The 55,217-nt window shown below is 71.1% G+C and carries 60 protein-coding genes (1 of these 60 only partly in view); 47 read left to right on the forward strand and 13 right to left on the reverse strand.

Annotated elements, in window-relative coordinates:
* Positions 1–148: 148 nt before the first annotated feature.
* From AC4BGB_RS17475 to trmD, 11 genes are all read left to right on the forward strand, one after another.
* Positions 149–1,480: an ammonium transporter gene (locus tag AC4BGB_RS17475; protein WP_490548198.1), complete on the forward strand. Its 1,332-nt coding sequence runs from the start codon at positions 149–151 to the stop codon at positions 1,478–1,480.
* Positions 1,477–1,815 (forward strand): P-II family nitrogen regulator, encoded by a 339-nt coding sequence (locus tag AC4BGB_RS17480; RefSeq protein ID WP_490548199.1) that lies wholly within the window; start codon positions 1,477–1,479, stop codon positions 1,813–1,815. Before AC4BGB_RS17475 ends, AC4BGB_RS17480 begins: the two co-directional genes overlap by 4 nt.
* Before the next feature lie 135 nt (positions 1,816–1,950).
* On the forward strand, positions 1,951–2,289 hold the full coding sequence (locus tag AC4BGB_RS17485; RefSeq protein ID WP_490548200.1) for a P-II family nitrogen regulator: 339 nt from the start codon (positions 1,951–1,953) through the stop codon (positions 2,287–2,289).
* Positions 2,290–2,334: 45 nt separating this feature from the next.
* Positions 2,335–4,560: a [protein-PII] uridylyltransferase gene (locus AC4BGB_RS17490; RefSeq protein WP_490548201.1), complete on the forward strand. Its 2,226-nt coding sequence runs from the start codon at positions 2,335–2,337 to the stop codon at positions 4,558–4,560.
* Between the two features lie 69 nt (positions 4,561–4,629).
* Positions 4,630–6,186, forward strand: coding sequence for a signal recognition particle protein (gene ffh, locus AC4BGB_RS17495; protein ID WP_490548202.1), 1,557 nt, complete (start codon positions 4,630–4,632; stop codon positions 6,184–6,186).
* An 82-nt stretch (positions 6,187–6,268) separates the two neighbouring features.
* Positions 6,269–7,342: an amidohydrolase family protein gene (locus AC4BGB_RS17500; protein WP_490548203.1), complete on the forward strand. Its 1,074-nt coding sequence runs from the start codon at positions 6,269–6,271 to the stop codon at positions 7,340–7,342.
* Positions 7,323–8,114: a putative protein N(5)-glutamine methyltransferase gene (locus AC4BGB_RS17505; RefSeq protein ID WP_490548204.1), complete on the forward strand. Its 792-nt coding sequence runs from the start codon at positions 7,323–7,325 to the stop codon at positions 8,112–8,114. Before AC4BGB_RS17500 ends, AC4BGB_RS17505 begins: the two co-directional genes overlap by 20 nt.
* Positions 8,115–8,264: 150 nt before the next feature.
* Positions 8,265–8,792: a 30S ribosomal protein S16 gene (rpsP, locus tag AC4BGB_RS17510; protein WP_490548205.1), complete on the forward strand. Its 528-nt coding sequence runs from the start codon at positions 8,265–8,267 to the stop codon at positions 8,790–8,792.
* A 5-nt stretch (positions 8,793–8,797) separates the two neighbouring features.
* A complete protein-coding gene (locus AC4BGB_RS17515) occupies positions 8,798–9,040 on the forward strand; it encodes an RNA-binding protein (RefSeq protein WP_490548206.1) in 243 nt (80 codons plus the stop codon).
* Between the two features lie 146 nt (positions 9,041–9,186).
* Complete coding sequence (gene rimM / locus AC4BGB_RS17520; RefSeq protein ID WP_490548207.1) at positions 9,187–9,696, forward strand: ribosome maturation factor RimM; 510 nt, start codon at positions 9,187–9,189, stop codon at positions 9,694–9,696.
* 1 nt (position 9,697) lies between these two features.
* Positions 9,698–10,867 carry a tRNA (guanosine(37)-N1)-methyltransferase TrmD gene (gene trmD / locus AC4BGB_RS17525; RefSeq protein ID WP_490548208.1) on the forward strand — a complete coding sequence of 390 codons (1,170 nt, stop codon included), beginning with the start codon at positions 9,698–9,700 and terminating at the stop codon, positions 10,865–10,867.
* A 3-nt stretch (positions 10,868–10,870) separates the two neighbouring features.
* Here the strand turns inward: trmD and AC4BGB_RS17530 are convergent, their stop codons facing one another.
* Complete coding sequence (locus AC4BGB_RS17530) at positions 10,871–11,956, reverse strand: DNA glycosylase AlkZ-like family protein (RefSeq protein ID WP_490548209.1); 1,086 nt, start codon at positions 11,954–11,956, stop codon at positions 10,871–10,873.
* Positions 11,957–12,188: 232 nt separating this feature from the next.
* Between AC4BGB_RS17530 and rplS the strand changes: the two genes are divergently transcribed.
* The 4 genes from rplS to AC4BGB_RS17550 are packed head-to-tail and all read left to right on the forward strand — an operon-like array spanning position 12,189 to position 14,378.
* Positions 12,189–12,539 (forward strand): 50S ribosomal protein L19, encoded by a 351-nt coding sequence (rplS, locus tag AC4BGB_RS17535; RefSeq protein ID WP_490548210.1) that lies wholly within the window; start codon positions 12,189–12,191, stop codon positions 12,537–12,539.
* Positions 12,540–12,575: 36 nt separating this feature from the next.
* On the forward strand, positions 12,576–13,304 hold the full coding sequence (gene lepB / locus AC4BGB_RS17540) for a signal peptidase I (protein WP_490548211.1): 729 nt from the start codon (positions 12,576–12,578) through the stop codon (positions 13,302–13,304).
* A gap of 7 nt (positions 13,305–13,311) precedes the next feature.
* A complete protein-coding gene (locus tag AC4BGB_RS17545; RefSeq protein ID WP_490548212.1) occupies positions 13,312–14,070 on the forward strand; it encodes a ribonuclease HII in 759 nt (252 codons plus the stop codon).
* Positions 14,067–14,378 (forward strand): DUF2469 domain-containing protein, encoded by a 312-nt coding sequence (locus AC4BGB_RS17550; protein ID WP_490548213.1) that lies wholly within the window; start codon positions 14,067–14,069, stop codon positions 14,376–14,378. Before AC4BGB_RS17545 ends, AC4BGB_RS17550 begins: the two co-directional genes overlap by 4 nt.
* A 7-nt stretch (positions 14,379–14,385) precedes the next feature.
* Here the strand turns inward: AC4BGB_RS17550 and AC4BGB_RS17555 are convergent, their stop codons facing one another.
* Both AC4BGB_RS17555 and AC4BGB_RS17560 read right to left on the reverse strand, forming a co-directional pair.
* Positions 14,386–16,146 (reverse strand): pilus assembly protein TadG-related protein, encoded by a 1,761-nt coding sequence (locus tag AC4BGB_RS17555; protein WP_490548214.1) that lies wholly within the window; start codon positions 16,144–16,146, stop codon positions 14,386–14,388.
* Positions 16,143–16,778 (reverse strand): TadE/TadG family type IV pilus assembly protein, encoded by a 636-nt coding sequence (locus AC4BGB_RS17560; protein WP_490548215.1) that lies wholly within the window; start codon positions 16,776–16,778, stop codon positions 16,143–16,145. Before AC4BGB_RS17560 ends, AC4BGB_RS17555 begins: the two co-directional genes overlap by 4 nt.
* A gap of 260 nt (positions 16,779–17,038) precedes the next feature.
* On the opposite strand from AC4BGB_RS17560, the gene AC4BGB_RS17565 reads away from it, so the two are divergent.
* The 5 genes from AC4BGB_RS17565 (at position 17,039) to AC4BGB_RS17585 (ending at position 22,770) form a co-directional block, all read left to right on the forward strand.
* On the forward strand, positions 17,039–17,404 hold the full coding sequence (locus AC4BGB_RS17565; protein WP_490548216.1) for a YraN family protein: 366 nt from the start codon (positions 17,039–17,041) through the stop codon (positions 17,402–17,404).
* Positions 17,404–19,020 carry a YifB family Mg chelatase-like AAA ATPase gene (locus AC4BGB_RS17570; protein WP_490548217.1) on the forward strand — a complete coding sequence of 539 codons (1,617 nt, stop codon included), beginning with the start codon at positions 17,404–17,406 and terminating at the stop codon, positions 19,018–19,020. The genes AC4BGB_RS17565 and AC4BGB_RS17570 overlap by 1 nt, the downstream gene beginning before the upstream one ends.
* Positions 19,017–20,162 carry a DNA-processing protein DprA gene (gene dprA / locus AC4BGB_RS17575; RefSeq protein WP_490548218.1) on the forward strand — a complete coding sequence of 382 codons (1,146 nt, stop codon included), beginning with the start codon at positions 19,017–19,019 and terminating at the stop codon, positions 20,160–20,162. Before AC4BGB_RS17570 ends, dprA begins: the two co-directional genes overlap by 4 nt.
* Positions 20,163–20,277: 115 nt before the next feature.
* Positions 20,278–21,177: a tyrosine recombinase XerC gene (locus AC4BGB_RS17580; protein WP_490548461.1), complete on the forward strand. Its 900-nt coding sequence runs from the start codon at positions 20,278–20,280 to the stop codon at positions 21,175–21,177.
* Between the two features lie 123 nt (positions 21,178–21,300).
* The gene (locus AC4BGB_RS17585) at positions 21,301–22,770 is read left to right on the forward strand and encodes an MFS transporter (protein ID WP_490548219.1); all 1,470 of its coding nucleotides are present in this window, start codon (positions 21,301–21,303) and stop codon (positions 22,768–22,770) included.
* Here the strand turns inward: AC4BGB_RS17585 and AC4BGB_RS17590 are convergent.
* Positions 22,767–23,288, reverse strand: a complete 522-nt coding sequence (locus AC4BGB_RS17590; RefSeq protein ID WP_490548220.1) for a M23 family metallopeptidase — start codon at positions 23,286–23,288, stop codon at positions 22,767–22,769. The genes AC4BGB_RS17585 and AC4BGB_RS17590 overlap by 4 nt on opposite strands.
* Positions 23,289–23,659: 371 nt before the next feature.
* Here AC4BGB_RS17590 and rpsB point away from each other — a divergent pair, with 371 nt between their 5' ends.
* From rpsB to AC4BGB_RS17615, 5 genes are all read left to right on the forward strand, one after another.
* Positions 23,660–24,703 carry a 30S ribosomal protein S2 gene (gene rpsB / locus AC4BGB_RS17595; RefSeq protein WP_490548221.1) on the forward strand — a complete coding sequence of 348 codons (1,044 nt, stop codon included), beginning with the start codon at positions 23,660–23,662 and terminating at the stop codon, positions 24,701–24,703.
* Positions 24,704–24,705: 2 nt separating this feature from the next.
* Complete coding sequence (tsf, locus tag AC4BGB_RS17600; protein ID WP_490548222.1) at positions 24,706–25,524, forward strand: translation elongation factor Ts; 819 nt, start codon at positions 24,706–24,708, stop codon at positions 25,522–25,524.
* A 107-nt stretch (positions 25,525–25,631) separates the two neighbouring features.
* On the forward strand, positions 25,632–26,375 hold the full coding sequence (gene pyrH, locus AC4BGB_RS17605) for a UMP kinase (protein ID WP_490548223.1): 744 nt from the start codon (positions 25,632–25,634) through the stop codon (positions 26,373–26,375).
* A gap of 38 nt (positions 26,376–26,413) precedes the next feature.
* On the forward strand, positions 26,414–26,968 hold the full coding sequence (gene frr / locus AC4BGB_RS17610; RefSeq protein WP_490548462.1) for a ribosome recycling factor: 555 nt from the start codon (positions 26,414–26,416) through the stop codon (positions 26,966–26,968).
* A gap of 8 nt (positions 26,969–26,976) precedes the next feature.
* Positions 26,977–27,834 (forward strand): phosphatidate cytidylyltransferase, encoded by an 858-nt coding sequence (locus tag AC4BGB_RS17615; RefSeq protein ID WP_490548224.1) that lies wholly within the window; start codon positions 26,977–26,979, stop codon positions 27,832–27,834.
* 13 nt (positions 27,835–27,847) lie between these two features.
* On the opposite strand, the gene AC4BGB_RS17620 is transcribed toward AC4BGB_RS17615, so the two are convergent.
* The gene (locus AC4BGB_RS17620) at positions 27,848–28,933 is read right to left on the reverse strand and encodes a DNA polymerase IV (protein WP_490548225.1); all 1,086 of its coding nucleotides are present in this window, start codon (positions 28,931–28,933) and stop codon (positions 27,848–27,850) included.
* Positions 28,934–29,025: 92 nt separating this feature from the next.
* Between AC4BGB_RS17620 and AC4BGB_RS17625 the strand changes: the two genes are divergently transcribed.
* The 11 genes from AC4BGB_RS17625 (at position 29,026) to ispG (ending at position 39,160) form a co-directional block, all read left to right on the forward strand.
* Complete coding sequence (locus AC4BGB_RS17625) at positions 29,026–29,802, forward strand: prolipoprotein diacylglyceryl transferase (protein WP_490548226.1); 777 nt, start codon at positions 29,026–29,028, stop codon at positions 29,800–29,802.
* The gene (locus tag AC4BGB_RS17630) at positions 29,799–31,427 is read left to right on the forward strand and encodes a radical SAM protein (RefSeq protein WP_490548227.1); all 1,629 of its coding nucleotides are present in this window, start codon (positions 29,799–29,801) and stop codon (positions 31,425–31,427) included. The genes AC4BGB_RS17625 and AC4BGB_RS17630 overlap by 4 nt, the downstream gene beginning before the upstream one ends.
* The gene (locus AC4BGB_RS17635; protein WP_490548228.1) at positions 31,424–31,747 is read left to right on the forward strand and encodes a hypothetical protein; all 324 of its coding nucleotides are present in this window, start codon (positions 31,424–31,426) and stop codon (positions 31,745–31,747) included. Before AC4BGB_RS17630 ends, AC4BGB_RS17635 begins: the two co-directional genes overlap by 4 nt.
* A 38-nt stretch (positions 31,748–31,785) precedes the next feature.
* Positions 31,786–32,268, forward strand: coding sequence for a hypothetical protein (locus AC4BGB_RS17640; RefSeq protein WP_490548229.1), 483 nt, complete (start codon positions 31,786–31,788; stop codon positions 32,266–32,268).
* Positions 32,269–32,317: 49 nt separating this feature from the next.
* Positions 32,318–33,442: a dual-specificity RNA methyltransferase RlmN gene (gene rlmN, locus AC4BGB_RS17645; RefSeq protein ID WP_490548230.1), complete on the forward strand. Its 1,125-nt coding sequence runs from the start codon at positions 32,318–32,320 to the stop codon at positions 33,440–33,442.
* Positions 33,443–33,528: 86 nt separating this feature from the next.
* Positions 33,529–33,939: a Crp/Fnr family transcriptional regulator gene (locus tag AC4BGB_RS17650; protein ID WP_490548231.1), complete on the forward strand. Its 411-nt coding sequence runs from the start codon at positions 33,529–33,531 to the stop codon at positions 33,937–33,939.
* Between the two features lie 4 nt (positions 33,940–33,943).
* Entirely contained in the window at positions 33,944–34,948 is a 1,005-nt protein-coding gene (locus AC4BGB_RS17655) for an adenylate/guanylate cyclase domain-containing protein (protein WP_490548232.1), read from the forward strand.
* 34 nt (positions 34,949–34,982) lie between these two features.
* On the forward strand, positions 34,983–35,501 hold the full coding sequence (locus AC4BGB_RS17660; protein WP_490548233.1) for an AMP-binding protein: 519 nt from the start codon (positions 34,983–34,985) through the stop codon (positions 35,499–35,501).
* 35 nt (positions 35,502–35,536) lie between these two features.
* Positions 35,537–36,655, forward strand: a complete 1,119-nt coding sequence (locus AC4BGB_RS17665) for a 1-deoxy-D-xylulose-5-phosphate reductoisomerase (RefSeq protein WP_490548234.1) — start codon at positions 35,537–35,539, stop codon at positions 36,653–36,655.
* A gap of 10 nt (positions 36,656–36,665) precedes the next feature.
* Positions 36,666–37,982, forward strand: a complete 1,317-nt coding sequence (locus AC4BGB_RS17670; protein WP_490548235.1) for a M50 family metallopeptidase — start codon at positions 36,666–36,668, stop codon at positions 37,980–37,982.
* Between the two features lie 47 nt (positions 37,983–38,029).
* Positions 38,030–39,160: a flavodoxin-dependent (E)-4-hydroxy-3-methylbut-2-enyl-diphosphate synthase gene (gene ispG / locus AC4BGB_RS17675; protein ID WP_490548463.1), complete on the forward strand. Its 1,131-nt coding sequence runs from the start codon at positions 38,030–38,032 to the stop codon at positions 39,158–39,160.
* A 22-nt stretch (positions 39,161–39,182) separates the two neighbouring features.
* Here ispG and AC4BGB_RS17680 read toward each other — a convergent pair whose 3' ends face one another.
* Positions 39,183–39,938 carry a hypothetical protein gene (locus AC4BGB_RS17680; protein WP_490548236.1) on the reverse strand — a complete coding sequence of 252 codons (756 nt, stop codon included), beginning with the start codon at positions 39,936–39,938 and terminating at the stop codon, positions 39,183–39,185.
* Positions 39,939–40,008: 70 nt separating this feature from the next.
* Here AC4BGB_RS17680 and AC4BGB_RS17685 point away from each other — a divergent pair, with 70 nt between their 5' ends.
* Together AC4BGB_RS17685 and AC4BGB_RS17690 are read left to right on the forward strand one after the other, a co-directional pair.
* Complete coding sequence (locus AC4BGB_RS17685) at positions 40,009–40,854, forward strand: GNAT family N-acetyltransferase (RefSeq protein ID WP_490548237.1); 846 nt, start codon at positions 40,009–40,011, stop codon at positions 40,852–40,854.
* Between the two features lie 19 nt (positions 40,855–40,873).
* On the forward strand, positions 40,874–41,242 hold the full coding sequence (locus AC4BGB_RS17690; RefSeq protein ID WP_490548238.1) for a DoxX family protein: 369 nt from the start codon (positions 40,874–40,876) through the stop codon (positions 41,240–41,242).
* A 97-nt stretch (positions 41,243–41,339) separates the two neighbouring features.
* Here the strand turns inward: AC4BGB_RS17690 and AC4BGB_RS17695 are convergent, their stop codons facing one another.
* Positions 41,340–41,975, reverse strand: coding sequence for a nucleoside/nucleotide kinase family protein (locus tag AC4BGB_RS17695; RefSeq protein WP_490548239.1), 636 nt, complete (start codon positions 41,973–41,975; stop codon positions 41,340–41,342).
* 89 nt (positions 41,976–42,064) lie between these two features.
* Here AC4BGB_RS17695 and AC4BGB_RS17700 point away from each other — a divergent pair, with 89 nt between their 5' ends.
* Positions 42,065–43,831 carry a proline--tRNA ligase gene (locus AC4BGB_RS17700; protein WP_490548240.1) on the forward strand — a complete coding sequence of 589 codons (1,767 nt, stop codon included), beginning with the start codon at positions 42,065–42,067 and terminating at the stop codon, positions 43,829–43,831.
* 15 nt (positions 43,832–43,846) lie between these two features.
* On the opposite strand, the gene AC4BGB_RS17705 is transcribed toward AC4BGB_RS17700, so the two are convergent.
* Both AC4BGB_RS17705 and AC4BGB_RS17710 read right to left on the reverse strand, forming a co-directional pair.
* On the reverse strand, positions 43,847–44,440 hold the full coding sequence (locus AC4BGB_RS17705) for a TetR/AcrR family transcriptional regulator (protein WP_490548242.1): 594 nt from the start codon (positions 44,438–44,440) through the stop codon (positions 43,847–43,849).
* The gene (locus tag AC4BGB_RS17710; protein ID WP_490548243.1) at positions 44,427–45,128 is read right to left on the reverse strand and encodes a hypothetical protein; all 702 of its coding nucleotides are present in this window, start codon (positions 45,126–45,128) and stop codon (positions 44,427–44,429) included. Before AC4BGB_RS17710 ends, AC4BGB_RS17705 begins: the two co-directional genes overlap by 14 nt.
* A gap of 74 nt (positions 45,129–45,202) precedes the next feature.
* Between AC4BGB_RS17710 and AC4BGB_RS17715 the strand changes: the two genes are divergently transcribed.
* On the forward strand, positions 45,203–45,433 hold the full coding sequence (locus tag AC4BGB_RS17715; protein ID WP_490548245.1) for a hypothetical protein: 231 nt from the start codon (positions 45,203–45,205) through the stop codon (positions 45,431–45,433).
* 29 nt (positions 45,434–45,462) lie between these two features.
* On the forward strand, positions 45,463–46,152 hold the full coding sequence (locus AC4BGB_RS17720) for an HAD family hydrolase (RefSeq protein ID WP_490548247.1): 690 nt from the start codon (positions 45,463–45,465) through the stop codon (positions 46,150–46,152).
* Positions 46,153–46,156: 4 nt separating this feature from the next.
* Here the strand turns inward: AC4BGB_RS17720 and AC4BGB_RS17725 are convergent, their stop codons facing one another.
* The 3 genes from AC4BGB_RS17725 to AC4BGB_RS17735 are packed head-to-tail and all read right to left on the reverse strand — an operon-like array spanning position 46,157 to position 47,522.
* Positions 46,157–46,513 (reverse strand): HNH endonuclease, encoded by a 357-nt coding sequence (locus AC4BGB_RS17725; RefSeq protein WP_490548249.1) that lies wholly within the window; start codon positions 46,511–46,513, stop codon positions 46,157–46,159.
* A gap of 56 nt (positions 46,514–46,569) precedes the next feature.
* Positions 46,570–46,989 carry a ferritin-like domain-containing protein gene (locus AC4BGB_RS17730; protein ID WP_490548464.1) on the reverse strand — a complete coding sequence of 140 codons (420 nt, stop codon included), beginning with the start codon at positions 46,987–46,989 and terminating at the stop codon, positions 46,570–46,572.
* A complete protein-coding gene (locus tag AC4BGB_RS17735) occupies positions 46,989–47,522 on the reverse strand; it encodes a hypothetical protein (RefSeq protein WP_490548250.1) in 534 nt (177 codons plus the stop codon). The genes AC4BGB_RS17730 and AC4BGB_RS17735 overlap by 1 nt, the downstream gene beginning before the upstream one ends.
* 109 nt (positions 47,523–47,631) lie before the next feature.
* On the opposite strand from AC4BGB_RS17735, the gene rimP reads away from it, so the two are divergent.
* Positions 47,632–48,099, forward strand: coding sequence for a ribosome maturation factor RimP (gene rimP, locus AC4BGB_RS17740; RefSeq protein WP_490548252.1), 468 nt, complete (start codon positions 47,632–47,634; stop codon positions 48,097–48,099).
* On the forward strand, positions 48,100–49,092 hold the full coding sequence (gene nusA, locus AC4BGB_RS17745) for a transcription termination factor NusA (protein WP_490548254.1): 993 nt from the start codon (positions 48,100–48,102) through the stop codon (positions 49,090–49,092).
* A gap of 13 nt (positions 49,093–49,105) precedes the next feature.
* Here the strand turns inward: nusA and AC4BGB_RS17750 are convergent, their stop codons facing one another.
* On the reverse strand, positions 49,106–50,197 hold the full coding sequence (locus tag AC4BGB_RS17750; protein WP_490548256.1) for a class I SAM-dependent methyltransferase: 1,092 nt from the start codon (positions 50,195–50,197) through the stop codon (positions 49,106–49,108).
* A gap of 142 nt (positions 50,198–50,339) precedes the next feature.
* On the opposite strand from AC4BGB_RS17750, the gene AC4BGB_RS17755 reads away from it, so the two are divergent.
* The 4 genes from AC4BGB_RS17755 to rbfA form a co-directional block, all read left to right on the forward strand.
* The gene (locus AC4BGB_RS17755) at positions 50,340–50,975 is read left to right on the forward strand and encodes a TetR/AcrR family transcriptional regulator (protein ID WP_490548258.1); all 636 of its coding nucleotides are present in this window, start codon (positions 50,340–50,342) and stop codon (positions 50,973–50,975) included.
* Between the two features lie 11 nt (positions 50,976–50,986).
* Positions 50,987–51,343, forward strand: a complete 357-nt coding sequence (locus AC4BGB_RS17760; protein ID WP_490548260.1) for a YlxR family protein — start codon at positions 50,987–50,989, stop codon at positions 51,341–51,343.
* A 122-nt stretch (positions 51,344–51,465) separates the two neighbouring features.
* A complete protein-coding gene (gene infB / locus AC4BGB_RS17765; RefSeq protein ID WP_490548262.1) occupies positions 51,466–54,411 on the forward strand; it encodes a translation initiation factor IF-2 in 2,946 nt (981 codons plus the stop codon).
* A 304-nt stretch (positions 54,412–54,715) separates the two neighbouring features.
* Positions 54,716–55,217, forward strand: the 5' portion of a protein-coding gene (gene rbfA, locus AC4BGB_RS17770) for a 30S ribosome-binding factor RbfA (protein ID WP_490548264.1). 5 nt of this gene lie beyond the right edge of the window; only the first 502 of its 507 coding nucleotides appear in the window; the start codon lies at positions 54,716–54,718; its stop codon lies beyond the right edge, outside the window.

Raw genomic sequence — 55,217 nt, forward strand, 5'->3', positions numbered from 1 at the left:
GCGCCAGGTGTGACCCAGGCGAAACATGCGTCGCAGACCACTGAAACCTACGCAGACGAGAGTTGCGCCCAACCCGGGGGAAGCGGCGTACGACAGCGCAGTCGTCGGCGCGCGCGGCCCTGTTTGCTCTCTCACCACTGGAGGTTCCATGGATGGCTACTACGCGTGGATGCTGATCGCAACCGCGCTCGTCTTGATGATGACGGTGCCAGGTCTGGCGTTGTTCTACGGCGGAATGACCCGTGCCAAGTCCGTTCTGAACATGATGATGATGTCGTACATCGCGATGGCGATCGTCGGCATCATCTACGTCCTGTGGGGCTGGTCGATGTCCTTCAGCGGCGACGGCCTGCTCTTCGCCAACCCCTTCGAGCTGTTCGGGCTCAAGGGCGTGGAGACCTCCGACTACATCTACGTGATGTTCCAGCTGACCTTCGCGGTGATCACCTGCGCGCTGATCAGCGGTGCCATCGCTGACCGCGTCAAGCTGTCCGCGTGGATCGTGTTCCTGCCGCTGTGGGTGACGCTGTCCTACTTCCCGCTGGCGCACATGGTGTTCAGCTGCTCCGACGCCGCCCTGATCTGCACCAAGATCGGCGCCCAGGACTACGCAGGCGGCACGGCCGTGCACATCAACGCCGGTGTCGCCGGCCTGGTGCTGGCCCTGATCGTCGGCAAGCGGATCGGCTTCAAGCGCGACCCCATGCGCCCGCACAACCTCCCGCTGACCATGCTCGGCGCGGGCATGCTGTGGGTCGGCTGGTACGGCTTCAACGTCGGCTCGATCGTCTTCGGTGACGACTGGGGCACCGAGGAGGGTGCTGCGGCCAACGTGGAGCAGTTCTTCAGCGAGACCGGTCGGACCTTCGCCAACACCACGCTGGCCACGATGGCAGCGATCCTCGGCTGGCTGCTCATCGAGCGCCTGCTGCACGGCAGGGCGACCACCCTGGGTGCGGCCTCGGGCATCGTCGCCGGTCTGGTGGCGATCACCCCCGCAGCCGGTGCAGTCGACGTGGTCGGCGCCATCGCCATCGGTTTCATCGCCGGCGGTGTGTGTGCCTGGGCGGTCGGCCTGAAGTACAAGCTCAACCTCGACGACTCGCTCGACGTGGTCGGCGTCCACCTGGTCGGCGGCATCGTCGGCACGGTGCTGATCGGTCTGTTCTCCACCGCAGAGGGCGCGGGCGGCATCGACGGGCTCTTCTACGGCGGCGGCTTCGGCTCCCTGGGCGACCAGACGCTCGGCGCCCTGGTGGCGATCGCCTGGGCGGGCGTCTTCACCGCGATCATCGGCTTCGCCATCAAGTACACGATCGGGTGGCGCGTCGACGAGGAGCAAGAGGTCAACGAGGGCATCGACCTCGGCCAGCACGGTGAGTCGGCCTACGACTTCGCCTCGCTCGGCGGAGGCAGTGGCCATGGCATATCGGGCGCGGCCGCTCAGGCCAACGCCGAGGCGAGAGGAGTCAACGCATGAAGCTCGTGACCGCGGTGATCAAGCCGCACAAGTGGGAAGAGGTCCGGGCAGCGCTCGAGGCCTTCGGGGTGACCGGGATGACCGTGAGCGAGGTCAGCGGTTACGGCCGGCAGAAGGGCCACACCGAGGTCTACCGGGGCGCGGAGTACGACATCGCCCTGGTGCCGAAGATCCGGATCGAGATCGTCGTCGACGACGGCGACGTCGAGGACGTCGCGGGGATCGTCGTGAAGTCGGCGCAGACCGGTCGGATCGGCGACGGCAAGGTGTGGGTCTCGCCCGTGGACAGCGTGGTGCGGGTCCGCACCGGCGACCGCGACGAAGCCGCGATCTGACCGAGCGGTGACCGGCCGCTCCACCCGGCCGGAGCTCGACCATCGAAGCCCGCGGGCGCGTTTCCCTTGCAGAAAGGGGGAAACGTGCCCGCGGGCCATTCAACGTGTGGGACCACTGGACTGAGAAGGTGAGCCATGAAGATCGTGACTGCAGTGATCAAGCCCCACAAGTGGGAAGAAGTCCGCGCGGCCCTCGAGGCAGTGGGCGTCACCGGGATGACCGTGAGCGAGGTCAGCGGCTACGGCCGGCAGAAGGGGCACACCGAGGTCTACCGGGGTGCCGAGTACGACGTCGCGCTGGTGCCTAAGATCCGTCTCGAGATCGTGCTCGACGACGCCAACGTCGAGTCGGTCACCGAGGCCATCGTCGGGGCCGCAGCCACGGGCCGGATCGGCGACGGCAAGGTGTGGGTCACGCCTTGCGAGGCCGTGGTCCGGGTGCGCACCGGTGACCGCGACGAGTCGGCCATCTGAGATGGGACAGCTGGGTCACGGGCCCCACTGCACGTCTGGTCGCGCGTGAGCGCAGCCGATCGCGCCGAACGGACGCGGGCTGCGGACCAGCTCTGCCTCTCGGCGTTCGAGACCGCGGGGTGCCCCGAGACGGGCGTCGCCCTGATGGCCGTGGGCGGCTACGGCCGCCAGGAGCTGGCCCCGTTCAGCGACCTCGACCTGGTCCTGGTCCACGACGACGGCCTGGAGACGGGCGACTGGGCTGCCCGGATCTGGTACCCGCTGTGGGACTCCGGCGCCAACATCGACCACTCGGTCCGCACCGTGGGCCAGGTGCTCGAGCAGGCCGCGGCGGACCTCCGGGTCGCCACCGGGCTGCTCGACGCCCGGCACCTCGCCGGCGACCCGAACCTGACCCTGCGCCTGCGCACCGCCGTGCTCACCCAGTGGCGCCGCGATGCGCGCACCCGGCTGGGGGAGCTGCAGGAGCTGGTCGCGGCGCGCGGCCGGACGAGCGGTGAGCTGGCGCACGCGTCGGTGCCCGACCTCAAGGAGTCGGTGGGCGGCCTGCGCGACGCCACGGTGCTCAAGGCGCTGGTGGCCAGCTGGCTGGTCGACGTACCGCACGGCGACCTGGAGCGCTCGCGCGTGGCGCTGCTCGACGTACGCGACGCCCTGCACACGGTGGCCGGCCGCGCGACCGACCGCGTGGCACCGGAGTACTGGGAGGAGATCGCCCCGCTGCTGGGCCTCCCCGACGCCCGCGCGGCCCAGGTGCACACCCGCGGGATCGCCCGGCGGCTGACCCACCTCTCCCGGCTGACGTGGCGCCGCGCCGAGGCGGTGCAACGGCGCCCGAGCGTGGGTGCGCGACGCCCGCGGCTGGAGCCGATCGCGCCGGGCCTGGCCGTCTCCTACGAGGAGGTGGTGCTCGACCGTGGCGCGAAACCGGCCGAGGACGTGCTGCTGCTGCTCCGCGCGGCCACGGAGGCCGCCGAGCGCGACCTGGTGCTGGCCCCCACGGCGACCGCACGCCTGGTGCGGGAGAGTCCGCCCCTTCCCGACCCGTGGCCCGACGAGGCCCGCGACCTGTTCGTGCGGCTGCTCGCCTCCGGACCGGGGCTGCTCGGCGTCTGGGAGACCCTCGACGAGACCGGTGCCCTCGAGCTGATCCTCCCCGAGTGGGAGCGGGTGCGCCTGCTGCCGCACGCGTCGGTGGTGCACCGGTTCACCGTGGACCGCCACCTGGTGGAGACCTGCATCGAGGCGTCGGCGCTGATCCGTCGCGTCGCTCGTCCCGACGTGCTGATGGTGGCCGCGCTCCTGCACGACATCGGCAAGGGCCAGCTCACCGAGCACTGCGTCGCCGGAGCGCCGATCGCCCGCGAGATCGCCGAGCGGATCGGCTTCGACAGCCGCGAGGTGGAGCTGATCGGGGCGCTGGTCCGCTGGCACCTGCTGCTCCCGGAGACGGCCACCACCCGCGACCCCGACGACCCGGCCACGATCGGGCTGGTCACGGCGAAGGTCGCGGACCGGGAGGAGCTCGAGCTGCTCGCGGCCCTGACCGAGGCCGACGCGCGGGCCACCTCGGAGAAGGCCTGGACCCGGTGGCGGGCCTCCCTGGTCAAGACGCTCGTACGCCGTGCCGGGGCGGTACTCGCCGACGAGCCGCTCCCCGACGACGACGCCACGGAGATCGAGATCCCCGAGAGGGTGCGTGCCGACCCCGACGCGGTCTCGGTGGTCGCGGTCGACTCGCCCGACGGTTGCCAGCTGACCGTCGTGGCGCGCGACCGGATCGGTCTGCTGGCAGACGCGGCCGCGACCCTGGCGCTGCAGAAGGTCTCGGTGCGTGCGGCCCGTGCCTGGACCCAGGACGGGTTCGGGGTCTCGGTGTGGGACGTGGCCGAGACCGGCCTCGACGACATCCTGCTCCGGCAGCGGATGGAGGCCATCGTGGACGGTCGCATCGACGCGGCTGAGCGGCTCCGCCGGGTGCGCCCGGTCAAGCTCGAGCCGTCGGTCGCCGTACGCCCCGACGCCTCGCCGCGGGCGACCGTGATCGAGGTGCGCTCCGCGGACCGCCCCGGGCTGATCCACACCGTGTGCTCCGCGCTCGCGCGGATGGAGATCTCGGTGAGGTCGGCCCACGTCTCGACGCTGGGGCCCCAGGCCGTGGACGCGTTCTACGTCCAGGAGGCCTACGCAGGGGCGCTCTCGGAGGAGCGGGCGGCCTCTGCGGCGCACGTGGTGCGACAGGCGCTGGTGGACACCTTCGCGCCGCGATGAGGGCCAGGAACGCGGTGCGGCTAACCTTGTCCTCTGGTCCTGACCACCGGCCCCTGAGGAACAACACACGTGTTCGCCACGCTTTCTGATCGTCTTTCCGACACCTTCAAGAACCTCCGCGGCAAGGGGAAGCTCTCCGAGGCCGACATCGACGCCACGGGGCGCGAGATCCGTCTTGCCCTGCTCGAGGCCGACGTCGCCCTCCCGGTGGTCAAGGAGTTCGTCGCTGCGGTCAAGGAGCGGGCCCGTGGCGCGGAGGTCAGCCAGGCGCTGAACCCGGCGCAGCAGGTCATCAAGATCGTCAACGAGGAGCTCATCTCGATCCTCGGCGGCGAGACCCGGCGACTGCGGTTCGCCAAGACCCCGCCGACCGTGATCATGCTCGCCGGTCTCCAGGGAGCCGGAAAGACGACCCTCGCCGCCAAGCTCGCGCTGTGGCTCAAGGGCCAGGGCAAGAGCCCGATGCTCGTCGCGGCCGACCTGCAGCGCCCCAACGCGGTCAAGCAGCTCCAGGTCAACGGCGAGCGCGCGGGGGTCACCGTCTACGCCCCCGAGCCGGGCAACGGGGTCGGTGACCCGGTGTCCGTGGCCCGCAACGGTGTCGAGGAGGCGCGGCGCACCCTGCACGACGTGGTCATCGTCGACACCGCCGGCCGGCTCGGCATCGATGAGGAGCTGATGCAGCAGGCCGCGGACATCCGCGACGCGGTCACTCCCGACGAGGTGCTCTTCGTCGTCGACGCGATGATCGGCCAGGACGCCGTCCGGACGGCCCAGGCCTTCCTCGACGGAGTCGGGTACGACGCCGTCGTACTCACCAAGCTCGACGGCGACGCCCGCGGTGGCGCCGCGCTCTCGATCGCGCAGATGACCGGCAAGCCGGTGATGTTCGCCTCGAACGGCGAGAAGCTCACCGACTTCGACCTCTTCCACCCCGACCGGATGGCCGGGCGCATCCTCGACATGGGTGACCTGCTCACCCTGATCGAGCAGGCCGAGAAGACCTTCGACGCCGAGTCGGCGGCCAAGGCCGCGGCGAAGCTCCAGGGCCAGGGCGGCGAGTTCACCCTCGACGACTTCCTCGACCAGATGCAGCAGGTCCGCAAGATGGGCTCGCTGACCAAGATGCTCGGGATGCTCCCCGGGATGGGCCAGTTCCGCGACCAGCTCGAGAACTTCGACGAGCGCGAGATCGACCGGATCCAGGCGATCATCCAGTCGATGACCCCGGCCGAGCGGGCCAACCCCAAGATGATCGACGGCTCCCGCCGCGCCCGGATCGCCAAGGGCTCCGGCCGCCAGGTCTCCGACGTCAACCAGCTCGTCGACCGGTTCTTCGAGGCCCGCAAGATGATGATGCAGATGGCCCGCGGCGGCGCCCCCGGCCTTCCCGGCGCGCCCGGCATGGGCCTTGGCAAGAAGGCCAAGGGCCGGCAGGCACCCCAGGCCAAGAAGGCCAAGGGCAAGCGCGTCTCCGGCAACCCGGCCAAGCGGGCCCAGCTCGAGTCCGGCGCCGCCGAGAAGCCCGCCGCAGCCGGCAGCGCCTTCGGCCTCGAGCCCGGCCAGGAGCTCCCCGCCGATTTCGACCCCTCCCAGCTGCCGGACCTCTCGAAGTACCTGAAGTAGGGGTTGGGTCTGGGAAACCGGCTCCGGCCCTGACGCGGGAGTGAAACCGGCTCCGGCCCGGGACGGTAGTAACGTCCCCGCCATGGCTGTTCAACGTTTTCGCGGGCCGGTGCTGCCCACCGGTGAAGCTCGTGACCTGTACGTCGTCGACGGGCTGGTCACCTACGAGTCGCAGGCCGGCGCCGAGACGGTGGCCGAGGGCTGGATCGTCCCGGGACTGGTCGACGCGCACTGCCACCTCGGGCTCGACGACAACGGGGCGATCAGCGACGAGGCGACCGAGCAGCAGGCCATCGAGGACCGCGACGGTGGTGCGCTGCTCATCCGCGACTGCGGCTCCGCGGCCGACACCGCCTGGATCCACGAGCGTGAGGACCTGCCGCGGCTGATCCGGGCGGGCCGGCACATCTCGCGCACCAAGCGCTACATCCGCAACTACGCCCACGAGGTCGAGCCCGACGAGCTCCCGGCGTACGTCGCCCAGGAGGCGCAGCGCGGCGACGGCTGGGTCAAGCTGGTGGGGGACTGGATCTCCCGTGACGAGGGCGACCTCGCCCCGTCGTTCCCGCCGGAGGCGTTCGCGGAGGCGATCCGGGTCGCGCACGAGCACGGCGCCAAGGTCACCGCGCACTGTTTCGGCCGGGCCGTGCTGCCCGGCCTGCTCGACGCCGGCATCGACTGCATCGAGCACGGCACCGGCCTCACCCCCGACCTGATCGACCAGATGGTCGCCGGCTCGACCGCCCTGGTGCCGACGGTGATGCAGCTGGAGAAGTTCCCCCAGTACGCCGAGGCCGGGGCCGAGAGGTTCCCGGCGTACTCCGAGACGATGACCGAGCTGCACCGGCGCCGGCGCGACACGATCATGGCCGCGCACGAGGCTGGCGTGGCGATCTACGCGGGCTCCGACGGCGGCGGCGTCTCCCGGCACGGCAACCTCTCCGGCGAGGTGCTCGCGCTCGCTGGGCTGGGGATGTCCACCGAGGAGGCGCTGGGTGCGGGGTCCTGGCGTGCGCGCGAGTGGCTCGGCCTGGACGGCTACCTGTCCGAGGGGACCACCGCGGACTTCGTGGTCTACGACCGTGACCCGCTGGAGGACGTCTCGGTGCTCGCCGAGCCGAAGCGGATCGTGCTGCGTGGCAACGTCGTCGGCTGACCCCGACCAGCTGCCCGACCCGGAGGTCGTCGCGGCTCTGCGTGCTGCCGGCTGTGTGTTCGCCGGGGAGGAGGCAGTCCTGCTCCAGGAGGCGGCCGGGTCGCCCGAGGACCTCGCCTCGACGCTCGCCCGGCGGGTCACCGGCGAGCCGCTGGAGCAGGTGCTCGGCTGGGCCGCGTTCTGCGGCCTGCGGATCAGGGTGGCGCCCGGCGTGTTCGTCCCGCGCCGGCGTACCGAGGCCCTCGTCGGCCCGGCGACCGAGGCGGCGTCCCGGACGGACCGGCCGGTCGTGGTGGACCTGTGCTGCGGCACCGGGGCCCTCGCCGTGGCGATCGCGGCCGGCCTGCCCGCCGTCGAGGTCCACGCGGGTGACCTCGACCCCGCCGCGGTGGCCTGCGCCCGGCTCAACGTGACGATGGGGCAGGTGCACGAGGGGGACCTGTACGACGCGCTGCCCTCCGACCTGCGCGGGCGGATCGACGTGCTCGTGGTCAACGCCCCCTACGTCCCCACCGACGAGATCGCCCTGATGCCGCCCGAGGCGCGGCTGCACGAGCACCACGTCGCCCTCGACGGGGGCCACGACGGGCTCGACGTGCACCGCCGAGTGGCCCGGGAGGCGCCCGGGTGGCTGGCTCCCGGGGGGTCGCTGCTGATCGAGACCAGTCGGCGCCAGGCGTCCGGAACCCTCGGCGCCTGCGAGCACGCTGGGCTCCGCGGGGACGTCCTGGAGCGTGAGGAGTCCACCGTCGTACGGGCGATTTCAGCCTGACGGGCGATGTCTGGCAGACTAAGGGGCTGAGCCGTACGCCGCCCGGGCCCTCTCACCCGGACAGCGCACGCCCACCGGGTTTCACCGCACCTGGCCCCACCGGGATGCGCGGACCCCATCACTACACACTCTCAAGGAGACACCACAAACGTGGCCGTCAAGATTCGTCTGAAGCGCATGGGCAAGATCCGCCAGCCGCACTACCGCGTGGTCGTCGTCGACTCCCGCAAGAAGCGGGACGGCAAGGTCATCGAGGAGATCGGCAAGTACCACCCCAAGGAGGAGCCCTCGTTCATCGAGGTGACCTCCGACCGGGCGCAGTACTGGCTCGGCGTCGGCGCGCAGCCCTCCGAGGCCGTTGCCGCGATCCTCAAGGTCACCGGTGACTGGCAGAAGTTCAAGGGCCTGCCGGGCGCCGAGGGCACCCTCCGCACCAAGGAGCCCAAGCGCGACAAGCAGGAGCTCTTCAACGAGGCCCTCAAGGACGCCGCCAACGAGCCCAAGGGCGACGCGGTGACCAAGAAGAAGACCAAGAAGATGACCGAGTCCACCACGGTCGACAAGTCCGCCGAGGCCAAGGCCGACGAGCCCGAGGCCGAGAAGACCGAGGCCCCTGCCGCCGAGGCCCCCGCCGCCGAGGCCCCCGCAGCTGACGCGGCCGACGCCGAGAAGGCCTGACCCAGATGCTCGCCGACGCCCTGGAGCACCTGGTCCGCGGGATCGTGGAGCACCCCGACGACGTCGTCGTCGAGGACAAGCAGCTGCGCCGGGGTTCCATCCTCGAAGTACGCGTGCACCCCTCGGACCTGGGCAAGGTCATCGGGCGCGGAGGCCGCACGGCCACCGCGTTCCGCACGGTGGTCAGCTCCCTGGCCGGCCGTGGCGGGGCACGTATCGACTTCGTGGACGTCGACCGCAAGCGCTAGTCGCACAGCGTTGAGCCTCGGCCGGTTTCCCAGGTCTAGAGGTCAAACTGCCTCTTCACACACCGCGTGCGGTGTGTGAAGAGGCAGTTTGGGTTCATCACCTGGGAAACCGGCCCACCCACCCACGTCACCGAGAAGGAGCAGCAGTGGCCGAGGACTATGTCGTGGTCGGGCGGATCGGGCCCGCGCACGGGCTGAGGGGCGAGGTGTTCGTGGAGCCGCGTACCGACGAGCCGGCTCGCCGGTTCGCCGTGGGGCAGGTGCTGCGGGCCTCGAGCGGTGACCTCACGGTGGCGGGCTCGCGGACGCACAGCGGCAAGCTGGTGGTCCGGTTCGAGGAGCTCGACGGGCGCAACGCCGCCGAGGCGGCCCGGGGGCTCGAGCTCACCTGCCCGATCGACCCGGAGGAGCTGCCCGAGGACCCCGAGGAGTTCTACGACCACCAGCTGGTCGGCCTGCGGGTGGAGACGGTCGACGGAGAGGTCGTCGGCGAGCTGGACCGGGTCCAGCACGGTGCTGCCCAGGACCTGCTCGTGATCCGTGCGCCGGACCGCGAGATCCTGTTCCCGTTCGTCTCGGTGTTCGTGCCCGAGGTCGACGTCCGCGGCGGCAGGATCGTCATCGACGACCGCTCCGGAATCCTCGACGAGCTCTGACGTGCGCCTCGACGTCGTCTCGATCTTCCCGGAGTACCTCGCGCCGCTGCGGCTCTCCCTGCTCGGCAAGGCCCAGCAGAAGGGCCTCGTCGACGTGCACGTGCACGACCTGCGCGACTGGACCCACGACCGCCACCGCACCGTCGACGACACCCCCTACGGCGGGGGCGCGGGCATGGTGATGAAGCCCGAGCCGTGGGGCGCCGCCCTGGACGACCTCACCGCCCGCGGCACCCAGCGCACGATCCTGGTGGTGCCGACCCCGTCGGGAGAGCGGTTCACCCAGGCGGTCGCCGCCGAGCTCGCGGGCGCGGAGCACCTCGTGTTCGCGTGCGGGCGCTACGAGGGCATCGATCAGCGGGTGATGGACGAGGCCGCGTCGCGGATGGAGGTCCGGGAGCTCTCCATCGGCGACTACGTGCTCAACGGGGGAGAGGTGGCCGTGCTCGCGATGGTCGAGGCCGTGGCCCGGCTGCTGCCCGGCTTCATGGGCAACGCCGAGTCACTGGCCGAGGAGTCGCACACCGACGGGCTGCTGGAGTACCCCGTGTTCACCAAGCCCGCGGTCTGGCGTGGCCACGAGGTCCCCGAGGTGCTGCTCTCCGGCGACCACGCGCGGATCGCCCGCTGGCGCCACACCGAGTCCGTACGCCGCACCGCCGAGCGCCGACCCGACCTCGCCCACGCCTCGCAGGCGGTGACCGTCGACGACCTCGCTGGACATGTCCGCCGGGCCGTGCCCGCCGACGCGGGCGAGCTGCTCACCCTGCAGCGCGCCTGCTGGGCGCAGGCGCAGCAGGCGGGCCCCGACCTCCACGAGGCGGTGCTTGCGGAGGACCTCGCCGACGTGCAGGCCTGGCTGGCGCAGTGGACCACCCTGGTGCTCCGGATCGAGGGCCGGCTCGTAGGCGCGGTCCGCGGGCGTCGTACGGGGAACACCTGGGAGATCGGCCGGCTCATGACCGCCCCCGACCTGCAGGGCCGCGGTCTCGGCCGGTTCCTGCTCTCCGCGATCGAGGATGCGGCTCCCGACGACGTGCAGGAGCTCTCGTTGGTCACCGCCGCCGGGAGCAAGCGCCACCTCCGCCTCTACCGGGCCGCCGGCTACCGCCTCCGCGGGCCGGACCCGGAGGCGCCCGGCGCCGTACGCCTGACCAGGAGACGCGGCTAGGGACTACCCGGTCCCGATGAACCCCGCGAAGCTCACGCCGCGGAACGCCGCCAGCCGCTCGGCCTGCTCGGTGAGGTCGGGGAGCTCCGACCACGGGTCCACGGCCAGCCGCAGCTTCTTGCCCGACATCCGCGGGCGCCAGGTGCCGGCCACCTCGTGGCCGACAAGCACCGCGCCCGGGCGGCCCAGGGTCCGCCACAGGTCCTTGCGCCGGGACGGGTCGGGCACGACCAGCTCGCGGTCACGTCCCTGCAGGAACAGGTCGAAGGGCCCGAGCAGCCGGACCACGCCGGAGACGTCCGGGGGGTGGGTGAGGGTGCTCGCGTCGGTGGTGAGGACGTCGCGCGACTCGCCCTCGACCGTCACCTCGGCCACGTCCTCGGGCCACCGCGCCTTCACGTCCGCAACAGGGGAGTCCAGGTAGCCGGCGACCTGCTGCGGGGTCGCGGGACCCAGGAGCCGCAGCACCGCCCGCACCGGGTCCAGGACCGGGTCGACCGTGGGCGCCGGCCCACGCCAGCCGGGGATGGGCTCCAGGACCGGCGGTGAGGTGTGCGGCCGCAGCTCGAGCCCGGCCGTCAGTGCCGCGAGCCGGAACGGCTGCTCGAAGAGGTGGATCGCATCGCACGGCCGGCAGTAGCGCAGGTAGGGCTCGGGCAGGCGCTGGTTCAGCGCGCCGGACAGGTCTCCCTTCACGGTGGGAGCGGTCACCACCGCGCGCATCTCCTCGGCGATGACCTCCAGCGCGTCGAGGACCGCGATCCCGGCCTCCTTGAGCGGCTTCGCGGCGGCGTAGATCCGCTTGGCGGCATCGGCCTCCGAGACCGGCGCCACGGCGGCGGCCACCGCCGCGGCCTGTGAGCGCCGGTAGGCGTGCGGGGCGCCCCGGATCGTCCAGGCGGTGAGCAGTGCGTCCGGATCCGGGGTGAACCCGCGCAGGGCGAGGGCCCACAGCGCGCCGTCGGGACCGGTCTCCTGCACCCCGAGGTCCAGCACACGAGCCGCGGTGGAGGTCTCGCCGGTGTCCTCGCGGTCGAGCTGCTGGGCATGGATCCGGAACCGGAGGACCTGTTCGCGCGTGATCTCCATGACAATGTTCTAGCAACCCGCGCGGACCCGGTCGAGGACGATTCGCCCCCGGACCCACGCCTGTGGCAAAATCGGTCCTTGGCTCAGCGAGCCAGAACACGCGACCGGTTTCTGCCGGTCGGTGCTCACGGTCCACCTGCCACAGGGGGCGGGCCGTACGGCGTACCGCTGACCACCCGAATCAATCAACCACATCCGTGGGTGACCTGTGGCAGTCACGAGGAGACACAACATGTCGAACGTAATCGACGAGCTCAACGGCGCCCTCAAGCGCGACGACGTCCCGCACTTCCGGGCCGGCGACACCATCAAGGTCCACGTCAAGGTCGTCGAGGGCAACCGCTCGCGGCTCCAGGTCTTCCAGGGTGTCGTGCTCCGGGTCCAGGGTTCGGGCATCGGCCGCACCTTCACGGTCCGCAAGGTCTCCTTCGGTGTCGGTGTCGAGCGCACCTTCCCGCTGCACTCCCCGATCTTCGACTCGATCGAGATCGTCACCCGTGGTGACGTTCGTCGCGCGAAGCTCTACTACCTGCGCAACCTGCGCGGCAAGGCTGCCAAGATCAAGGAGCGCCGCGACTCCTGAGCGACTCGGGCCCTCTGGGCCGGTTAGGCTCTCATCGTGACGAACGTCGGCGAGACCCTGGGCCCGAGTGACCGGTCCGGCGACGAGCCCGGCGAGAAGGCGCAGAAGAAGCCGATGCCGTTGTGGCAGGAGACGATCCTGCTCCTCGGCCTCGCCCTCGTGCTGGCGATCATCATCAAGAGCTTGTTCGTCCAGGCGTTCTACATCCCCTCGCCCTCGATGGAACCGCAGTTCGTCGAGAACGACCGGATCCTGGTGCAGAAGGTGTCCTACTGGGGCAGCGCGTCACCGAGCCGCGGGGACATCGTGGTGTTCAAGGATCCGGGCGGCTGGCTCGACGGGGCCGAGACACCCGCGTCCCGGTCACCGGTGACAGGGTTCATGGAGCGGATCGGGCTCTACCCGACGGGCGGTCACCTGGTGAAGCGGGTCGTCGGCGTCGGCGGGGACCGGATCGTGTGCTGTGACTCCAAGGGCCGCATGACGGTCAACGGCCAGCCGCTGGACGAGAAGGCCTACCTGCCCAAGGGGGTCGTCCCGTCCGAGGTGGAGTTCGACCGGATCGTGCCCAAGGGCCACCTGTGGATGATGGGGGACAACCGTCCCTTCTCCCACGACTCCCGTGGTCACATGGGCGGCCCCGGCGGCGGCTTCGTCGACCAGGACCTCGTCGTGGGCAAGGTGTTCTCCCTGATCTGGCCGCTCAAGCGGGGCGAGCTGATCGACCGGCCGAAGACCTTCGAGGACGTTCCCGACTCGAGATGACGAACCGATGACCACTCCTGCTCTGGGACCCGTCGGCAACCTGCCGCGCGGCTCGACCGTGCGCCGCGACGCGGGCCTGTACGGCTACGAGCGCGCACTGCGCCGTGCCGGGCTGTCCCCGGTCGCCGGTGTGGACGAGGCGGGACGCGGCGCCTGCGCCGGCCCGCTCGTCGCCGCCGCGGTGATCCTGCCCGAGGGCAGGTCCGGGCTGGTCCCGGAGCTCAACGACTCCAAGCTGCTCACCGCGAAGGCGCGCGAACGCTGCTACGAGCAGGTGCTGCGCCGGGCGCTCGCCTGGTCGGTGGTCGTCGTCGAGCCGGGGGAGTGCGACCGGCTCGGGATGCACGTCGCCAACGTCGAGGCGCTGCGGCGCTCGCTCGCGCGGCTCGACCAGCGGCCGGCGTACGTCCTCACCGACGGGTTCCCCGTCGACGGCCTCGAGGTGCCGGGCCTGGCGATGTGGAAGGGTGACCGGGTGGCCGCCTGCATCTCGGCCGCGTCAGTGATCGCCAAGGTGACCCGGGACCGGATCATGTGCCAGCTGCACGAGCGCTACCCCGCCTACGACTTCGCCACGCACAAGGGCTACTGCACCGCCGAGCACACCGAGGCGCTCGAGGAGCACGGCCCCAGCCCCGTCCACCGGATGAGGTTCGTCAACGTGCGGCGAGCCGCCGGGATCATCGACCCCCCGCCCCTCAGTCTTGAGCCCCAGCTGGAGCTGTGGGAACCAGAAGACGCCGACCTGCAGGAGGTTCTGCGATGAGCACCGAGGATCTCGAGAAGTACGAGACCGAGATGGAGCTCAACCTCTACCGCGAGTATCGCGACGTGGTGGGGATCTTCAAGTACGTCGTGGAGACGGACCGCCGCTTCTACCTGTGCAACCAGGTCGACGTGAAGGCCAGGACCGAGGTGGGCGAGGTGTTCTTCGAGGTCACCCTGACCGATGCCTGGGTATGGGACATGTACCGGCCTGCTCGCCGGCTGGCCAAGAACGTCAAGGTGCTCACGTTCAAGGACGTCAACGTCGAGGAGCTCAGCCACAGCGAGATCGAGCCTCCCAAGGGCTGAGCCCGGGTCACTCGATCAGGCGGACCGGGTCGCCCTCGACGCGGGCCGACCACGTGGTGGTGTCGCTGACACCGCTCGGGAAGGCCACCTGGAGCCGGAACCAGCAGCCACCGGTCGCGGTGGACGTGCAGTTGTACGACGGCGGGATCGGGACCCGGATCGTCTGGGACTTCCCGTTGTAGTTGCTGCCCACGCCGGTCAGCTGGCAGCTGGTGAGCGTCCCGTTGTAGACGCCGGCGCCGGTGCAGCCGACCAGCGGCGTGGGCAGGTTCGAGTCGGTGGGCGGCAGGATCTTGATCGAGCCGGCGCTCTCGGCGTCACCCACGTCGAAGAACTTGATCAGCAGGGTCTTGCTCGCGGCCGCGGGGATCACCCGGACCAGGTTGAACTCGGTGGTGCCGCCCGCGAGGTTCGCGTAGATGCCCATGTTCTCCCAGGCGGCGATCGACACCGCGGCCTTGTTGGGACCGGTCACCCGGAGGGCGAACCGGTTGTTGCCGTCGCCCTTGACGTTGTTGTTGTCGTCCATCTGGTTGTAGGTCTGCGCGAAGCCGGAGTACCCGCCGGCACCGTCGGCCGAGCCGCCCAGCGCGACGTTCGTGCGTACCTGCAGGTAGTGGTCGCCGACCTGGGTGGGGGTGAAGGTGCAGAAGTTCACCCACTGGTGGAAGACCTTGGCGAGCTCGTCGGTGTAGGAGCCGTTCGACTGGTTGTTGTCCCTGGTCCGGCGGAGCTTCGAGGTGGTGTTGTCGTTCTCCTTGTAGCCCTTGTACTGCTTCACGCAGCCGGTGACCGGGGTGCCGTTGACCGGACGGTAGGTGTCGGTGGGGCGCCGGAGGACGAACGAGGTGATGGGAGCCTCGGCGTTGTCGTTGCTGAGGACGTCGCCGGTGCAGAAGAGGCCCGCGGTCTTGGCGTAGCGGGCGTTGCCGTCGTTGGTGTAGCTGTTCATGTTGTCGCGCAGCTTGGTGCCCGTTGGGTTGTCGGTCTGCTTGGTGGCGACCTCGCACTTGTCCCCGGTCTCGACGAAGGCCGGGTCGTAGATCTGGATCGAGACCGGCTTGTTCACGGCCGCGGCGCCGACGCGCACGAGGTAGAAGTAGCCGAGCGGGTCGAACTCGTCGTTGGAGGTTCCGGTGCAGCCGGAGTTCCCACTGCTGCACTTGCGCGTCATCAGCCCGTCGCCGTTCGCCTTCGGCGTCTCGGGGCCGGCGACCGCACCCCAGAACTTCGGTGTGGTGCTGCACGGGGCGCCGCCGACAGGTACGACGAGCTGGCTCCCCGTGCCCAGTGTCTCCGCGGCTCCGGCCTTGGGCTCGTTGCCGAAGGTGTTGCACGGGCTGCCCATGGGGGCGGGGCCGTTGTAGTCGGCCAGTGCCGAGCGCGTGATGGTGGTGGTGCCGATCCCGAACGCCGCCGCGAAGCTGTTCGTGATCGTGCTGGACACGGTCACCTTCAGCTGGGTCGGCTTCGCGCCGAGCCCGATGGCGACCCTGGACAGTCCCGAGTCGGGGTAGCCGTTGCGCGCGGAGACGGCCTTCGCGGCGTCCCCCGCCTCGGGCAGGTCGTCGGGGAGGAAGGTCACCCCGGCCATGGCGGCGGCGTCGGCGGCGTTCTGCACCCGCTCGATCTCGACGTACATCCGCGCGACGTCCACCGAGAGGGCGCACAACGGCAGCATCACCGCGGCAGCGAACACCGCGACCAGGATGACGGCGTACCCGCTCTCGTCCCTGGCCCCGCGCCGGAACGGCCACCGCGTGCTCATGCGTGCTTGTTGGGTAGGCACTGCTCGTTGGGCAGTGGTTCGAACTGCATGACGCTGCGCTCGTTCAGCGCGACACCGCTGCCGAAGAACCCGGTCATCCACGCGTGGTTGGCGCGCATGGCGATCCCCACGGCGCTGCGGTTGGGGTCGTTGACGCAGGCGTTGACCGTGGTCTTCGTGTTCCAGCTGCCGCCCCCGAACCGGAACTTGTCCAGGTTCTTGTCCCAGACGTAGCGCACGCAGTTGGTGGTGCAGGTGAGGGTCTTGTTCGAGGCCGGCAGCGGGAACCCGTGCACGTTGGCGTCGTAGATCATCACCCACTCGATGCTGTCCTTGGGCATCGCGGAGCCGGCTCGCGCGATCGCGTCGGCGGCGGCCTGGGCCAGCGCCGGCGCGGTGGCAGGCGTGCACGGCGGCGGGTTCGTGCTCGCGACGCAGGTGCCGGGACCGGCGTTGGCCGAGACCGAGGCGATGCGGGCCCCAGTCCGGACCGAGCTGTTGACCGACACGGCGTCACGCATCAGCAGCGACATCTCGATGATTCCGAAGAGCAGGATGCACAGGAACGGGGTGATCAGGGCAGCCTCGACGGCCACGGCACCGCGCTGGTCGCGCCTGCGTCGCACCCACATGGTCCACACCTGTCCTCACGCATCGCAGGCAAGGCAGTTCCGCCCATGTCGTGGATGCTGGACCATTGTGGCGAAAGCGACCGGTCAATGGGGACGAATCGGGAAAACCTGTCTGCGGAAACCTGGCTTGGGGTTACGCGCGGCGGAGCGGGAGAGCAGCGCTGGCCGGCTGACGTGCACAGGCCCCGCGCAGCACCCCCTCGTCCACAGGATCCGCCGGCGGCAGCGCACCGAGGCCCCGGACCCGGTGGGGTGGCGCCATGAGCAGCGGCGCACGCAACACCAGTCTCGGGTCGTACGGCGAACGGGTGGCCGCACGGCGCCTGATCGAGCAGGGGATGGTCCTCGTCGACCGCAACTGGCGGTGCGACCTGGGCGAGGTCGACCTCGTGCTCCGCGACGGCGACGTCCTGGTGTTCTGTGAGGTCAAGACGCGCAGCTCCACGGCGTACGGCCACCCGCTGGAGGCGGTGACACCCGTCAAGGGCGCCCGGCTGCGTCGTCTCGCCGCCCGTTGGCTCGAGGAGCACGACGTCCACCCGCCGGAGATCCGGATCGACCTCGTCGGGGTGCTGCTCGCCGACCGCGGCGCTGCCGACTTCGAGCACGTGCGAGGTGTGGGCTGATGGTCGCCACCACGCACACCGTCTCGTTGCACGGCGCCGTCGGCCATGTCGTCGACGTGCAGGTCGACCTCTCCGACGGCCTCGTCGGCACCGCCCTCGTGGGTCGGCCGGACACCTCCATCACCGAGGCGCGCGACCGCTGCCGGGCTGCGGTGAACAACAGCCGGTTCGTCTGGCCGAACACGCGGCGCACCACGATCCTGCTGTCCCCGGCCGACCTGCCCAAGCGCGGCCCGCACTTCGACCTGGCGATCGCGGTGGCGGTGCTGGCCGCCGCGGACCCGAACTTCCCCAAGGAGTCCCTGCGCGGCGCGGCGATGATCGGTGAGCTCACCCTGGACGGCCGGATCCGGTGCGTGCCGGGCGTCCTGCCGATGACGATGGCGGCGGCTGCCCGGGGGATCGAGACCGTCTATGTCCCCGAACCGCAGCTCGGGGAGGCGTCGATGGTGCCGGGAGTTCGCGTCTTCGGGATCCGGTCCCTGGCGCAGGTGGTGGCCCTGCTCATGGGGCAGGAGCCGCCGGAAGCGCCCGAGGTGGAGGCGCTCTCAGGGGCGCCGCTGCTCAGCTGGCGCGGCGAGGAGCGCCTCGAGGACCTCGACATGTCAGACGTCCTGGGCATGGCCGACACCCGCTACGCACTCGAGGTCGCGGCCGCCGGTGGGCACCACCTGATGCTCACCGGGCCGAAGGGGTCGGGCAAGACCACCCTCGCGGAGCGACTCCCCGGGCTGCTGCCCGACCTCGACGAGGACGAGTCGCTCGAGCTGATGGCGGTGCACTCGCTGTGCGGCACGCTTCCGGCCGGAGCGTCGGGCATCGTGCGGCCTCCGTTCCGCGCGCCGCACCACTCCGCCTCCCGCACGGGCATCCTCGGCGGTGGCAGTGGCCGGGTGCGGCCGGGGGAGGTGAGCAAGGCCCACCTCGGGGTGCTCTTCCTCGACGAGTTCCCGCTGTTCCCCACCGACGTGGTCGAGGCGCTGCGCGAGCCGCTGGAGTCCGGCGAGATCTCGATCTCCCGCGGCGAGGAGGACGCCACCTACCCGGCGCGGGCGATGTTCGTGTTCGCGTGCAATCCGTGCCGGTGCGGCGAGTACCACCCCTACTCCCGCGACCACAGATGCACGTGCACCGAGCTCCAGCGCCGGGAGTACCGCCGCAAGATCTCGGGTCCGATCGCCGACCGGGTCGACATCACCCGGTTCGTCGAGCCGGTGAGGCACGAGCGGGTCGCGCCGCTGCCCTTCGAGGTGCCCGAGCCCAGCGCGGCCATCCGGAGCCGGGTCACGCTCGCGCGTGAGCGCCAGAGCCTGCGCTACGCCGGCCAGTCGTGGCGGCTGAACTCCCAGGCCCCGGGGCCGGTGCTGCGCGAGCAGTGGCCGGTGACCGATGCGGCCAAGCTGCGCCTCGACGCAGAGGTGTACGCCGGCCGGCTGACCCGTCGCGGCGCCGTGCGGGTGCACCGGGTCGCGTGGTCGGTGGCCGACCTGGCCGGGGTCGAGCGGCCCGGGATCGAGGAGCTCGACGTCGCCCTGCGACTGCGCTCGGCGGACCCGCTGCTGCTGAGCAGCCTGCCGACGCGGCACTCGGTGGACTCGACGGGGGAGTCGGCATGACCGGGAGCGACGAGGAGGAGCGGCTGGCCCGGGTGGTGCTGTCGCGGATCGGGGAGCCGGGCGATCCCCGGCTGACCGACCTCGTGCACGAGCTGGGGGCGCGCACGGTGCTCACCGGCCTGCAGACGCAGGCGGCCGACCAGCAGCTCGGCGCCGACCTCGCCGAGCGGCTCGCGTCGGTCGACCCGGTGAGAGAGCTCGAGCGTGCCGCCTCGCGGGGGATCAGGTTCGTCGTACCGCTGGACGCGGAGTGGCCCGAGGCGGTGGAGGGCCTCGCGCTCGCCCCGCACCTGCACGAGCGCGGCGGCGTGCCCGTGGGCCTGTGGTGCCGCGGCCCGCTCCGCCTGGGTGAGGTCACCGGGCAGGCGGTGGCGGTGGTGGGCTCCCGGTCGGCGACCAGCTACGGCGGCGACGTGGCCGGTGACATCGCCGCGACCCTGGCGGGAGAGAACTGGACGGTCGTCTCCGGCGCCGCCTTCGGGATCGACCAGGCCGCCCACCGCGGCGCGCTGGCGGCCCGGGGTGCGACCGTGGCGGTGCTGGCCTGCGGGGTCGACCGTGCCTACCCGGTCGCGCACCGCAACCTGATCGACTACATCGCCGACGTCGGCCTGGTCGTCTCCGAGGCGCCGCCCGGGTGCGCGCCCACCAGGATCCGGTTCCTGGCCCGCAACCGGGTGATCGCGGCGCTGGCCCGGGGGACCGTCGTGGTCGAGGCGGCCGTGCGCAGCGGAGCCCTGAACACCGCGAGCTGGGCAGCCGGGCTCGGGCGCACCGTGATGGGGGTGCCCGGCCCCGTGACCAGCGCACCCTCTGCGGGCGTCCACCAGCTGATCCGGGCCAGGGACGCACTCCTGGTCACTTCGGGGGAGGAGGTGCTCGAGGCGGTGGGACCGGTGGGCAGCCACACGCTGACCGACCCGCGCGAGCCCGAGCACGCACGCGACCGGCTGCCGGCGCGTGAGCGACAGGTCCTCGACGCGGTGCCCCTGGTGCAGGCGGTCGACTCGGGCGCGATCGCCCGGACAGCAGGCATCGCCCACGGGCGCACCAAGGAGGCCCTCGTCGCGCTCCACCGGGCCGGACTGGTCGAGCACTCGCTGGGCCGGTGGCGGATCGCCGCCGAGGCGCCCTCCGCCTGAGCCCCGCCTGAAGCCCCGCCCGAGCCCGGCCCACTCCCGGTCGCGCCTGCGGGGCAGCCGGTCCCGGGCTTCGTAGGGTGAGCTCGTGGAGGACCCCCAGGAGCTGCCGGAGCCGATGGCCGTTGCCCTGGGTGCCTACGAGCGGCACCTCGCCTCGGAACGGGACCTCTCCGCGCACACCGTTCGGGCCTACGTCGGTGACGTGCAGGGCATGCTCGAGCACGCGGCGGCCCTGGGCCACACCGACCTGGGCACGCTGGACCTGCGGACGCTGCGCAGCTGGCTGGCCAAGCAGCAGACCCTGGGCAAGGCGCGGACCACGATGGCCCGGCGGGCCACCGCGGTCCGGGTGTTCACCGCGTGGGCGCAGCGCACCGGCCGTGCGGAGACCGATCCGGGGGCCTCCCTGGGCAGCCCCAAGGCGCACAAGCCGCTGCCTCCTGCGCTGAACGCAGCCGAGGCGCGCCAGCTGCTCGAGGCTGCGGCGGCCCGTGCCGACGACGGCAGCGCGGTGGGACGCCGCGACGTCGCGATCCTCGAGCTGCTCTACGCCACCGGCATCCGGGTGGGGGAGCTGTGCGGCCTCGACGTCGACGACGTCGACCGCAGCCGCCGCGTCGTCCGGGTCCTGGGCAAGGGGCGCAAGGAGCGCACCGTGCCGTACGGCGTGCCGGCGGACCGGGCCCTCGGCCTGTGGCTCGAGACCGGCCGACCCGAGCTGTTCCGCCCCGGCGCCGGCGCCGCGATGTTCCTCGGCGCCAGAGGAGGCCGGATCGACCCCCGGGCGGTCCGGACCCTGGTGCACGCCCGGCTGGCCGAGGTGCCCGACGCCCCTGATATGGGCCCCCACGGACTGCGCCACACCGCGGCGACGCACCTGCTGGAGGGCGGGGCGGACCTGCGTACGGTGCAGGAGATGCTCGGGCACGCCTCCCTGTCCACGACCCAGATCTACACGCACGTGACCACCGACCGCCTGCGCCAGGCCTACCGGCTGGCGCATCCCCGCGCCTGAGAGTGCGACAGGTCACAGCCGCTCTCGCGGGACGCATATTGACGCACCCTGCGTCGCATAGTTGACTTCTGCAAGCGTTTGGTGCCGCCGGCGCGCTCCCACGACAGCTGAGCGAAGGAACGCATGTCCACCGACCCCGCCACCGCCGCGCGACCCACCGGGTCCGACCCGGTCCCCGCACCGACCAAGGCCATGGTCACGGTGGTCGTGCTGTGCTTCGGTGGGCTGAGCGCGTCCCTGACGCAGACCCTGGTCATCCCGATCCAGTCGCAGCTGCCGCAGCTGCTGTCGACCTCTCCGGCGAACGCGTCCTGGGTGATCACCGCGACCCTGCTGGCTGCGGCGGTGACGATGCCGATCGCGGGCCGGCTGGCCGACATGCTCGGCAAGCAGCGGGTGCTCCTGGTCAGCGCGGCCATCTTGATGGTCGGCTCCCTGGTGTGCGCGATGGCCGACTCGCTCACCCCGATGCTGGTCGGGCGCACGCTGCAGGGCCTCTCAATGGGGTTCATCCCGGTCGGCATCAGCCTGATGCGGGAGGTCACGCCACCGCGGATGACCGGCACGGCGATCGCCTCGATGAGCGCCACGCTGGGCGTCGGTGGGGCCATCGGCCTGCCGCTGTCGGCCTGGGTGGCCCAGGACTTCAGCTGGCACGCGCTGTTCTGGCTCTCGGCCGGGCTGGCGCTGGTGGTGACGATCGCCGTGGCGACCGTGGTGCCGCACGTCGAGGACGCGAACGGGGGCACCCTCGACGTCGTCGGCGCGCTGGGCCTGACCGTCGGCCTGGTCTCCACCCTGATCGCCATCACCAAGGGCAACGACTGGGGCTGGGACCAGCCGCGCACGCTCGGCCTGCTCGTCGGCGGGGTGGTGGTCCTGCTGGTGTGGGGCTGGTACGAGCTCCGCGTCGAGGAGCCGCTGTGCGACCTCCGGGTCACGGCTCAGCCGGCGGTGCTGCTGACCAACCTGGCCGCGGTCGCCATCGGCTTCGGGATGATGGCCCAGGCGATCGTGGTGCCCCAGCTCCTGCAGCTGCCCGAGGCCACCGGCTTCGGCCTCGGCCAGACCATCCTGCAGGCGGGCCTGTGGATGGCGCCGGGCGGGCTGATGATGCTGGTCTTCGCCCCCGTCTCCAGCGGCCTGATGCAGCGGGTCGGCGCCAAGCGGACCCTGATGCTGGGTGCGGGCGTGCTCGGCTCGGGCTACGTCGTGGCCGCCTTCTTGATGCACACGCCCTGGGAGCTGCTGATCGCCTCCTGCATCGCCTCCGCCGGTGTCGGGATCGGGTACGCCGCGATGCCGACCCTGATCCTCGCCGCGGTCCCGATGCGCGAGGCCGCCTCCGCCGTGGGCATCAACGGGCTGATGCGCTCGATGGGCACCACGATCGCGGCGGCCGTGATGGCGATGATCCTGACCGGGTCCACCAAGAGCCTCGGCGGCTTCGAGATCCCCACCGAGTCGGCCTTCCGACTGTGCTTCATCGTCGGTGCGGCGGCTGCGTTCGTCGGCGTGGCGATCACCGCCGCGATCCCGCTTTCCCGTCGGGCCGCCGAGGCCGCCAAGGCTGCGGCCGCCAAGGCCCACTAGCCGGGCGGATCGAGCGGGCCTGCGCCGGTGAGCGGCAGCAGCCGCACGGGTCCGGCCCCGACCAGGGTCAGCGGGTCGAGGTAGGTCGCACCGCGACGCAGCCCCCAGTGCAGGCACACCCGGGGGAAGCAGTGGCTCGAGGCGCGCTGCAGGGTGCCGAGGACGCCGCCTCGACCGACGGTGTCGCCGACCCGGACGCCGGCGGTCACCGGCTCGTAGGTGGTGCGGACGCCGCCGTGGTCGACGACGACCACGCCTCGGCCGGCGATCGTCGCCGCAAACGTCACCGTGCCGCCCAGGGAGGAGCGCACCGGCTGGCCGGCGTGCCCACGCAGGTCCACGCCGCGGTGACCCGCCCCCCAGGGCCGGTCCGGCGGGTCGAATCCCTCCGCCACCGGTGGTCTGGGGGAGAGCGGCCAGGCGCCGTCCCGCACGGGAGCGGGCCCGGCCTGGACGGGCGGGGGCAGGGGGAGCAGCAGGGTCGTGACAGCGAGGACGAGGGAGGGGAGCAGGCTCATGGTGGGAGCGTGCCGCGGGGCGGCCACGAGCCCGGTGTCCGACCCGAGCGCCTGTGGACGGGGGAGGGCTGCGCCGGGGGTGTGCGGGCCAGCCGGCCGGGCCGGTCCTCGTTTCGACATCCCCACCGGGCACCGATAGAGTGATGCCAGCAACCCGTGTGGGTTGACTTCGCACGCTCGTATCCGTGCCGTCCTGCAGATCCTGGCAGGACGGGGTCACACGGGCGAGGGCTCTCAGTCCCTGGCAACAGGGTCGGGCCCCGCACGAACGTCAGGGCAGGATCCCCAGCGACACCGGGGACGTCCTGCAACCGAACTGAAAACCAGTCGGTGCGCGCCAGCGTGCTCCGACACAACAGGAAAGAATCCCCATGGCAGTCGTCACCATGCGCCAGCTCCTCGAGAGCGGCGTCCACTTCGGGCACCAGACCCGTCGCTGGAACCCCAAGATGAAGCGCTTCATCATGACCGAGCGCAACGGTATCTACATCATCGACCTGCAGCAGTCGCTGTCCTACATCGACACCAGCTACGCGTTCATCAAGGACACCGTGGCCAAGGGCGGCACGATCATGTTCGTGGGCACCAAGAAGCAGGCCCAGGAGGCGATCGCCGAGCAGGCGACCCGCGTCGGGATGCCCTACGTCAACCAGCGTTGGCTCGGCGGCATGCTCACCAACTTCCAGACCGTGCACCAGCGGATCAACCGCCTCAAGGAGCTCGACGACGTCGACTTCGACGACGTGGCCGGGTCCAGTCGCACGAAGAAGGAACTTCTCTTCATGCGCCGCGAGCAGATCAAGCTCGACCGGACGCTGGGCGGCATCCGCGACATGACCCGCACGCCCTCGGCCGTGTGGATCGTGGACACCAACAAGGAGCACCTCGCGGTCGAGGAGGCTCGCAAGCTGAAGATCCCGATCATCGCGATCCTCGACTCCAACTGCGACCCCGACCTCGTCGACTACCCGATCCCGGGCAACGACGACGCCATCCGTGCGGTCGGCCTGCTGACCCGCGTGATCGCCGACGCCGTCGCCGACGGCCTGATCGCCCGCTCGGGTGCCAAGACCGACGGTGACGCCAAGGGCATCGGCACCGACGAGCCGCTGGCCGACTGGGAGCGCGACCTGCTCCAGGGCGAGGCCGACAAGGCTGCCGTCGCCGCCACCGGTGGCGACACCAAGACCGAGGACACCCCCGCCGCCGAGGCGACCGGGGCCTCCGTCGAGGGCGCAGCTGCCAAGGAGGCCGCCGAGGCCCCCAAGGCCGAGGCTGCCCCCGAGACCACCGAGGCACCTGCGGCGCAGGAGCCCGACGCGCCCGTCGCTGCCGTGACGCCTGCCGTCACCGCAGTGGAGGAGCCGTCCGAGGCGCTCCCCGCCGAGGGCACCGCTACGACGAAGGAGGACTGAACGTGGCGATCTCCGCCGCTGACGTCAAGAGGCTCCGGGACCACACCGGCGCCGGCATGATGGACTGCAAGAAGGCCCTCGAGGAAGCCGACGGCGACTTCGAGAAGGCCACCGAGCTGCTCCGCATCAAGCTGGGCAAGAAGGCTGCCGAGCGGGGCGCCGAGCGCACCGCCTCGGCCGGCCTGGTGGCCACCTCCGGCAACGTGCTCGTCGAGCTCAACTGCGAGACGGACTTCGTCGCCAAGGGCGAGGACTTCATCAGCACCGCCCAGCAGATCGCTGACGCTGCGGCCGGAGCGCTGGACTCCTCGGCCGACGCCGACGCCCTCAAGGCGGTCAAGATCGGCGACAAGACCGTCGAGGAGATCGTCAAGGAGCTCGCGGTCCGGATCGGCGAGAAGATCGAGCTCGGCCGCGTGGCCGTCTTCGACGGTCCCGTCGTGTCCTACATGCACCGTCGCGCCTCCGACCTGCCCCCCGCCGTGGGTGTGCTGGTGGAGTACGACGGCTCCGACGAGGAGGCCGCCCGCGGCGCCGCCATGCAGGTCGCAGCGATGCGTCCGAAGTACCTCACGCGTGACGAGGTGCCCAGCGACGTGGTCGAGCGGGAGCGTTCCATCGCCGAGGCCACCTCTCGCGAGGAGGGCAAGCCCGAGCAGGCGATCGCCAAGATCACCGAGGGGCGGCTGAACGGCTTCTACAAGGAGGTCGTGCTCCTCGACCAGCCGTCGGTGACCGACAGCAAGAAGTCGGTCAAGGCAGTCCTGGACGCCGCCGGCGTGCAGGTCAAGCGATTCGCACGCTTCGAGGTCGGAGCCTGATCCATCCGTCACCTGTTGGCGGCTCAGTACACGTTGGAGGCCGGTTCGATGCACGCACACTGCAGGCATCGGGCCGGCCTTCGGCCATCAACTACTTGGAGGGTCGGATGAGCGGCTACAAGAGAGTCCTGCTCAAGCTGTCGGGCGAGGTCTTCGGCGGTGGACGGGTGGGCGTCGACCCCGACGTCGTGCAGAAGATCGCCCGCGAGATCGCAGAGGTCGTGCGGTCGGGCGTCGAGGTCGCCATCGTCACCGGCGGCGGCAACTTCTTCCGCGGCGCCGAGCTCCAGCAGCGCGGCATGGACCGGGCGCGCGCCGACTACATGGGCATGCTCGGCATCGTGATGAACTGCCTCGCTCTCCAGGACTTCCTGGAGAAGGAGGGCATCGAGACGCGCGTGCAGACCGCGATCACGATGGGCCAGGTCGCCGAGCCCTACATCCCACGCCGGGCGATCCGCCACCTCGAGAAGGGCCGTGTGGTCATCTTCGGCGCAGGCGCCGGGATGCCGTACTTCTCCACCGACACCGTCGCCGCCCAGCGCGCGCTGGAGACCAAGTGCGAGGTCGTGCTGATGGGCAAGAACGGAGTGGACGGCGTCTACAACGCCGACCCGCGGACCAACCCCGACGCGATGAAGTACGACGAGCTCACCTTCACCGAGGCGCTCCAGCAGGGACTGCAGGTCGCCGACGCCACCGCGTTCGCGCTCTGCATGGAGAACCACCTGCCGATGGTCGTTTTCGGGATGCACCCCGAGGGGAACATCCTCAAGGTGGTCCAGGGTGAGAAGATCGGCACTCTCGTGAGCACCGGGGACGCCGCCCGCACGTCCGAGCACCACAACTAGTCGCAGCAACCAGGCCCAGCAACAGGAGAGATGCGTTGATCAACGACACCCTGAAGGACGCCGACCAGAAGATGGCCAAGGCCGTCGAGGTCACGCGAGAGGAGTTCTCCGCGATCCGTGCGGGCCGCGCCAACCCCTCGATGTTCTCCAAGCTGACCGTTGACTACTACGGCACGCCCACGCCGATCCAGCAGCTCGCCGGCTTCACCGCCCCCGAGTCCCGGATCATCCTGGTGCAGCCCTACGACATCGGCTCGCTGGGCGCCATCGAGCGCGCGATCCGCGACTCCGACCTCGGCGTGAACCCCTCCAACGACGGCAAGCTGATCCGGTGCGTGTTCCCCGAGCTCACCGAGGAGCGCCGCAAGGAGTACATCAAGATCGCCAAGTCCAAGGCCGAGGAGGGCCGGGTCTCGGTGCGCAACATCCGCCGCAACGCCAAGCAGGCGCTGGAGAAGCTGGAGAAGGACGGCGAGGTCGGCAAGGACGACGTCACCGGCGCCGAGAAGAAGCTGGACGCCTCGACCAAGAAGCACACCGACCAGATCGACGACATGCTCAAGCACAAGGAATCAGAGCTGCTCGAGGTGTGAACGACCAGATGACAGAGTCCCCGGCCGCCCCGGTGCACCCCGAGAAGAAGCCCGGAAAGAAGCGCAGTGCCGGGCGCAACCTCCCCGTCGCGATCGCCTCCGGCGTGGTGCTCGTCGCGGCGGTGGTGCTGACGCTGGCGTTCGCGAACCTCGCGTTCGTGGCGCTGGTGGCGGTGGCCATGGTGGTGGCCGTCTGGGAGATGCACAAGGCGCTGCTGACCCGCGGGATCGACATCCCGCAGGAGCCGCTGATGCTCGGGGCCGTGGTGATGATCCTGGTCGCCTACCTCTTCGGGGCACCGGCCCTGGTGGCGACCACGGCGGTCACGGCGCTGGTCACGATGCTGTGGCTGCTGCGGCGCGGGGTGGACGGCTACGTCCAGAACGCGAGCGCCGCGGTGTTCACACTGGTCTACGTCCCCTTCCTGGCCTCGTTCGTGGTGCTGCTCCTCGCCGAGGACAACGGTGCGCTCGCCGTGATCGCGTTCATCGGGGTCACGATCGCCTCAGACATCGGCGGGTACGCCGCCGGGGTGCTGTTCGGCAAGCACCAGATGGCCCCCGTGATCTCGCCGAAGAAGTCCTGGGAGGGGTTCGCCGGCTCGGCGATCGCCTGCGTCGCCGTCGGCTACCTCGTCGTGGTGCACCTGCTCGAGGGTGACTGGTGGGTCGGGGTGGCACTGGGCCTGATCACGGTGGTGATGGCCACCCTGGGCGACCTGTGCGAGTCGGTGATGAAGCGCGACCTCGGCATCAAGGACATGAGCCAGGTCATCCCCGGCCACGGCGGGATCATGGACCGGCTCGACTCGCTGCTCGCGACGGTGGCGCCGATCTGGCTGCTGCTCCACTACCTCGTGCTCTGAGCACGACTGGAGATCAGGGGTTGCCACGCCGCCCGTGCGTGCGCGGCGGCTCGTAGCCACCCTCCGGAGGGACCATCTCGGCCCGCAGCCCCAGCAGGCGCACCGGCCGGTCGTCCTCGAGCCGCTCCCACAGCTCGACCGCGGTCGCGGCCAGCACACTCGCGTCGAAGGTGGGCTCGGCCAGCTTGCGGCTGCGGTTGACGGTGAAGAACGGCGCGAACCTGACCTTGAGGTGCACCCGGGCGCAGGCGCGCCCCTCGCTGCGGAGGTCCACGACCACCTGCTCGGCCAGCGCCCGCAGCGCCTCCGGGATCTCCGGGCCGGTCAGGTTCTGCTGATAGGTGGTCTCGCGGCCGCGTGCCCGGGCCACCCAGGGGGTGTCGTCGACCGTGGCGCTGGAGACACCCCGCCCCAGGCGGCCGTAGTGCGGGCCGGTGTTCGGGCCGAACTCGGCCACGAGCACCTCCTCGGGCGCCTCGGCCAGCTGGCGCACGGTCTCGATCCCGTGGGCCGCGAGGCGCTGCTGCACCCGGCTGCCCACCCCCCACAGGTCGCGGGTCGGGCGCTCGCCCATGTGCGCGAACCAGTTCTCCCGGGTCAGCCGGAACCTGCCCCGCGGCTTGCCGAAGTCGGTGGCGATCTTGGCGCGGACCTTGGTGTCCCCGATCCCCACCGAGCAGTGCAGCCCCGTGGCCGCGAACACATCGGCCTGCAGCGCCCGGGCCACCTCCTCGGGGGCGCCCGGCGTGTCCGGGGTCTCGATCCCCACGAACGCCTCGTCCCAGCCGAGCACCTCCACCACGGCGCCGGGGATGGCGCGCAGCGTGTCCATCACCACGGCCGAGGCGGCGTCGTACGCCTCCTTGTCCACCGGCAGGAACACGGCCTCGGGGCACTTGCGGGCCGCGATCCGCAACGGCATCCCCGACCTGACCCCGAACTCCCGGGCCTCGTAGGAGCCGGTGGAGACGACGGCGCGCTCGGTCGGGTCACCGCGCCCGCCGACGATCACGGGCAGGCCGGCCAGCTCGGGCCGCCGCAGGATCTCGACGGCCGCGATGAACTGGTCCATGTCCACATGGAGCACCCACTGCGCCACGACGACATCCTGCCCCACGGCAGCGGGCTCCCGGCGACACGATGAGCACGGGTACTCATGCCTGGCGGGCCGGTCCATGGAAGGGTGGCCCGGTGCTGTCCGATATCTGGGGGATTCCGACTCATGGCCTCTTCGTGGGCCTCGGGGTGGTCGCTGCGGTCCTCGTCTTCGTGCTCGAGGCCCGGCGGCGCGGCCACACCGACGACCGGCTGCTGATCGTGGTGACCGGTGCCCTGGTCGGCGGTGCCTTGCTGATGCGGCTGGGCACCTGGTTGCAGCACGTCGACCTGCGCGAGAACGCCTCGCTGGTCGAGCAGTGGGCCTACGGCAACCGCAGCATCCTGGGCGGCCTGGTCGGCGCCTGGCTGGGGGTGCACGTCGCCAAGCGGCTGTGCGGCTACCAGCTGCGCACCGGTGACCTGTTCGCCCCGGCGGTCGCGCTGGGCCTGGCCGTGGGACGGGTCGGCTGCCTGCTCACCGAGCTGCCGGGGACGCCGACCGGCTCCGGGTGGGGGATCACCCTGGGTGCGGCCGACGCAGCCCGCCTGGGTGCGGAACCCGGCGTGCCCCTGCACCCGTCCTTCGTCTACGAGATCGTCTTCCATCTCGCGGCGTTCGCGGTGATCTGGTTCTGGCTCCGGCGGCGTGACCTGCCGCCGGGGGAGAGCTTCGTGTGGTTCGTGGCGGCGTACGGTGTCTTCCGCTTCCTGGTGGAGTTCACCCGGGGCAACGAGGTCGTCTGGCAGGGGCTCACCCGGCCGCAGCTGTTCCTGGCCGTCACCGTTCCGTTCGTCCTGCTCCGCATCGCGCTCCACGTGCGTGCCGGAGCCCCCAGTCGTGACCGACCCGAGGAGCCTGTTTCCCAGTGAGCACCCGCACCGGACCAGGGATGCCCCTGCGCGGAGATCGCATCCACCGCTACGTGAACGCGTTCTGCCCGCTGTGCCACGAGGAGGAGCCTCTGCGGCCCCTGACCGAGGTGCAGCGGCTCTCGGGGTGGCTGGTCGAGCGCGAGGACCGGATCTGGCTGGAGCGCGGCTGCTCCACCCACGGCCTGGTCCGGACGATGTACGACGAGTCCCCGGAGATCCTCAGCTACCTCGAGCAGTGGACCGCTCCCACCAAGGTGCACACCCCCGATCTCGCCGGCAACTTCGCGCCCGTGCCCGCGGCCTACGCCGACGGGCTGCCCGAGATGCAGACCCAGCACACCTGCATCCTGCTCCAGGACCTGCTCGACCACTGCAACCTCAAGTGCCCCACGTGCTTCGCGGCCTCCGCCCCCGCGCTGGCCTCGGTTGTCCCGCTCGAGCAGGTGCTCGCCTCGATCGACGCGCGGATCGCGCGGGAGAACGGCCGCATCGACGTGCTCATGCTCAGCGGGGGAGAGCCCACGCTCTACCCGCAGCTGACCGAGCTGCTGGACGCGGTCGCGGAACGCCCCGTGGTGCGCGTGCTGGTGAACAGCAACGGGCTGGCGATCGCCCAGGACGACGAGCTGCTGGCGACGCTTCGCCGTCACCGGGAGCGGGTGGAGATCTACCTGCAGTACGATGGGGAGTCCGCCGAGGCCTCCACCCACCACCGCGGTGCCGACATCCGCCGGTTCAAGGAGCGGGCGATCGAGCGGCTCTCCGGGGCCGGCGTCTTCACCACGCTGACGATGACGGCTTCCCTGGGCGTCAACGACGACGAGATCGGGTTCGTGATCAAGCGCGCGCTGGACACGCCGTACGTCGGCGGCGTCACCATCCAGCCGGTGTTCGGGTCCGGGCGCAGCGCCGGCCTGGACCCGATGGACCGGCTCACCCACACCGGGGTGCTCGCCCGGTTCGAGGAGCAGACGGCCGGCCAGGTGACCTGGCGCGACATGACCGCCCTGCCGTGCTCGCACCCGCACTGCTGCTCGGTGGGCTACCTGCTGCGCGACGACTCCGGCACCTGGAAGTCCCTGGTAGAGCTGATCGGCGCCGACCGGCTCAAGCAGTGGCTGGACCTCGAGCCCGACGTGCTCGCCAACCGGATCGCCGACGACGCGATCCCCGCTCAGCTGCGCGCGGTCGTCAAGGGGTCGCTGCTCGACCTGCTCTCTGAGCAGAGCTCGCTCTCGCATCCCTCGATGGCGACCATCTGGAGCGACATCTGCAGCAACTGCGACCTCGGCATCGGGACGCTGGCGACCCTGGCGGCGTCCAAGCTGCCCGGCCAGCACGAACGGCTGCGCCGGATGCTCGGTGAGCGCGTGCTGCGGGTGACCGTGAAGCCGTTCATGGACATGAACACGATGATCGAGGAACGGCTCACCCAGTGCTGTGTCCACGTCGCGACGGTCAACGGCACCAGCGGTGACCACCAGTGCGCACCGTTCTGCGCCGTGCAGGCCTGGGCGCCGCTGTCGCAGAGCCGGATCTCGACCGCCGTCGGGGTGCCGCTGGCGGCCGCGCGCCAGCAGGCCGGCCTCCCGGTGCTGCCCACGCCGAAGGTCCGACGGTGAGCGACCCCCGCCAGGTGCGCCCGCCCCATCTGGAGCCGACGACCGGGGGAGCGGGGACGCGGGCGGCCCAGCAGGACGAGGAGCACCCCTTCGACCCGCTGAAGCTCTGCGTCTTCGCGACGGTGGCGCTGCTGGGCTGGCTGCTCGGGCCCTGGGCGCTGCTCGGGTTCTCGCTGCTCGCCGTGGCGGGATATGCCAAGGCGCGACGCGAGGGCCTGCTGCGGTCGCGATGCAAGCTGGGTGACACCCGGCTCGTCCTGCTCTACCTTTCCGTCCTGGCGGTCGCCGCTACCTGCGGCATCTACCTGTCGCTTCGCTGAGTCACGTCTAGCTGAGTCACCCCTCGAGAGGAAACCGGATGTCGCAGCAGCCGCCGCCACCACCGCCGCACGGAGGCCCGCCCTACGGGGGCCCGCCCCAGGGCAACCCGCCGTACGGTGGTCGGCCGTACGGGAGCCCGCCAGGGGGACCGCCCGGGCCGTATCCGACCAGTCCCTACGGGGGACCGCCCACAGAGCCGCCGACCCGGCCCGGCTGGTCGAACAAGGCGAAGTTCTGGACGGGCGTGCTGATCACCATCCCCGCGCTGGTCATCGTGAGCGTGATCTCCTCCGGGGTGTCGGCACTGCTGACCCTGCTCGGCGGTGACAACGCTGTCGAATCCGTGTTCTCCGGCGTGATCAGCCTGGGCGTGGTCGGCGGGATCATCGCGATGATCGTCATCGAACGGACTCGGTGGATCGCCCTGGGCCTGCTCGCCGGCACCGCCCTGCTGCTCATCCTGGCTGCGGGCGCGTGCGTGGTGCTGCTCGTCGGCCTGGCCTACAGCTTCGGCCAGTAGGGCCGGGCATTTCGCAGCACAGTCACGAGGGTGGGAGGATGGGACCGTTGTGACTGAATCGATCAAGACCCTTCCCCTCGTCTTCGAGGAGCCCAAGGGGCGCGGCAAGCCTCCGCGCCACCTCGCCGACCTCACCCCGGCCGAGCGCAAGGCGCGCCTCGAGGAGCTCGGCCTGCCCGGGTTCCGGGCGCGCCAGCTCTCCACCCACTACTTCTCCCGCCTGGTCGACGACCCGGAGCTGATGACCGACCTGCCCGCGGGCCAGCGTGCCGAGCTGGTGGAGGGGCTGCTGCCGCACCTGATGACGGCGCTGAAGACGCAGGAGGCCGACAAGGGCACCACTCGCAAGACGCTGTGGAAGCTCTTTGACGGCGCGCTCGTGGAGTCGGTGCTGATGCGCTACCCGGGCCGCACCACGATCTGCGTCTCCAGCCAGGCCGGCTGCGGGATGGCCTGTCCTTTCTGCGCCACCGGCCAGGGTGGCCTGCAGCGCAACATGTCCACCGCCGAGATCGTCGAGCAGGTGGTGGCCGGCGCCCGGTCGCTGGCCCGCGGCGAGGTGGCCGGAGGACCCGGCCGGATCTCCAACGTGGTCTTCATGGGCATGGGCGAGCCGATGGCCAACTACAAGGCGGTCATCGGCGCCGTACGACGGCTCACCGACCCGGCTCCGGACGGTCTCGGGATGTCGGCCCGCGGCATCACCGTGAGCACCGTCGGACTGGTCCCGAGGATCAACCAGCTCGCCACCGAGGGCATCCCGGTGACCCTCGCGCTGAGCCTGCACGCCCCCGACGACGAGCTGCGCGACGAGCTGGTCCCGATCAACACCCGCTGGAAGGTGGGGGAGACCGTCGAGGCCGCCTGGAACTACGCCAAGGTGACCAAGCGCCGGGTCTCGATCGAGTACGCCATGATGCGCGACATCAACGACCAGGCCTGGCGCGCCGACCTGCTCGGCGACGTGCTGAACTCCTACGGCGACTGGGGCTGGGTGCACGTGAACCTGATCCCGCTCAACCCCACTCCCGGTTCGAAGTGGACCGCGAGCGACCCCGCCGACGAGCGCGAGTTCGTGCGCCGCCTCGAGGCCAAGGGCATCTCCACCACGGTCCGCGACACCCGTGGCCGCGAGATCGACGGGGCCTGCGGCCAGCTGGCAGCCGAGGGCTGAGTCCGGCCGGGCCGTGGCCTGGTGGACACCGGGTTGGGTTGACGGGAGGATGCTCCCGACCAAACCGCCCTGATGAGGAGTCCCAGATGGCCGAAGAGCCGCAGCCGGCCCAGCTCAAGAAGCTCAATCGGCTCGAGGACCTGAGCGACAAGGACCTCAAGACGGTGATCAAGAAGGGTCGCCACCTGCGCCTGCCGGCCGACTGGTCGCTGATCTGGGAGAAGACCCCCGGCGACAAGGCCTACCTGATCGTGGACGGCGAGGTCGCGGTCCGCAAGGGCAAGGAGGAGGTGGCGCGCCTCGGTCCCGGCGACGTCATCGGCGAGATGGCCATCGTGGGACACAAGCTGCGCTCCGCGAGCGTGGTCAGCCTGACCCCGGTCGAGGTCATCCACTTCACCAAGGAGTCGCTCACCGAGCTGCTCGACGAGGTGCCCGCCTTCGGCGAGGCCCTGCGCGGGACCACCAGCGACCGGCTGGGCGAGTCCAAGGCCTGAGCCGGTGCCGGAGCGTCGAGATCGTCGCGAGCTGGTCGACCGTCTCGAGGTCTTCCTGCTGGGCGAGGAGCCCTCGCTGACCGGTCAGCAGCTCGCCGACGAGCTGGGGATCTCCTTCGAGGAGGCCCGCCTGCGCTGGCGCTCGCTGGGGTTCAGCGCGGTCGGCGCCGATGTCCCGGCGTTCACCTCGGCCGACCTCGAGGCCCTGCGGCTGACCGAGCAGCTGCTCTCGGTCGGGATGATCGGCCCCGAGGACGAGGCCGCGCTGGTGCGTACCCTGGGCCGCAGCTTCGCCCGCCTCGCGGAGTGGCAGATGGGGCTGCTGGCGAAGGTCGTCGACCCCGACGCGATGAGCCTCGACGAGCTCCGCGAGGTGATGGACGAGGTCACCCCGGCCGTGGAGTCCCTGCAGAACTACGTCTGGCGCCGGCACGTCCTCGCGGCGGCGGCGAGGCTGCTCCTGGCCGCCCCCCAGGACGCGGACGAGGAGGCCGTCGGGGACGACTCCGGAACCACGATGGGCGTGGGGTTCGCCGACATCGTCGGCTACACCCGCCAGAGCCGCTCCCTGACCCGCACCGAGATCGGCCAGCTGGTCGACCACTTCGAGGAGCGCTCCCTGGAGATCATCACCGCCCACGGTGGCCGGATCATCAAGAGCATCGGCGACGAGCTGCTCTTCGTCGCCGACCGGCCCGGGGCGATCGCCGCCATCGGGCTCGAGCTGGCCGAGGAGTCCGGCCGCGACGACCGCTTCCCCGAGGTCCGGGTGGGCCTGGCCTGGGGACCCGCCCTGGCGCGCCTCGGTGACGTGCTCGGCCCAGTGGTGAACGTGGCCTCACGGCTGACCTCGACGGTTCGCCCCAGCCGGGTGCTGGTCGACCGTGGCCTGGCCGACCAGCTGCAGGACAGCGAGGAGTTCCAGCTGCGCCGGGTACGGCGCGCCTCGGTCAAGGGTTACCGCCGGCTGGAGCCCTGGGCGCTGCGCCGCAAGGACCCAGCGGGCTGATCCGGCGTCACGGGCCCTGATCTAGCCTGCAGCCATGACCCCGAACGTCAGCTTCGCCCTGCTCGACGCCGCCGTGATCGCCGGGCGCTTCGACGACCCGGTGATGGGCACGATGACCCACGCCCGGCTGCTCGAGGAGGTGGCGGCGCTGGGCGGGGTGCTCGCCGCACTCGGGGTGGAGCCGGGGTCCTCCGTGGTCATCGACCTCGACTCCGACGAGGACGCGGTGGTCGCCGCACTCGCCGCGGCCCGGGTCGGCGGCGTGGTGCGGACCACCGACGCCCCCGACGCCGCGGTCGTGCTCGCCTCCGCCGGCTCCGAGGTCCCGGACGGTGGGCGGCCGCGGGTGGTGCGCGGCGAGGACGTCCAGGACCCGGACCTGGAGTGGGACACGATGATCCGCGCCGGGCGCACCGACCCCGCGGCGTGCCGCGTGCTGAGCCCGGAGGCGGCGTACTCCCCGGAGCGGAGCGTCGCCGAGCAGATCGAGGTGCTGGCCGCTTCGGCCGCGCCGTACGACGCGGCCGAGCTGCGGCGGCTGCTGCAGGTCTGAGCCGATCGCCGCGGACCTGCTGAGAGACTGACGCGGTGAGTGAGCGCCGCGACATCGTCATCCTCGGGTCGACCGGGTCCATCGGCACCCAGGCGCTCGACGTCGTCCGGGCCAACCCCGACAGGTTCCGGGTGGTCGGGCTGACCGCGGGAGGCTCCCAGGAGCAGCTCTTCGAGCAGCAGGTGGCCGAGTTCGCCCCGGCGTACTCCGGGCTGGGGGAGGACGCCTCCACCGAGGCCGCCGGCCTGTCCTGCGACGTGGTGCTCAACGGCATCACCGGTGCCGTGGGCCTGCGCCCCACGGTGGCGGCGCTGGAGGCGGGCAACACGCTGGCGCTGGCCAACAAGGAGTCGCTGATCATCGGCGGTCCCGTGGTCACGGCGATGGCCGCACCGGGTCAGATCGTGCCCGTGGACAGCGAGCACAGCGCGCTGGCGCAGTGCCTGCGCGGCGGCCGCGCCGAGGAGGTACGCCGCCTGGTGCTCACCGCCAGCGGGGGGCCGTTCCGCGGGCGCACCCGCGAGGAGCTCGCGGAGGTGACGCCCGAGGAGGCGTTGAACCACCCCACCTGGGACATGGGCCCGGTGGTCACGATCAACTCGGCCACCCTGGTCAACAAGGGCCTCGAGGTGATCGAGGCGCACCTGCTCTTCGACATCCCCTTCGACCGCATCGAGGTCGTGGTGCACCCGACCAGCGTGGTGCACTCGATGGTCGAGTTCACCGACGGCTCCACGCTGGCCCAGGCGAGCCCGCCCACGATGCTGATCCCGATCGCCCTCGGCCTGGCGTGGCCCGACCGGGTCCCCGAGACCGCCCCGCCCGTCGACTGGTCGCGCCCCCAGACGTGGGAGTTCTTCCCCCTCGACGACGAGGCGTTCCCCGCCGTACGCCTCGCGCGCGCAGCGGGGGAGCGGGGCGGCACCGCCCCGGCGGTCTACAACGCGGCCAACGAGGTGTGCGTGGAGGCCTTCCGCACCGGCCGGCTCGCCTTCGTCGACATCGTCGACACGGTGGGCCGGGTTCTGGAGCGGCACGCCGCCATCACCCACGACGTAGGATCTGCGCGAGAACTCACCGTCGATGACGTGCTGGCCGCTGATGCCTGGGCACGCGCGGAGACCCTCCAAGCACTGAAGGACCCCACCCGATGAGCACCCCGACATGACCGTGCTGATGTATGTGCTCGGCGTACTCGTCTTCGCCGTGGGTGTCGCGGTCTCGATCGGCCTGCACGAGATGGGTCACCTGATCCCGGGCAAGCTGTTCAACGTCAAGGTCACCCAGTTCTTCGTCGGCTTCGGCCGCACCCTGTGGTCCACGCGTCGGGGCGAGACCGAGTACGGCGTGAAGGCGATCCCGCTCGGTGGCTACTGCAAGCTGATCGGGATGGTCCCGCCTGCTCCCGACGAGGATCCCTCGATGGTGCGCGACCGCAACACCGGGATGTTCGCCCAGCTGGTCAGTGACGTCCGGACCGCCGAGTACGAGCTCGTCGATCCCCACGACCACGACCGGCTGTTCTACAACAAGCCCTGGTGGCAGCGGGTGATCATCATGGGCTCCGGGGTGGCGATCAACCTCGTCATCGCGTTCCTGCTCTTCGGCGTGGTGTTCATGGGCTACGGCATCCCCACGCCCACGACCAAGATCAGCGGCGTCTCCCAGTGCGTGATCGCGGTCACCGAGGCGAACGCCGACCAGCCGCAGCGCACGTGCACGGCCCAGGACCCTGTCGCGCCTGCCAAGGCGGCGGGGTTCGAGCCGGGCGACCGGATCGTGTCCTTCAACGGGCACCGGATCGACTCGTGGGAGCAGATCCAGCGCGAGATCCGCGCCAACGGCGACAAGACCGCCAGCGTGGTGGTCGAGCGCGACGGCACCGAGCGGACCCTCCACCCCACCACCGTCGTGTCCACCCGCCCGAACCCCGACGACCCGGAGAAGATCACCAAGGCGGGCTTCCTCGGCGTGGTGCCCGAGCAGGTCAGGGAGCGGCAGGGACCCGGCTACGTCGTCACCACGATGGTCGACGGCACCTGGGCCACGCTCAAGGCGATCGGCACGCTGCCGGTGAAGCTCTACCACGTCGCGCGCGCCTCGGTGGGCCTCGAGGAGCGCGACCCCGAGGGCCCGATGAGCGTGGTCGGCGCCGGCCGGGTCGCCGGGGAGATGGCCTCCATGGACGAGAACTCGGTCCCGAGCCGGTTCTTCTCCCTGCTGCTGCTCCTGGCCGGGCTGAACCTGTTTCTCGGACTGATCAACCTGGTGCCGCTGCCGCCGTTCGACGGTGGCGGGATCGCGACCACGCTCTACGAGGCGATCCGCCGCGGGTTCGCCAAACTGCTGAACCGGCCCGACCCAGGTCCGGTCGACAGTGCGAAACTGCTACCAGTGACCTATGTGATGGCGGGGCTCATCCTGGTGATGAGCATCGTGCTGATCTTCGCCGACATCGTGGCGCCGGTCTCGCTCACGTAGTCCGACCCAGAAGGAAGAAGACGCAATTGACTTCGGTATCGCTCGGCATGCCCGAGGCTCCGCCTCCGGTGCTGGCCCCACGCCGCAAGACCCGCCAGATCCAGGTGGGCAAGGTCGGTGTCGGCAGCGAGCACCCGGTCTCGGTGCAGTCGATGACCACCACGCTGACCTCCGACGTGAACGCGACGCTGCAGCAGATCGCGGAGCTGACGGCGTCGGGCTGTGACATCGTCCGCGTCGCCTGCCCCTCGGCCGACGACGCCGAGGCGCTGCCCGCGATCGCGCAGAAGTCGCAGATCCCGGTGATCGCCGACATCCACTTCCAGCCCAAGTACGTGTTCGCCGCTATCGAGGCCGGCTGTGCCGCCGTACGGGTGAACCCGGGCAACATCAAGAAGTTCGACGACCAGATCAAGGAGATCGCCGCGGCCGCCAAGGACCACGGCACCTCCATCCGGATCGGGGTCAACGCCGGTTCGCTGGACAAGCGGGTGATGGAGAAGTACGGCAAGGCCACCCCCGAGGCGCTCGTCGAGTCGGCCGTCTGGGAGGCCTCGCTGTTCGAGGAGCACGACTTCCACGACTTCAAGATCTCGGTCAAGCACAACGACCCCGTCGTGATGGTGCGCGCCTACGAGCTCCTCGCCGAGGCCGGCGACTGGCCGCTGCACCTCGGGGTCACCGAGGCCGGTCCTGCCTTCCAGGGCACGATCAAGTCCGCCACCGCGTTCGGCGCCCTGCTCAGCCAGGGCATCGGCGACACGATCCGCGTCTCGCTGTCCGCGCCCCCGGTCGAGGAGGTGAAGGTCGGCATCCAGATCCTGCAGTCGCTGAACCTGCGCCCGCGCAAGCTCGAGATCGTCTCCTGCCCCTCCTGCGGCCGCGCCCAGGTCGACGTCTACACGCTGGCCGAGCAGGTGACCGCCGGGCTCGAGGGACTCGAGGTCCCGCTGCGGGTCGCGGTGATGGGCTGCGTGGTCAACGGGCCCGGTGAGGCCCGCGAGGCCGACCTCGGGGTCGCGTCCGGCAACGGGAAGGGCCAGATCTTCGTCAAGGGCGAGGTGATCAAGACCGTTCCGGAGTCGATGATCGTGGAGACCCTGATCGAGGAGGCGATGCGGATCGCCGAGGGCATGGAGGCCGAGGAGGGCGCGACCGCCCAGGTCAGCATCTCCTGACCGGCTCCCGGCAGGCTCCGGCTCAGTCCGCGGCTGCTGCGGCGAGCGCCGCGGCCTGGATCGTGGTCAACGCGGTGGTGCACGCCAGGTAGGCCTCGCTCTGCGAGGACAGGAACGCCAGGTCCTTGACCGCCTTGGCCACGGCGGCCGGGTCACCGAGATCGATCGCGCCGGCCTGCCGCCAGCCCGGCGCCTGCTGCTCGCTCGCCAGCGGTGCCTGCTCGGTGAGCACCTTCAGGGCCGCTGCGACCGCTGCGGGCCTCGGGGCGGTGTTCCGGGGCGCCTTGGCGGGTTTCTTCCCCTTGGCCGGGCTCGGGGACGGGGGAGTCGGCCGCGGTGCTGCGGCGTACTCCTCCGCACCGCTCCTGACCTGGTCGAGCCGGGCCTCCATGTCGAAGGGTGCGACCCGGTCACCGAACGCGGCCAGCGCGTCGATTGCCTCCTCCTGCTCCTCGAGCGTCTCGCCGCAGTCCTTGCTTCCCGCGGCCCCGGAGTAGTGCGCGACGGTGGCGCTGACGCTGTTCCATCGAGAGGCGAGGTCCGAGGGGGTGCTCGTTGCGTCCGGCTCCTGGACCTTCGGCTCCAGGTCCGACCACTTCTCGCGGCAGTCCAGGGCCGCCCGGCTGGGCGGCTCCGGCTCGTCCGACCCGGTGTCGCTGCCGCACGCGGCCAGGCCGAGCAGGAGCGTGACCAGGACCCCGGCAGTCAGGGACGGGCGGCGTGCACCGAGGTGAACCGGGCGGATCCGGACGCTGGCGCTCAGGCAGCTCTGGGGCATGCAGGCACCGTAGACCCACAGCGGGCCGCGCGGCGGTGAACGCGGGGGACTTGTGTCGTAGGCTCCCCGCGTGGTCCGGACCAGCGAGAGCGTTCGAGTGCTGGGACCCGGTGATGTCGCCGAGGCCCTGGCGCTGATCGCGCTGGACCCGGTCACCAACGTGTTTGTCGACTACCGCACCCGGATCACCCAGCTCGACACCCGCTGGCTCGGCGGTGAGATGTGGGGGTACTCCGAGGACGGCCGGCTGGTCTCGCTGTGCCACGTCGGCGCCAACCTCGTGCCGGTGAACGCCTCCGCGGTCGCGTGTGCCGCGTTCGCGGAACGAGCGGCGCGCACCGTCCAGCGGAGCTCGACGATCGTGGGCCCCCAGGACACGGTGGCGATGCTGTGGGAGGGCCTGCGGGAGCACTGGCCCGCGCCCCGGGACCTGCGCTGGGACCAGCCCCACCTGGTGACCAGCACGCCTCCGCTGCTGAGGCCCGACCCGCTGGTTCGTCGTACGACGAGGGCCGAGGCCGAGATCCTCTATCCCGCCTGTGTGGCGATGTACACCGAGGAGGTCGGCGTCTCCCCGGAGGTCGACGGTGGCCGGGACCTCTACCGGGCCCGGGTCAACCAGCTGATCGGTCGCGGGTGGTCGTTCTCGCGGATCGAGGACGGCAAGGTGCTGTTCAAGGCCGAGGTGGCCTGCGCGACCCCGAGCGCCTGTCAGATCCAGGGCGTGTACGTCGACCCGGCGGCCCGCGGACAGGGCCTCGGTGCTGCCGGGATGGCGGCCGTCGTGGAAACCTGCCTGCGTGAGATCGCGCCCACGGTCTCGCTCTACGTCAACGCGCACAACACCCCGGCGCGGGCGGCGTACAAGCGGGTCGGCTTCTCGCAGGCCGGCGCCTTCGCCACCTTGATGTTCTGAGCGCGGCTAGCCTTCGCCGATGACCTCCTCCCTCCCCGTGGACGCCCGCGTCGTCGTCGGCGCCTTCCTCGTCTCCGGCACCGTGCACCTGGTCCGTCCCCGGACCTTCGCCCCCGCGATGCCCAAGGCGCTCCCGGCCCACCGCGAGCTGATCCTGGCCAGTGGGGTGGCCGAGCTGGTCTGTGCCGCCGGGATGCTGTACCCGCGCACCCGCCGCCTGGCCGGGGTCGCCAGCACCGCCCTGCTGGTGGGGGTCTTCCCGGCCAACCTGAAGATGGCCGGCGACGCCCTGCGCTCGAACAACCGGACCGCCCAGGCGCTGACCCTGGCCCGGCTCCCGCTCCAGCTCCCGATGATCCGGGCAGCCTGGCGCGCGGGGCGTAGCTGAGGGCCACCACGCCAGAGCCGGATAGTCCGAGACGTTCCCGTCGTGAATTCGCCCGAATGGGAACGGGAACGTCTCGGACTATCCGGATCGCTCGCAGCTAGGTCCCCGGCACCACCAGGTCGGCGCGCTCCCGGGTAGCGGCGACGACCTCGGCGTTGGCCTGGTCCGAGACCGTCGCCCACTGCCGGGCGGACCCGGGGTCCTTTCCATGGGCGACGTGGCGTGAGACCAGCCGGTCCACGCGCAGCGACTCGTCCACCTCCACGAACCACACCTCGTCGAGCAGCGGCCGCACCTGCGCCCATGCGCCGTCGCTGTGCAGCAGGTAGTTGCCCTCGGTGACCACCAGCCGGTGCTCGGGCAGGACCGCGATGGCCCCGGCCACGGACTCCTCGCGGGTGCGGTCGAACCGGGGAACGTAGACCGGGTGCGTGGTCTCCTCGTGCAGCCGTCGCAGGGTGGCGAGGTAGCCATGCACGTCGAAGGTGTCCGGCGCCCCTTTGCGCTCGCTCCGCCCGAGACGGGCGAGCTCGTCGTCGTGCAGGTGGAAGCCGTCCATCGGCACGATGACGGCCTGCTCGTCGTGGCGCTGCGCCAGCCGGTCCACCAGCGACTCGGCGAGCGTCGACTTCCCGGCGCCCGGGGGACCGGTCAGGCCCAGCAGCGCTCTCCCGCGCCCCGATCGGCTGCCGGCCAGGGCGCGGGCCCGCTCGGCCAGGGCGTCGAGGTCCATGGGCGTGAGCGTAGGCGTGGTCCGGTCCGTGGGGGAGTGCTGGCACAACCGGGTCGGAGGACCGTGCCCGGCGCGGATAGCCTGTCCCGGTGATCCTTCGTATGTCCAAGCTGTTCGTCCGCACCCTCCGCGAGGACCCGGTGGACGCCGAGGTCCCGAGCCACCGGCTGCTCGTCCGCGCCGGCTACATCCGGCGGGCGGCACCCGGCATCTACTCCTGGCTGCCGCTGGGCCTGCGGGTCTTCAAGAAGGTCGAGCAGATCGTCCGCGACGAGATGGACGCCATCGGCGCCCAGGAGCTGCAGTTCCCCGCGCTGCTTCCCCGGGAGCCCTACGAGGCGACCGGCCGCTGGACCGACTACGGCGACGGCATCTTCCGGCTCAAGGACCGCAAGGGCGGCGACTACCTCCTCGGGCCGACCCACGAGGAGATGTTCACCCTCGTTGTCAAGGACCTCTACAGCTCCTACAAGGACCTGCCGGTTTGGCTCTACCAGATCCAGACCAAGTACCGCGACGAGGCGCGTCCGCGCGCGGGCCTGATCCGCGGACGCGAGTTCGTGATGAAGGACTCCTACTCCTTCGACACCACCGACGAGGGCCTCGACGCGTCGTACGCCGCCCACCGTGCGGCGTACGTGAAGACCTTCGACCGTCTCGGGTTCGACTACGTGATCGTCAAGGCCACCAGCGGTGCCATGGGCGGCTCCAAGTCCGAGGAGTTCCTGGCGAGCAGCCCCGTCGGCGAGGACACCTACGTGCGGTGCACCAGCTGCGACTACGCCGCGAACGTCGAGGCGGTCCAGGTGCGGCCCCCCGCCCCGGTGGCGTACGACGACGCGCCCGCCGCGCACGTGGAGAAGACGCCGGACACCCCGACGATCGCGACCCTGGTCGCCCACCTCAACGAGCACCAGCCCCGCGAGGACCGGCCCTGGCACGCGGGCGACACCCTCAAGAACGTGCTGGTCGTGCTCAAGCACGCCGACGGCACCCGCGAGCCGCTGGCCATCGGGCTGCCCGGTGACCGCGACGTCGACCAGAAGCGGCTCGAGGGGATGATGGAGCCCACCGAGATCGAGGCGATGGACGAGGCCGAGTTCGCCAAGCACCCCTCGCTGGTCAAGGGCTACATCGGCCCCGCCGCGCTGGGCGAGTCCTCGAGCAGCCGCATCCGCTACCTCGTCGACCCCCGGATCGTCGAGGGCACCCGCTGGGTCACCGGGGCCGACGTGCCCGGCAGCCACGTGCTCGACCTGGTCGTGGGCCGCGACTTCACCCCCGACGGCACCATCGAGGCAGCCGAGGTCCGTGACGGCGACCCGTGCCCCAACTGCGAGTCCGGTGAGCTCGCGACCGCCCGCGGCATCGAGATGGGCCACATCTTCCAGCTCGGGCGCAAGTACGCCGAGGCGCTGGACCTGAAGGTGCTCGACGAGAACGGCAAGCTCGTCACGGTGACGATGGGCTCCTACGGCATCGGCGTCTCGCGCGCGGTCCCGGTGATCGCGGAGGACAACCACGACGAGCTCGGCCTGATCTGGCCGCGCGAGGTGGCCCCGGCGGACGTCCACATCGTCGCCACCGGCAAGGACGCCGCCATCTTCGAGGCCGCGACCCGGCTCGCCGAGGAGCTGTCCTCACGTGGGATCGAGGTCCTCTACGACGACCGCCCCAAGGTCAGCCCCGGCGTGAAGTTCAAGGACGCCGAGCTGATCGGCGTACCCACGATCGTCACGGTCGGGCGCGGGCTCGCCGACGGCAACGTCGAGGTCAAGGACCGGCGCTCGGGGGAGCGCGAGGAGGTCGCGGTCGGCGACGCGGTGGACCACCTCGTCGCGGTGGTGCGCTCCTAGCATCGGCCGCTCGCGTCACCCACGCGGCGCGAGGTAGCGCTCCACGATCCGGCGCAGCTCGGCCACCTCGGCGTCCGCGTCGAACCCGGGATCACCGGACATGAGGTAGAGCGTGTCCACGAGGCCGAGCAGCCACCGGCCCGCGCGCTCGGGGTCGATCCCCGGGTCGGCTTGCCCGTCTGCGGCCGCGCGTGCCACCAGACGCGCGAACGCGGCGCGCACCCGGGCGTCGCCCGCATCGAGCATCTCCGAGAACTCCTCGTCGTTGACGGCGAGCTGCAGCATCGCCCCCACCAGGCCGGGAGCGTAGGGGTCACCCGCGTCGCGGCACAGGTGGGCGAGCAGGCGCCACGTCTCGTCGACCGCGTGGTCCTCGTCGAGGGTCGCGATGAACTCGTCGTTGACGACCGCGTCCTCGGCAAAGATCGCCAGCATGATCGACCGTTTGTCGCCGAAGTAGTGGAACAGCGTGCCCGACCCGATCCCGGCTGCGCGGCAGATCTGAGCGGTCGTGGCACCGGTGTAGCCGCGCTCGGCGAAGACGACCGCGGCGGCGTCCTGGATCGCTGCTCGTCGGGCCGCATGGCGGGCGGGGTCAACGGTTCTCATCAGTGTCCTCTCCCTCGGCGGCTCGTCGTTCCCCGGTGACCCGCTTGCGTCGCCGGGTCTCCTGCACGGCGATCGAGACCGCGAACAGGAAGCCGATCACGTACTTCCACCAGCCGAGGTCCACGTTGGGGACCCACCCCAGCAGCCAGTCGATCAGGGGCGGCACCCACTGGAACAGGGGTGCGAGGTAGCGGCCCGGGTCGAGGTACTCCAACCACTTCGGAGCGTTGATGTCCACATCAGGCAACCAGCCGAGGTCGATGACGGGGATCAGGGCCCGGAGCAGCGCGCTCACGCCCAGGATCGCGAGGAGCGTGCCGCCGACGTTGATGACCACGTGCCGGGCGGCGTAGAGGTTCGGGTGCGCCTCACCCCACGCGTGCAGCCTCGCGGCCCGGGTGCCGGGTGGGGGAGCGAAGGGGACGCTGCGGCGGCGTACGTCGCCTTGTCCCGGCTCCACGCGGGCGCAGCCGGCGACGCGGCCGACCCACCACCAGGTCACCCGGGAAGGGTGTCCGGACTCCTGGCCGAGATCCACGTGGCCGATCTCTTCGGCGTCCCCGGCGTCCACCTCGATGCCGTCCACGAGGAGGCGTGCCCGGTTGGGTCGCTTCTCCCCGCGCGCGACCGAGGTCTCGATCACCAGGTCGGTGCCCCGGTCACGCAGCGTGTAGGTGCTCGTCTTCACCCAGTCAATAATAGAGTAACCACTCTATTATTGACCAGAGGGCGCGTCGCAGCCGGCTGCCCTAGGGTCTGGCCATGCCACAGACAGTCACCCACCCTGCGGCGCGCAACGATCGGCTGCGGGCGGCGCTCGAGCCCGGTCAGCCCGAGGGCGCCGTGCTCGAGGCGCTGGCTGCGGACGGTCCGCTGCTGCTGGCCGTCGCCGGAGAGAACGGCGACCGGACCGATGCTCCCCAGGAGGCGCGGCTGCGGGTCGCCGAGGCGCCGGGTGGTGGCAGGGCGCTGCGTGCGCAGGACCTCCCGTGATGAGCGGGCGCCCGATGAGGAGGAGTGGCGTGGACGCGGTGATCTTCGACTGGGGCGGCACGCTGACCCAGTGGCACGACATCGACTTCCATGCCGAGGCGCTGGCCCTGGCGCACGCCGTGGTCGCGACCGAGGGCGGTCCCGAGCTGCACGTCGAGGCCCTGCACCGCGCCAACCAGGTGATCTGGGGCCGCAGCCGCGACCACCAGCAGAGCTCCACCCTGGCCGATCTGTTCGCCGAGGCGGGCCTCGCCCACGACCCCGAGCTGCTCGGCCACTACCGCGAGTTCTGGGAGCCGCACACCACCACGGACGCCCAGGTGGAGCCGTTGTTCACCACGCTGCGCGAGCGGGGGATCCGGGTGGGGGTGCTCTCCAACACGATCTGGCCCCGTGAGTGGCACGAGGACTGGTTCCGCCGCGACGGGGTGCTGGACCTGATCGACGGCGCCGTCTACACCAGCGAGGTGCCGTGGACGAAGCCGTCGCCGGAGGCGTTCGCGGCGGCGATGGACGCAGTCGGGGCCACCGACCCCGGTCGCTGCGTCTACGTCGGCGACCGGCTCTACGACGACATCTGGGGTGCTCGCAACGCCGGGCTGAGGGCGATCCACATCCCGCACAGCGTGATCCCCGTCGAGCAGGTCGGCCACTCCGTAGGGGTCCCCGACGCGGTCGCCCACGAGCTCGCCGAGATCCCCGGGCTGCTCGGGCTCTGAGAGGTCAGTCGGTCGCGAACCGGAGCGCGAGAGCCGCTTGGATCTCCACGTGCCGGACCAGGAAGGCGCGCTCGTCGAGCCGCTTGCGCCGCAGCCAGCCGGTCACCTCGTCGTTGCACTTGCTGGCGTTGCATGAGCCGCAGGCGGGCGCGAGGTTGGCCAGCGTGTAGCGCCCACCCCGGGAGAGGGCCTGCACGCAGTCGCGCTGTAGGGGCTTGTCACTCGCACCGCAGTAGGCGCAGCCACCCCAGGCCTGCTTCAGCGCACTCCACTGCTCGTCGCTGAGGTCGTGCTCAACGGCGGCCATCCGGCGCTTGCGCTTCCGCACGGCCCGTCCCCTGCGACTCCGGTCGATCGGCACCGCGTCAGCGTAGGCAACTGCTCGCCCGAGCCGCCGCTCGGCGCGCGAGGTGAGGGTCAGGTGAGGCCGGGGAAGTTGCTCGGGGGGACACCGAAGGCGATCTCGCGCAGGGCGCTGGAGTCCAGGGCGGTGATCGCCCAGCGGCGTTCGGTGCCGGCGGTGTTCGCCACCACCTCGGCGTAGGTGCGGGTGACGCGCTGCTCGATGGTGCGGGCCACCTCCATGATCTGGTCGGGGGTGGAGGTGGGCCCGGGGGCCTCGTAGTCGGGCTCGGCCGCGACCGGGTCCGCGTCCTGCGCCGCCACGAGCACGGTGAGGTGGTCGCGGGCGGCCCGGTGGTCGCCGTAGGCCTGGTCGAGCCGGGTGAACAGCTCCGGCTGTCGCGACTTCGAGGACTGCGCGCCGAGCAGTCCGTAGACGTGCACCGCCGCGTGCTCCGCGGCGAGCGCCTTCTGCAACGCCTCCACCGGGATCATCAGGACCACACCGCGAGTCGCTGGGTGACGCCCGCGCCCATGCTCGCGAGCAGGCGGGCGAAGTCGCCGCTCTCCGCGCGCACGGCCAGCTCGGCGAGGCTGTCGTGCAGCCGCTGCTCCCGCCTGCGCAGCTGGGCCAGGGCCGGCTCGCGGCGGCGGGGGACGGCGTACGGCGCCGGGGTCGCGCTCGCTGACGCCTGGGCCCGTGCCGGGACCGCGTCGACCAGCGTCTTCTCGTGGGCCTGGTGCATCTGCGCCAGCGCGGCGAGCTGCGGCCGGAGGGCGGGGAACCGCGTCACCGTGCCCGCCACCGCGGCGCTGACCGCGCGGATCTCGGCGAGGGCGCTGGTGGCCACCGCGACGTCGGGTGCGAGCTCGGCGGGCCGCGCGGGCGCCTCGTCGTCGACGGGGTTGTCCACGCTGCACCCGCTGGCGACGACCCCGGCCGTGCCCGCCACCGCGAGGGCGATCAGCGACCGCCGCGAGACGGAGCTGCCGCCGAGGGCGGTACGCAGTGCGGGGGAGTCGACCACGGGGGAATCCTAGGGCTGGTCGGCCCCGGGCCCCGGAATGGTCGGGGGTCGTGGCGAGTGGCGCTAGGCTGAGCGGACCACAACAACACAGCAGGGAGGCCTGGCACAGATGCCCGTCGCGGACACCAGAGATCGCCTGGCTGAGGAGCTCACCGGTCCCCTCGGGGAGCTGGGGCTCGACCTCGAGGCCGTGGACCTGACCACTGCCGGCAAGCGCAGCGTCCTTCGGGTGGCCATCGACAAGGACGGCGGAGTCACGATGGATGACATCGCCGACGCCACCCGAGAGGTTTCCCGCGTGCTGGACGAGAGCACCGTCATGGGCGAGCGGCCCTACACCCTCGAGGTCTCCTCACCCGGGGTCGAGCGACCGCTCACCCTTCCCCGCCACTGGCGACGCAACACTGGACGACTGGTCAAGGTGGTCCTCCCCGAAGGGGAGCCCGTGACCGGCCGGATCATCACCACCGACGACGAAGGCGCCGTCCTCGACGTCGAGGGCACCGAGCAGCGGGTCGAGTACGCCGTGGTGAAGAAGGCCAAGGTCCAGATCGAGTTCAAGAAGGAGACCGACTAGATGGACATCGACATGAGCATCCTGCGCATGCTCGAGCGGGAGAAGGAGATCTCCTTCGAGGTGCTGGTCGAGGCCATCGAGCAGGCCTTGCTGACGGCGTACCACAAGTCGCACGAAGGCCAGGAGAACGCCCGCATCGCGCTGGACCGCAAGACCGGCCACGTCACGGTGATGGCCCAGGAGCTCGACGAGGACGGCAACGTCGTCGGCGAGTTCGAGGACACCCCCGAGGGGTTCGGTCGGATCGCCGCGACCACCGCGAAGCAGATCATGCTGCAGCGGCTGCGCGACGCCGAGGACGAGCGCAAGTTCGGTGAGTTCGCCGGCAAGGAGGGCGACATCGTCTCCGGGCTGATCCAGCAGGGCCGCAACCCCGACGACGTGATGGTGGACCTCGGCAAGCTCGAGGCGCTGCTGCCCGCGGGGGAGCGGGTGCCCGACGAGGACTACTCGCACGGCACCCGGATCAAGTGCCTGGTGATCAGCGTCCGCAAGGGCATGCGCGGTCCTCAGGTGATGCTCTCGCGCACCCACCCCAGCCTGGTCAAGAAGCTCTTCGCCCTCGAGGTCCCCGAGATCGCCGACGGCACCGTGGAGATCATGGGCATCGCCCGCGAGGCCGGCCACCGCACCAAGATCGCGGTGCGGTCCAACGTGCCCGGCGTGAACGCGAAGGGCTCCTGCATCGGCCCGATGGGCCAGCGCGTGCGCGCCGTGATGAACGAGCTGCACGGCGAGAAGATCGACATCATCGACTGGTCCGACGACCCGGCCCGCCTGGTCGGCAACGCGCTGAGCCCCGCACGGGTCTCCAGCGTGACCGTCGTCGACGAGGCCTCCCGCTCGGCACGCGTCGTGGTGCCCGACTTCCAGCTCTCGCTGGCGATCGGCAAGGAGGGCCAGAACGCGAGGCTCGCCGCCCGGTTGACCGGCTGGCGCATCGACATCCGCTCCGACGAGGCGCCGGTCGCCCCGAACACGCCCGCCGCCTGACCCGTGGCCCCGCTCACCCGGTCCCCTCCGGGGGCCGGGTGCACACGTAGTACAGGTTCTGGTCGTCGTGCGGGAGCTGGTGGGCGCGTACGGAGAACCCGGCGCCCGCCAGCATCTGCTCGGCCATCGGCCGGCCCCACGCGGCGCCCAGCCCGTCGCCGCCCTGGGCCAGGGACACGGTCATGCAGTGCATGCACGAGATCGTGTACAGGAACGCCCCCAGTGGGTGGTCGAGGTCTCCGTGGTGCGAGCCCGAGGTGTTGATGTCCTGGGCGAGGTAGGTGCCCTCCTCGCGGAGCAGGCCGCTGATCCCGGCCAGCACCCGCGCCGGGTGCGCCTGGTCGTGGACGGCGTCGAAGGTGGTCACCAGGTCGAAGCTCGCCGCCGGCCACAGGTCACCGAGCCGGGTGGCGTCCCCGACCAGGAACCGGAGGTTGTCGAGTCCGGAGGAGCCGCCCTCCGCGTGCGCGATCGCCTCGGGGGAGAGGTCGAGGCCGGTGAACCGCGACGCCGGGAAGGCTGCGGCGAGCTGCTGCAGGGCCCGCCCGCGGCCGCAGCCGACGTCGAGCACGTCGATGCCCGCGCGCAGCCGCTCGCTCAGCCCCGGCACCAGCGGCAGGATCTCCTCCTCCAGCGCGGCGAGCACCGTCTGCTCCGAGTCGGCCTCCATCACCTCGTGGAACCGCGGGAACTCCTCGTAGGCGACGCCGCCACCCTCGCGGAAGCACTCCACCAGCCGGTCCTCCACGCCGGCGAGGACCGGGACGAACTGCGCGGTCGCCGCCACGTTGAGCCCACCGCTGCCGGTGAGCAGGGCGGCGTGCTCCGCGTCCAGCCAGTACGTCGCCGTCGCCGGGTCGTGATGGGTGATCCTTCCGACGGTCATCGCGCCCAACCACTCCCGGACGTAGCGCTCCTGGAGCCCGGCCGCCTCGGCGAGGCCCGCGCTGTCCACCGGTCCGCGACCGGCCAGGGCGGTGAACAGCCCGGTGCGGTGCCCCAGGGAGATCATCAGGGCCAGGGAGGCGTCGTTGACGACCCGGACGAGGCGGTCGAGGGCCTGCTCGAGCCGGTTCTCGTCGACCTGCTGCTGCTGCACGCTCATGGCAACCTCCACTTACAGACTGATTGGTATGGAACGACACTGCGCCTGATCCCACGCCTGGGCAAGGCCGGTCTGGACCGTGCGAGGTGCTCTGCTGGGTAGGCTGGGCACTCCTAACCGACCAGATGGTCCAGGAGGTCAGATGCCACGCGACGGCACGCCGACCCGCACCGCGATCCTCGACGCTGCGGAGCGACTCACCTTCGAGCGCGGGTTCGCCGGGGCGCCCGTGGACCGGATCGTCGAGGCGGCCGGGATGACCAAGGGGGCCTTCTTCCACCACTTCGACTCCAAGCGGGACCTCGGGGACGCGCTGATCAGGCGGTGGGCCGAGGGCGATGCCCGCCACCTTGAGGAGAAGCTCGGCCGGGCCGAGCGGCTGGTGGAGGACCCGCTGCAGCAGCTGGACCTGTTCGTCGGGTTCTTCATCGAGGAGGCGGAGAGCTCGGCCGGGGAGATGCCGGGCTGCCTGTTCGCGGCGTACACCTACCAGGCGGGGATGTTCGCTCCCGAGACCCTCGAGGTGCTCGCCGAGGCGATGCTCGCCTGGCGCCGGCGCCTGCGCGCCAAGCTGGGGGAGATCGCGCTCACCCGGGCCCCGGCGAAGGGTGTCGACCTCGATGCGCTGGCCGACTCGGTCAACGTGGTCTTCGAGGGAGGGCTCGTCGTCTCCCGGGCGGTGGGGGACCCCGGTGTGATGGTTGCCCAGCTGCGCCTGTTCCGGGCGCAGCTCGCGCTCACCTTCACCGGGTTCGGTTCTGGGGCGCCGCCCCGGTAGAGTGGGTTCCGGTGGATTCGCGACTGGACATCTCGACGCACTCCGACAGTCCCATACGGACGTGCATCGGGTGCCGGAAGCGGGCCACCAAGCGTGAGTTGCTGCGGATCGTCGCAGGGACGGACGCGGAGAACACCCAGGGATCGCAGTCCGGATCCTGGTTCGCCGTACCCGACCCGACCGGCACCGCACCTGGACGTGGGGCGCACCTGCACCCCACTGCCCGATGTCTGTCGCTCGCCGAGCGCAAACGTGCCTTCTCGCGGGCTCTGCGGCATGATGCCAGGGTCCGGGGAGCACTGAGCCTCGAGCGGTTGAGAGAGCATCTCGACGAGGCAGGACAGCAACTCGAGCAAGATTCGTCTTAGTCAAGCGCCTACAAGAACTGGAGCATCAGCTCATGAGCCTGCGATGAGAACTTCGCGATGAGCATGCACATCAACTAGCGGTCCGCTGCCCTTCTGGGTCGGTACGGACCAGGAGGAAATACGTGGCAAACACCCGAGTCAGTGATCTGGCTAAGAAGTACGGCGTTCCCAGCAAGGAGGTCATCGGCCTCCTTGGGGACCTCGGCGAGTTCGTGAAGGCGCCGTCGTCCGGCATCAACCCCCTCGTCGAGAAGCGCTTCAACGACACCTACGGTGCCGACCTCGCCGCCAAGGCCGAGGCCAAGGCAGCTAAGAAGGCGGCCAAGAAGGCCCCCGCCGCGCCCGCCGCAGAGCCGGCCGAGGCGACGAACGGGGCTGCCGCGCCGGCCCAGGCCGACGCCCCGGAGGCGCCCGCCGCCGTACCGGCCGAGCAGCCCGAGGTCGCGCAGCCCGCGGCCAAGGCCGAGCCCGCTGCGCCCCGGTTCACCCCTGGTCCCCGTCCGCGGGTCCAGGCGGTCCCCGAGCCCGAGCCCGAGGTCGTCGCGCCCGTCGAGCCCGAGGCAGCGAAGCCCGCTGCCGAGGCGGCTCCCGAGACGCCGGCCCAGCCAGCCGCGGAACCGGACGCCGACGGCGGAGAGCCGGCTGCGCCCGCCGCCAGTGCGGGATCGGGCTTCAAGCCCGGGCCCCGCCCGGCCCGCCCCGGCGCTCCTCGCCCCGGCAACAACCCGTTCTCCTCGACCCAGGGCATGGGCAGCCGCCCGGCGCCCGCTCCCGGTGCGCCGCCCGCGGCTCCCGGTGGCGCGGCTCCTGCTACCCCCGGTGCGAACGACCAGCGTCCGCCGCGCCCTGCCGCGGCGCGCGACGGCATGCCCCGTCCGAACCCGGCGATGATGCCGAAGTCCCCGGCTGCCTTCGGTGGTGGCCCCGGCGGTGCTCGTGGTGGCCCCGGTGGCGCTCGTGGTGGCCCCGGCGCTGCCCGTGGCGGCCCCGGCGGCGCTCCCGCCCGTGGTGGCCCTCCCGGCCGCGGCGGGTTCGGTGGCGGTGCCCCCGGCATGAGCGGTGGTCCCGGCGGTTCGCCGGGCGGAGCCCCGGGCGGTCGCCCGGGTGGTCCCGGACGCGGTCGTCCCGGCCAGCGCGGCAGCACCCAGGGCGCCTTCGGTCGTCCCGGTGGTCCCTCGCGACGGGGACGCAAGTCCAAGCGCGCGCGTCGTCAAGAGTTCGAGCAGATGGAAGCTCCGACCATCGGCGGCATGCGCGTCCGCAAGGGCAACGGCGAGACCGTTCGCCTGGCCCGGGGCGCCTCGCTGACCGACTTCGCCGAGAAGATCGGCGTCGACCCCGCCTCGCTGGTGCAGATGCTGTTCCACCTGGGCGAGATGGTCACCGCGACCGAGTCGGTCAACGACGCGACCCTGCAGCTGCTCGGCGAGGAGCTCAACTACACCGTCGAGGTCGTCTCCCCCGAGGACGAGGACCGCGAGCTGCTCGACTCCTTCGACCTGCAGTTCGGGTCGGACGAGGGCGACGAGGAGTCGCTGGTCGCACGTCCGCCGGTCGTGACCGTCATGGGTCACGTCGACCACGGAAAGACCAAGCTCCTCGACGCACTGCGCACGGCCAACGTCGTGGAGAAGGAGGCCGGTGGGATCACCCAGCACATCGGCGCCTACCAGGTCCGCACCGAGGTCGACGGCGACGAGCGCACGATCACCCTGATCGACACCCCGGGTCACGAGGCGTTCACCGCCATGCGTGCTCGTGGTGCCCAGGCGACCGACATCGCGGTGCTCGTCGTGGCCGCAGATGACGGTGTGATGCCGCAGACGGTCGAGGCGCTCAACCACGCCAAGGCCGCCGGTGTCCCGATCGTGGTCGCGGTGAACAAGATCGATAAGCCGGACGCCGACCCGACCAAGGTCCGTGGCCAGCTGACCGAGTACGGCCTGGTGCCCGAGGAGTACGGCGGCGACGTCATGTTCGTCGACGTCTCGGCCAAGTCGCACCTGAACCTGGACAAGCTCCTCGAGGCGGTCGTGCTGACTGCGGACGCCTCGCTCGACCTGCGGGCCAACCCCGACCAGGACGCCCAGGGCCTCGTCATCGAGGCACACCTGGACCGCGGTCGCGGACCGGTGGCGACGATCCTCGTGCAGCGCGGAACGCTTCGCGTCGGCGACTCGATCGTGGCGGGTCCGGCGTACGGCCGGGTGCGCGCCATGCTCGACGAGCACGGCGAGACCATCGAGCAGGCGGACCCGTCGCGGCCCGCGATGGTGCTCGGTCTGTCCGGTGTTCCCGGTGCGGGCCAGAACTTCATCGTGGTCGAGGACGACCGGATCGCGCGTCAGATCGCCGAGCGGCGTGAGTCGCGTGAGCGTGCGGCCATGCAGGCCAAGCGTCGCGTGCGTCGCAGCCTGGAAGACTTCATGGCTTCGATGGAGAAGGGTGCGGTCCCGGACCTCAACCTGATCCTGAAGGGCGACGTCTCCGGTTCTGTCGAGGCCCTCGAGGACGCGCTGGCCAAGATCGACGTCGGCGACGAGGTGTCGCTGCGCGTCATCGACCGCGGTGTCGGTGCGATCACCGAGACCAACGTCGACCTGGCGGCCGCCTCCGACGCGATCATCATCGGGTTCAACGTCCGCCCGCAGGGCAAGGCGACCGAGATGGCCGACCGCGAGGGTGTGGAGATCCGGTACTACTCGGTGATCTACCAGGCCATCGAGGAGATCGAGGCCGCGCTCAAGGGCATGCTCAAGCCCGAGTACGAGGAGCGGACCCTGGGCCAGGCGGAGATCCGCGCGATCTTCCGCAGCTCCAAGATCGGCAACATCGCCGGCTGCATGGTCACCAGCGGCCTGATCCGCCGCAACGCCAAGGTGCGCCTGCTCCGCGATGGGAAGGTCGTGGCCGACAACCTCGACCTGGCCTCCCTGAAGCGCGAGAAGGACGACGCCTCCGAGGTCCGCGAGGGCTTCGAGTGTGGTCTGGTGCTCCGTGGGTTCAACGACATCAAGGAGGGCGACATCGTCGAGGCCTTCGAGATGAAGGAGATCCCGCGCACCTGAGTCCTGTGATCGGGGGTCGCCCTTGTTTGGGGCGGCCCCCGACCGCTCGCTCCGGGAGGTGCTGCCGCCGCCCGTCGGACGACTCCGGCGGGCCCCTGCGCGGCCTCCCTCGCAACCACCCCTCCGCTCGTTCCTCGCTCCGGGGGGCCAGTCCCATCCACGCTCGGTCGGCCGCTCCGCGGCCCGCCGGAGTCGCTGGTGGGGCGAACCGTCACAGCCGACCGCCACGAGCGGCCAAGGGCCGCAGCGTTAACGTCAATCAGGCAACACAACCCAGCCGCACGGAAAGCCAGGCCAGAGAAAAATGAGCAACCCACGGGTCAGGAAGATCGCCGACCGGATCAAGGTCATCGTCGCCGAGATGCTCGAGCGGCGGATCAAGGACCCGCGGCTGGGGTTCGTGACGGTCACCGACGTGCGGGTCTCCGGTGACACGCTGCAGGCGTCGGTGTTCTACACCGTGCTCGGGGCCGAGGAGGATCTCGAGGGGACCGCGGCAGCGCTCGCGTCCGCCCGGGGGCTGATCCGTTCCGAGGTCGGCAAGCAGCTCGGGATGCGGCACGTGCCGACGATCGACTTCATCCACGACGCGCTGCCCGAGACCGCGCGCCAGATCGACGACCTGCTCGAGCGGGTGCGGGCGGCCGACGCCGAGGCGGCCAAGTCCGCCAGGGCCGGGGCGTACGCCGGGGAGCCGGACCCGTACAAGAAGCCGCGTGAGCCCGAGGCCGAGGACGACCTCGAGGACACCGAGGAGTCCGAGGACGGTTCCGGGGACGACTCCGCGGCCACGGACGACCGGGACC

The organism is Nocardioides sp. Z30_9, from assembly GCF_058215735.1.

What these genes read in the sequence shown, in the direction of transcription:
- AC4BGB_RS17475 (WP_490548198.1), top strand. Translation starts at nt 149, where the DNA reads ATGGATGGCTACTACGCGTGGATGCTGATCGCAACCGCGCTCGTCTTG.
- AC4BGB_RS17480 (WP_490548199.1), top strand. Translation starts at nt 1,477, where the DNA reads ATGAAGCTCGTGACCGCGGTGATCAAGCCGCACAAGTGGGAAGAGGTC.
- AC4BGB_RS17485 (WP_490548200.1), top strand. Translation starts at nt 1,951, where the DNA reads ATGAAGATCGTGACTGCAGTGATCAAGCCCCACAAGTGGGAAGAAGTC.
- AC4BGB_RS17500 (WP_490548203.1), top strand. Translation starts at nt 6,269, where the DNA reads ATGGCTGTTCAACGTTTTCGCGGGCCGGTGCTGCCCACCGGTGAAGCT.
- AC4BGB_RS17515 (WP_490548206.1), top strand. Translation starts at nt 8,798, where the DNA reads ATGCTCGCCGACGCCCTGGAGCACCTGGTCCGCGGGATCGTGGAGCAC.
- AC4BGB_RS17530 (WP_490548209.1), bottom strand. Translation starts at nt 11,956, where the DNA reads ATGGAGATCACGCGCGAACAGGTCCTCCGGTTCCGGATCCATGCCCAG.
- rplS (WP_490548210.1), top strand. Translation starts at nt 12,189, where the DNA reads ATGTCGAACGTAATCGACGAGCTCAACGGCGCCCTCAAGCGCGACGAC.
- AC4BGB_RS17545 (WP_490548212.1), top strand. Translation starts at nt 13,312, where the DNA reads ATGACCACTCCTGCTCTGGGACCCGTCGGCAACCTGCCGCGCGGCTCG.
- AC4BGB_RS17550 (WP_490548213.1), top strand. Translation starts at nt 14,067, where the DNA reads ATGAGCACCGAGGATCTCGAGAAGTACGAGACCGAGATGGAGCTCAAC.
- AC4BGB_RS17555 (WP_490548214.1), bottom strand. Translation starts at nt 16,146, where the DNA reads ATGAGCACGCGGTGGCCGTTCCGGCGCGGGGCCAGGGACGAGAGCGGG.
- AC4BGB_RS17560 (WP_490548215.1), bottom strand. Translation starts at nt 16,778, where the DNA reads ATGTGGGTGCGACGCAGGCGCGACCAGCGCGGTGCCGTGGCCGTCGAG.
- AC4BGB_RS17565 (WP_490548216.1), top strand. Translation starts at nt 17,039, where the DNA reads ATGAGCAGCGGCGCACGCAACACCAGTCTCGGGTCGTACGGCGAACGG.
- AC4BGB_RS17570 (WP_490548217.1), top strand. Translation starts at nt 17,404, where the DNA reads ATGGTCGCCACCACGCACACCGTCTCGTTGCACGGCGCCGTCGGCCAT.
- dprA (WP_490548218.1), top strand. Translation starts at nt 19,017, where the DNA reads ATGACCGGGAGCGACGAGGAGGAGCGGCTGGCCCGGGTGGTGCTGTCG.
- AC4BGB_RS17580 (WP_490548461.1), top strand. Translation starts at nt 20,278, where the DNA reads ATGGCCGTTGCCCTGGGTGCCTACGAGCGGCACCTCGCCTCGGAACGG.
- AC4BGB_RS17585 (WP_490548219.1), top strand. Translation starts at nt 21,301, where the DNA reads ATGTCCACCGACCCCGCCACCGCCGCGCGACCCACCGGGTCCGACCCG.
- AC4BGB_RS17590 (WP_490548220.1), bottom strand. Translation starts at nt 23,288, where the DNA reads ATGAGCCTGCTCCCCTCCCTCGTCCTCGCTGTCACGACCCTGCTGCTC.
- rpsB (WP_490548221.1), top strand. Translation starts at nt 23,660, where the DNA reads ATGGCAGTCGTCACCATGCGCCAGCTCCTCGAGAGCGGCGTCCACTTC.
- pyrH (WP_490548223.1), top strand. Translation starts at nt 25,632, where the DNA reads ATGAGCGGCTACAAGAGAGTCCTGCTCAAGCTGTCGGGCGAGGTCTTC.
- AC4BGB_RS17615 (WP_490548224.1), top strand. Translation starts at nt 26,977, where the DNA reads ATGACAGAGTCCCCGGCCGCCCCGGTGCACCCCGAGAAGAAGCCCGGA.
- AC4BGB_RS17640 (WP_490548229.1), top strand. Translation starts at nt 31,786, where the DNA reads ATGTCGCAGCAGCCGCCGCCACCACCGCCGCACGGAGGCCCGCCCTAC.
- AC4BGB_RS17650 (WP_490548231.1), top strand. Translation starts at nt 33,529, where the DNA reads ATGGCCGAAGAGCCGCAGCCGGCCCAGCTCAAGAAGCTCAATCGGCTC.
- AC4BGB_RS17660 (WP_490548233.1), top strand. Translation starts at nt 34,983, where the DNA reads ATGACCCCGAACGTCAGCTTCGCCCTGCTCGACGCCGCCGTGATCGCC.
- AC4BGB_RS17670 (WP_490548235.1), top strand. Translation starts at nt 36,666, where the DNA reads ATGACCGTGCTGATGTATGTGCTCGGCGTACTCGTCTTCGCCGTGGGT.
- ispG (WP_490548463.1), top strand. Translation starts at nt 38,030, where the DNA reads ATGCCCGAGGCTCCGCCTCCGGTGCTGGCCCCACGCCGCAAGACCCGC.
- AC4BGB_RS17680 (WP_490548236.1), bottom strand. Translation starts at nt 39,938, where the DNA reads ATGCCCCAGAGCTGCCTGAGCGCCAGCGTCCGGATCCGCCCGGTTCAC.
- AC4BGB_RS17690 (WP_490548238.1), top strand. Translation starts at nt 40,874, where the DNA reads ATGACCTCCTCCCTCCCCGTGGACGCCCGCGTCGTCGTCGGCGCCTTC.
- AC4BGB_RS17695 (WP_490548239.1), bottom strand. Translation starts at nt 41,975, where the DNA reads ATGGACCTCGACGCCCTGGCCGAGCGGGCCCGCGCCCTGGCCGGCAGC.
- AC4BGB_RS17705 (WP_490548242.1), bottom strand. Translation starts at nt 44,440, where the DNA reads ATGAGAACCGTTGACCCCGCCCGCCATGCGGCCCGACGAGCAGCGATC.
- AC4BGB_RS17715 (WP_490548245.1), top strand. Translation starts at nt 45,203, where the DNA reads ATGCCACAGACAGTCACCCACCCTGCGGCGCGCAACGATCGGCTGCGG.
- AC4BGB_RS17730 (WP_490548464.1), bottom strand. Translation starts at nt 46,989, where the DNA reads ATGATCCCGGTGGAGGCGTTGCAGAAGGCGCTCGCCGCGGAGCACGCG.
- rimP (WP_490548252.1), top strand. Translation starts at nt 47,632, where the DNA reads ATGCCCGTCGCGGACACCAGAGATCGCCTGGCTGAGGAGCTCACCGGT.
- nusA (WP_490548254.1), top strand. Translation starts at nt 48,100, where the DNA reads ATGGACATCGACATGAGCATCCTGCGCATGCTCGAGCGGGAGAAGGAG.
- AC4BGB_RS17750 (WP_490548256.1), bottom strand. Translation starts at nt 50,197, where the DNA reads ATGAGCGTGCAGCAGCAGCAGGTCGACGAGAACCGGCTCGAGCAGGCC.
- AC4BGB_RS17755 (WP_490548258.1), top strand. Translation starts at nt 50,340, where the DNA reads ATGCCACGCGACGGCACGCCGACCCGCACCGCGATCCTCGACGCTGCG.